The following is a 57671-nucleotide window of genomic DNA, read 5'->3' as shown; positions in this document are numbered from 1 at the left end:
AGACGTGTAAGCCGAGGACCTCGCCCGACGTGACGCTCTCCCGGTCCACGTACCCCTCGATCATTCGACCCCTCCCATCGGCCGCAATCGCCGTTCTCCCGCGGCGAAGACGCTCGATGTTAGGAGTTCTTTCCAGCTACAACAAACCAGCGGACGGGATCAGCCTTCCTCGATCTCATTTCAGCCATGTTGATCTTGCAGAGAATGCACGAACCGGCGTCCGGGTAACGCGGATCAAAAGGACGGCGTGCTGTGCGGAAAGGAAAAGAATGGCAAAAGAATTGCGTGTGCGAGAGTTGGTCCTGGGGATCGAGGGGCTGGCCCTGCTGCGCTCCGCCATCGATGCCGACGAAGCCTTCCTCGAAGCCCGGGTGGCGGAGATCAGGAAGTTCGCCGCCGGCGGTGACGAGGGGATGCCCGGCGCCGGCGCCTCGGTGAGCGAACTGGACGAATCGACCGGGTACGCGTCCTGGGCGAAGCGCTACGACTCCCTCCCCAGCTCCTTCCTCCAGGTCGAGGAGCCGATCGTCCACCGGCTCCTCGACGAGGGACCGGTCGGCACCGCCCTGGACGCCGCCTGCGGCACCGGCCGCACCACGGTCGCGCTGGCCGAACGCGGCTACCGCACCATCGGCGTCGACCAGTCACCCCAGATGCTGGAGCAGGCCCGGGCCAAGACGCCGGACGTCGACTTCCGCCTCGGCCGGTTGGAACAGCTGCCGCTGGACGACGCCAGCGTGGACCTCGCCGTCTCCACCCTGGCCCTCACCCACCAGCCCGCGCTCGGCCCCGCCGTCGCCGAACTCGCCCGGGTGGTCCGCCCCGGCGGCCGGGTGATCGTCACCGACCTGCACCCCTTCGTCATCACCCTCCAGGGGCAGTGCCTCTTCGTCCACGGCGACGACGAACTCGCCTTCGTCCGCAACCACGTCCACCTGCCCGGCCAGTACATCGAGGCGTTCGCCGCGGCCGGTCTCACCGTACGCGCCTGCTACGAGCCGGCCTTCAACGGGAGTCTTTCCCCCGGCGGCTACGAGGACTACATCGCGGACGCCGCACGAGCAGCCTGGGACGGAATTCCCATCGTGGTCGTCTGGGACGTCGTCAAGGACGCGAAGTAAGCAAAGGAAAGGGAACGTCGTGAGAGTCGTCCGGTACACCGAACGCCCAGAACTCTGGGACCGCATCACGGAAGAATTCGCAGGAGTAATTCCCGAATACAATCTGCACGGGGACATCGGCGAGGGGTACTGGAACCGCCTCTTCGACGACTTCGGCGACCACCAGTTCGTGCTGTACGACGAGGAGGCGGACGCCATCCTCGGCGCCGGCCGCTCGCTGCCCCGGCTGTGGGACGGCACCCCCGAGGACCTGGGCACCGGGCTCGACGCCTCGATCCGGGACGCCTTCGCCGCCCACGACGCGGGCACCAAGCCCACCGCCCTGTGCGCCCTGGGCGTCGAGGTCGCCCCCGCGCACCAGGGCAAGAGCCTGTCCAAGGTGCTGCTCCAGCAGATGATCACGATGGCCCGCGCCGACGGCCTGCCCTCCCTGATCGTGCCGGTGCGCCCGATCTGGAAGCACCGCTACCCGCTCGTCCCCACCGAGCGGTACGCCTCGTGGACCCGGGCCGACGGGGAGCCCTTCGACCCGTGGATCCGCACCCAGGTGCGGCTCGGCGGCACCATCACCGCCTCCATGGAGGAGTCCTCGATGATCAGCGGCACGGTCGCCGACTGGGAGTCCTGGACCGGCATGGAGTTCCCGGAGAGCGGTGACTACGTCTTCCCGGAGGGACTGAGCACCCTCCGGGTCGACCGCGAGCAGGACCGGGCCTCCTACTGGGAGCCCGCCGTCTGGATCACCTACGACCTCAGCTCGTCCGATCCAGCAGGATCTCCCCGCACCTGACGGCGCTCCAGGCGTACGCGGTGAGCAGTGCCGCGTGCGCCTCGGTCACCTCGGGACGCCGCTCGGGGGAGAGCCCCGCGGGGCCGACCGTCGACACCGCCGCCTCCCGCAGCCGCTCGGCGGCCGGGGTGCCGCCCCGGACCGCGCCCTGCGGGGCGTGGCGCCGGGCGGCCTCCTCGGCCTGGCGGCCCAGCATCAGACAGTGGATCCACAACTCGTCCGCGAAGGAGTCCCCGAAGGCCCTCCCCACGGCCGCCGCCTCCTCCTTGGGCCGGCGCTCCCGCACCAGGTCCTGGACCACGTCCTCGGTCATCAACCCCGCCATCCCCAGCGCCTCCCGCCAGGTGTAGTGGGTGCGGACCGGCACCACGTCCTCCTGCCCGACCAGCCGGACGTACCCCTCGCCGTACCGCATGTACGGCACCCAGCTCAACTCCTCCAGCACCCACCCCTCGTACAACTGCGGGCGGGCGTCGTCCGCGGAGGCGGGACACACCGCGAGGCGCACCCCCTGGGCGGCATGGCCGTTGATGCTGCTGGTGCCGGTGTGCTCGGTGACGGTGGGCACCGCGAGCAGGGCGCTGCGCCGACCGCCCTGCCGGAGGAAGGCCGTCATCACCTCGTCGTCATGACGGTCGGCGCTCTGCTCCGCGAACCGCCGGAACTCCGCCGCCACGGCCACCGGGAGGCTGATCGCCAGCGTCGGCGTGAACTCCTCCGGCACCGCGCGCACCCAGCCCGCCCCCGCCAGCGCGGCGAGCCGGGCCAACCCGCCGTTGCGTGCGTGCCAGTTGGTGTAGAAGGCGAGGGCGTCGTCGGGGAAGCGGTCGGCGCAGTGGGCGACCAGGTCGATCATGTCGTCCGGGGCCGCCACATCGTCCTGGATCATGAACTGGTGGGTGGCGCCCTCGCTCACCCGGGACCAGGCGAGCAGCGCGGTGCGCAAGGCGGACGGCGGCCCGTCCGGATCGGGGTCCAGGGCGAGCGAACCCAGCCCCAGCCGGGCGACCATCTCCTCCGCCTGGGCCCGGCGGACCGGGTGGGTCATCACGGCCGAACTGACGCGTGCGGTGGGCATCGGGGTTCTCTCGCCTTCAGCCGGTGACCAGGGACGAATGCTCCGAAGATCATGGCTGCTGTGGGCACGGATTCCACGGGGAGCGCGGTCCGACGGCCAAAAACGACCGCTCCCCGACGCGATTGCGCCCTGACCTGACCTCCGCCCGGTCGACGGAGGTCAGGCGCACCTCAGCGCAGGTGCGACGGTTGCCCGCCGCTGTGGGAGTACCGTTCGCGCTCCTGCTGGTGGCGCAGCGCCCTGAGCTGACATCGGCTCTCGCTGAACCGGGGGTCGGCCGGCAGGGTCCGACCCAGGTCCCGGGCCGACCACAGCCACACCGCGGCGACCAGCACGATGACGGTGTCGGCCAACAGGAGCCCCAGCAGGGGGAGGTCGAGCAGGAGGTGCACGGCCACCACCTCCAGACCGAGGGTCACCAGGGCCGCGCACAACACCGTGTTCCGGACACTGTTCTTCATGGGGACAGCCACCTCCTGGGCAGGGCGGGCCAGTGGGGGAGGGCCCGCGCCTATGAGCTATACCCAGCCCGGAGCGCTTTGGTTCAAACCTTCACCGAATATGTCCTTGGCGTACGGCGGATGTGCTAGTCGCTGACACCTGTGAACTCCCGTGCAGCGGGCAGCCGTTCACTCGCAGGCTGTAGGCGGGGTGTGATCTGGTTGCCTGGACGGGACACCTGACTCAGGAGGAGACGTGATCCACGCACGGTTCGAGTGGCGGGGCGGTACGTGGTACGGACGGGCGCGGGGTGAGGGGTTCGAAGTCCTGAACGGGGACCCGGTGCGGGGTGCGGGCGCGCCGACGGGGCGAGTGGCGCCGGCAGAGGAGGTGCGGTTGCTGGCACCGGTACGGCCCGGCACGATCGTGGCTGTGGGAAGGAACTACGCGGACCACATCGCGGAAACGGGCATGGGCGCCCCACCCGTACCCCGGCTCTTCTTCAAGCCGTCGTCGGCGGTGGTCGGCCCCGGCGAGTCGGTCGTCTACCCGTTCCAGTCCCGACAGGTCGAGCACGAAGCGGAGTTGGCCGTCGTCATCGGCCGGACCGCGCGGTCAGTGACCGCCCAGGAGGCGCTCGGATTCGTGTTCGGCTACACCTGCGGCAACGACGTGACCGCGCGGGACGTCCAGAAGGCCGACGGCCAGCCGTCCTGGGCCAAGGCGTTCGACACGTTCTGTCCCCTCGGCCCGGTCATCGCCACCGACCTCGACCCCACCGGCTTGGATGTGAGCTGCCACGTCAACGGTCGCCGGACCCAGCACGCGAACACTTCACTGATGCTGACCTCGGTCGCGGGGCTGATCGAGTACATCACCGCGGCCATCACCCTCCACCCGGGCGACGTGATCCTGACCGGGACCCCGGCGGGGGTCGGCCCGGTCCTGCCCGGCGACGAGATGGCAGTGACCGTTGCCGGGGTGGGCACCCTGCGCAACCCGATCGTCTCAGGAGCGCAGTAGCGCTGCGAACTCCCTGCCGGCGGGCAGTTCGGGGCGTCCGGCGGTCGTCGTGAAGGCGTGCGCGTACTGCACGACCATGCCGGTGCGGTGGACGGTGGGCAACTTCACCAGGGCTTCACTCGCGACGCGGTATGCCTCCTCGGGCTCGCCGGATCGCGCCAGGCAGGTGGCCCGGTCGATGAGGATCAGAGTGGGGTCCAGGTACTCGCTCGGCGAGTACGCACTGAGGGCGCGCTGTTGTACGGTCCACGCCGCGTCCGGGCGCCCGAGGTGCGTCCACGCGTTGCCCAGGTGAAAGGCGAACTGCCGCTCGGTGTAGCCGAACGCGACATGCTCACGGTCTTCCGCGCTCAGGCGCCCGAACACGTCCTCTGCCAAGCGCAGCAACGGCAGCGCTTCCTGAGCCCGCCCCATGCGGGCGAGCGCCCGTGCCTCTACCAGCAGGGCGCGCACGGTTGACGGTCCCTGTGCGGTGCCCAGGAGGTGCAGGGCGCGGGCCGCCTCCGTGTATGCCGCTGTAGGCGTGCCGTAGTACAGCGACACGATCGCCGACCGCACGATCGCGGTCCCCTCCAGGTGAAGGTCACCTGCCTCGGCGGCAGCCAAGCGTCCGGTGTGGAAGAAGCCCCGGGCCTCCCGGTGTGCGCCGAGCGCGGACGCGAAGATGCCCGCCAGCAGGGAAAGTTGCCCGGCGACGCGGCAGAGACGGCGGCGTTGCCGTATCGGCTGCCGCCCCTCCAACACACGCCGCACCTCCCCGAAGTCAGCCAGGAGGTCCGCCAAGAGGTCCTGGGGAGGCAATGACTGGTAGGCCCGCGCGTAGTCCTGCACGGTGCTCTCCCACCGGTCCAGCGTCACCTCACCGACGGCAGCCCCCTCCAGTGCCGCGTCCATGCGCCGCCGTTCCTCCCGGATGGCCTCCACCGCCGCAGGGCTCACCGCCGCGGCTCCGATCAACCCGAGCAGGGACCGTCGGTTCATGGGTCCCGTCTCCTGCTGCTCTGGTGCCGCAAGGGTGGGCGGTGCGGTGCTGAGGGAGAACAATTCCTGCACCGTGCACCCTGGAAACATGTGCTCCAACACCTGGCGGGCCTCGTCCCGAGGGAGCCCCTTCACCTTTCCAGTGCGCCATCGGTCGAACTGACGCCTCTGGAGGAAGAACGCCAGCCTCATGCCATGTGCGACCGGCTGCGCCTCGCGCATGAACCGTGCGTACCCCCAGCCTCGCCGGGCGAGCAGTTCCCCGAACACCGTCAACTGCGTCATGACGTCGATGGTTGGCCCATCGCCCCGCCGTCGCAAGCCCGGAGGCAGAGACGTCCACCCGGCGACCACACCAGGGCACGGACACGGCGAGGAAGTCCGCCACGGGTGTCTGGCTGGGACCGTGCACCAACATCCAACATTCACACCACCCACGGAACGGAACGTGGCCGATGGTGAGGAGCCGATGACGGTGCAGGACCACGCAACGACCGGAGCGGACGGCACATCGTTCCCGGACACCCCGCTGCTTACTGATCGGCTGACCGCTTGGTCGAAGGACCGCGACACCGGTGAGCGGGCCGCGGTCGCCGCGCTCATCCACGAGGGCGACGTCCTCGCCCGAGAGGACGTGCGGGAACTCCTCGTGGTCGACACCGGGAAGCGCGCGCACTGCGACTGGCCGCGGTTCGAGGCCCAGTACAAGACGGCCCTCGTCCTCGACACCGGCGAGCGCGCGTTCCTGGAACTGGTGGTGGCGATCGGGTTCCCGCGACTGGTACCGCTGTGGCAGGTGGAGAACCTGGACGAACGGCGGCTCGCGGTCGTCCTGCGGGCGCTCGCCGCCCTGGCCGGCGCCGAGCGGATCGCCGTCGGGACGCGCACGTGATGGTCTTCTGCGGCTGCTGCGACCAGCCCGTCCGCGAGGAGCAGCCGCACGAGTCACACTTCCGGCCCGCCGTGGTCGGGCCGGACCGCACCGCGTACCTCCACCTGAAGTGCCCCGTCCGGACGCCCGCCCTGGTCGCCGCGGCGTCGGCCCGTGAAGCCGCCACGCGCAGCTACCTGATCCATGCCGCCGCCTGCCCCGACTGCGTCTCCGAGCCGATCGGCTGCCCGCGCGGGCGGGAGTTCCGGACTGCGTGGAAGGCCGCGGACCGTACTTACCACGCGGCTCGACGGGCCGCCCGGGAACACCCGGACCAACCGACTGCCGTTGCCCCCGTGAGGACACCATGACCCGCACGACCCCGTGGTACTGCGCGCGTTGCGCGGAACCGATCCGGTGGTGGCAGCGCCGCGTCACCAAGCTCCGCTTCTCCCCGTCGGGGCCCGGCTCGTCCGTGCACCTCCACCGGCGCTGCATCCCGGCGGCGGTGCCGTGCGCACCGTGCTTCATGGCCCGCATCTTCGGCTCGGAGGTGCACGGGTGCCGGGTGTGGGCGTCCGCCACGCACCGACCGCGCGGCGGGCGGGCGTCGCTCTACCCGAACCTCAGGAGTAGGCCGGTGCCGTGCCCGTGCGACTGTCGGGCGCGGACCCGCGCGTGAGGGTGCACGCCTGCGAACCTGCCTCGACCGTCTCGAACAGCTCGTGTTCGTTCACCAGTTGAAGGACGAGTCCGACGCACGTGGAGACCCGTCAGCCCCGTCCACCCGCGCCCCCCGTCGCAGGCGCACGGAAGAGCCCCGCCCGGGTCGGTCCGGGCGGGGCTGCCTCACTCGATCATGGGTGTCACGGACCCGCGGCGGGCCAGCGGGGGCCTCGCGGGGGTCCGGGCGACCGGGCCCTCTCCGCCGCCGCACCCCACGTCGAATCGTTCCTGCACAGGAACCCTGCGGTGGGGCGGGTGGGACTCGAACCCACGGCCGACGGATTATGAGTCCGCTGCTCTAACCGGCTGAGCTACCGCCCCCTTACGGCGCGTCGCGCACAGGTGTACGCGCCGTCTGCCGCAGCATAGCCGCTCATACGATCTCCTGCTCCGCACGGTCGGCTCCGCTGACCATGGAGACCTCCGGCGTCCCCGTACGGTTCCACCGGACATGAAAAAGGACCCCTATGGGGGTCCTTCTCGGCTGCTCCCCCGACTGGACTCGAACCAGTAACCTGCCGGTTAACAGCCGGCTGCTCTGCCAATTGAGCTACGGAGGATCGAGCTCCCCCGACTGGACTCGAACCAGTAACCTGCCGGTTAACAGCCGGCTGCTCTGCCAATTGAGCTACAGGGGATTGCCTCGTTCGCATCGAACGCGCCTGTCCGGGTATTCGCCAGGAAGCGCTCGTTCGCTGCGACACATACATTAGCGCAAGCAGGGGGGTGCTCCGCCAATCGGTACTCCCGCGCTCCACACCGAGATGCAAGGGAAGGGTGGCTCCATGCGCTACCGGCTCACATTCGTCGCCGGGCTGGCCCTCGGCTACGTCCTGGGTACCAGGGCTGGACGGGAGCGGTACGAGCAGCTGAAGAAGTCGGTCCGGCAGTTCGCGGAGAACCCCGCGGTCCGCAACGCCGCGGAGACCGCCGCGCAGCAGGGCCGGGAGGTCGCGGGCAAGGCCCTGCACTCGGTGACCGAGCGCGTCGGGGACCGGGTGCCGGACTCCGTCACCGAACGCGTCCGGACGCTGCGCGAGCGCGGCAAGGGTGCGCAGAACGACGACTGGGGCACCAGCAACACCTGAGGGTGCCCGGCTCGTACCGGGCTGTGGTACGGCACACACCCGAACGTGGTGCAGAATTCCCGCATGGGGATAGTCGCCGGTCTGGACAGCACGCCCGACTCCACGCGCATCGTGGTCTGTGACACGGACACGGGTGCCGTGATCAGGCAGGGGTACGCCCCGCATCCCCTGGAGGGGGCGCCCGGGGGGAGCGGGGAGGGCGGGCGACCCAGTGACGTCGACCCACAGGTCTGGCTGCTCTCCCTCGGGGAGGCCGCGGCCGGCGGGGTCCTCGAAGGCGTCGAGGCGATCGGCGTGTCCGCCCAGCAGAACGCCCTCGTCCCGCTCGACCAGCAGGGCGCGACGATCCGTCCCGCCCTGGTGGGCGGCGACCGCCGGGCCCAGATCGCCGCCGCCGACCTGGTCGAGGCGCTCGGCGGGCGCGAGGCGTGGGCCCAGGCCGTGGGCTGCGTGCCGCAGGCGGCGAACCCCGTCGCCAAGCTCCGCTGGCTCGCCGCGAACGAACCCGAGGCCGCCCAGCGCGTCGCCCTGGTCCTCCAGGCCCACGACTGGTTGGTGTGGCAGCTCCTCGGCCGTCCGCTGCGCCGCACCACCGACCGGGGCGGCGCCTCCGGCACCGGCTACTGGTCGGCGGCGACCGGCGGGTACCGGCCCGACCTGATGGAGCTGGCCCTCGGCCGGCAGGCGGCGCTGCCCGACGTACTGGGCCCCGCCGAGGCCGCCGGGACCACCCCGGAAGGGCTGCTGATCTCCGCCGGCACCGGCGGCACCATGGCCGCCGCGTTCGGCCTCGGCATCGGCCTGGGGGACGCCGTCGTCTCGCTGGGAGCCTCCGGCTCCGTGATGGCGGTCCACCGCGAGGCCCTCGCCGACCCCAGCGGCATGATCACCTCCCTCGCCGACGCGACGGGCATGCACCTGCCGGTCGTGCACACCCTCAACGCCGTGCGCACCCTGCGCGGCACCGCCGAGATGCTCGGCCTGCCCGACCTCGACGCCCTGTCCGCGCTCGCCCTGAAGTCGACGCCCGGCGCCCACGGCCTGGTCCTCCTGCCCTATCTGGAGGGCGAGCGCACCCCGCACCTGCCGCACACCGCCGGAACCCTCGCCGGGCTGCGGCGCGAGGCGATGAAGCCCGAGCACCTGGCGCGGGCCGCCGTCGAGGGCATGCTCTGCGGACTCGCCGACGCGCTCGACGTGCTGCGCGGACGCGGAGTGGAGGTGCGCCGGGTGTTCCTGCTGGGCGCCGCCGCCGACCTCCCGGCCGTCCAGGCCGCCGCGCCCTCGCTGCTCGGCGCGCAGATCGTCGTGCCGCAGCCCGCCGAGTACGCGGCGCTCGGCGCGGCGCGACAGGCCGCGTGGGCACTGGGCGTCTCCCGCGGGACGCTCGACCCCCACGCACCGCCCACCTGGCCCGGCGCGACCGGACAGGTCCACGACCCGGGCGAGGAACTGGCCGTGGGGCAGGCCGTGCGGCAGCAGTACGCGGTCGTCCGGGAGCAGACCCACCCGGGCGCGTTCGCCGGCTGACACCCGCAGGCACCGGCGGGTGCCGGCGGGGCACCCGGGGGTTCTTGGCCCGCTGTTGGCTTAATCCGCTGGGGTAACGGGCGGGGCACGGTGGACGATGGGGGGTGGTGTGCCGAAGGTGCCCCCGATCGGTCGGCCGGCCGGTCGATCCGCCCCTAGAACCCCAGTGAGCGAGACCCGCACGTGCTCATACGACTGCTGAGGACCCATCTGGGTCCGTATCGAAAACCCGTCGCCATCCTGGTGGCGCTCCAGTTCCTCCAGACCTGCGCGACCCTGTACCTGCCCACGATGAACGCCGACATCATCGACCGGGGAGTGGTCCGGGGCGACACCGGCTTCATCATGAGCTTCGGCGGACTGATGATCGCCGTCACGCTGGTGCAGGTGGTCTGCAACATCGGAGCCGTCTACCTCGGGGCGCGTACTGCCGCCGCGCTCGGTCGGGACGTGCGGGGCGCCGTGTTCGACCGGGTCCAGTCGTTCTCCACCCGCGAGGTCAGCCACTTCGGTGCGCCCTCGCTGATCACCCGCACCACGAACGACGTCCAGCAGGTCCAGATGCTGGTGCTGATGGCGTTCACCCTGATGGTCTCCGCGCCCATCATGTGCGTCGGCGGGATCGTGATGGCCCTCGGCCAGGACGTCCCGCTGTCGACGGTGCTGATCGCCGTGGTGCCGGTGCTCGGCATCAGCGTCACCGTGATCGTCCGCAAGCTGCGGCCCCTGTTCCGGTCCATGCAGGTGCGTCTGGACACCGTGAACCGGCTGCTGCGCGAGCAGATCACCGGCAACCGGGTGATCCGCGCGTTCGTCCGCGACGCGTACGAACAGGAGCGCTTCCGCGGCGCCAACGAGGAACTGACCGAGATGTCGCTGGGCACCGGGCGGCTCCTCGCGCTGATGTTCCCCATCGTGATGACCGTCGTGAACGTCTCCTCGGTCGCCGTCGTCTGGTTCGGGGCGCACCGCATCGAGAGCGGCGCCATGGAGATCGGCTCGCTGACCGCGTTCCTCGCCTATCTGATGCAGATAGTGATGTCGGTGATGATGGCCACCTTCATGTTCATGATGGTGCCGCGCGCCGAGGTGTGCGCCGAGCGCATCCAAGAAGTCCTCGGCACCGAGTCCAGCGTGGTGCCGCCGGCCGCCGCCGTGCGGGAACTGCGCTCCCACGGCCATCTGGAGCTGCGCGGCGCCGGGTTCCGCTACCCGGGCGCCGAGGAACCCGTGCTCAAGGCCGTCGACCTGGTGGCCCGCCCCGGCGAGACCACCGCCGTCATCGGGTCCACCGGCAGCGGCAAGACGACCCTCCTGGGGCTCGTCCCCCGCCTCTTCGACGTCACCGAGGGCGCCGTGCTGGTCGACGGGGTCGACGTCCGCGACATCGACCCGAAGCTGCTCGCCCGCACCGTCGGGCTGGTGCCGCAGAAGCCGTACCTGTTCGCCGGCACCGTCGCCACCAACCTCCGCTACGGCAACCCCGACGCCACCGACGAGGAGCTGTGGCACGCACTGGAGGTCGCCCAGGCCCGCGACTTCGTGGAGACCCACCTGGAGGGCGGCCTGAACGCGCCGATCTCCCAGGGCGGCACCAACGTCTCCGGTGGCCAACGCCAGCGGCTGGCGATCGCCCGCACCCTCGTCCAACGGCCGGAGATCTACCTCTTCGACGACTCGTTCTCCGCCCTCGACTACGCCACCGACGCCGCGCTGCGGGCCGCCCTGGCCGAGGAGACCGCGGACGCCACCGTCGTCATCGTCGCCCAGCGGGTGGCCACCATCCGCGACGCCGACCGCATCCTCGTCCTCGACGAGGGCCACGTGGTCGGCGCCGGACGGCACGCGGACCTCATGCGGGACAACGAGACCTACCGGGAGATCGTGCTCTCCCAGCTCACGGAAGCGGAGGCGGCCTGATGGCGGGGCCCGCGGGACGGATGATGGCCGGGGCCGGACCCGACCATCGCTCCATGGACTTCAAGGGCTCGGGCACCCGCCTGCTGAGCCAGTTCCGGCCCGACCGCATCACGATGTACGTGATGATCGGCTGCGCCCTGCTCAGCGTCGGCGTCTCGGTGCTCGGCCCCAAGATCCTCGGCATCGCGACCGACCTGGTCTTCGCCGGGGTCGTCGGCCAGCAGATGCCCGCCGGACAGAGCAAGGAGGAGGCGATCGCAGGACTGCGGGACCGCGGTGAGGGCGGTGTCGCCAACATGCTGACCGGGGTGGACTTCACCCCCGGCGAGGGCATCGACTTCGGGGCCGTCGGCGCGGTCCTCGGTTTCGCGCTCGGCACCTTCGTCATCGGCGGCCTGCTGATGCTGGTCGCCACCCGGCTTGGCAACCGGGCCGTCAACCGCACGGTGGGCCGGATGCGCCGGGACGTCCAGGCGAAGCTGTCCCGACTGCCCCTGTCGTACTTCGACAAGCGGCAGCGCGGCGAGGTGCTGAGCCGGGCCACCAACGACCTCGACAACATCGGCCAGACCCTGCAACAGAGCCTCGGGCAGCTCGTCAACTCACTGCTGACGATCATCGGCGTGCTGATCATGATGTTCCTGATCTCGCCGCTGCTCGCCCTGGTCGCCCTGGTCACCGTGCCGCTGTCGTTCGTGATCGCCACCCGGGTCGGCAAGCGGTCCCAGCCGCAGTTCGTCCGCCAGTGGCGCTCCACCGGCGCCCTCAGCGCCCATGTCGAGGAGATGTACACCGGGCACGCGCTGGTGAAGGTCTTCGGCCGGCAGGAGGAGTCCGCGCGCCGGTTCGCCGAGGAGAACGACGCGCTGTACGAGGCCGGGTTCCGGGCCCAGTTCACCAGCGGTCTGATGCAGCCCCTGCTGTTCTTCGTGTCGAACCTGAACTACGTGCTCGTCGCCGTCGTCGGCGGACTGCGGGTCGCCTCCGGCTCGCTGTCCATCGGTGACGTCCAGGCGTTCGTCCAGTACTCGCGCCAGTTCTCCATGCCGCTCACCCAGGTCGCCTCCATGGCGAACCTGGTGCAGTCCGGGGTCGCCTCCGCCGAGCGGGTCTTCGAACTGCTCGACGCCCCCGAACAGGGCCCCGACCCCGAGCGGCCGGCACGCCCCGTGGAGCGCACCGGCCGGGTCGTCCTGGAGCACGTGTCCTTCCGCTACCAGGACGACAAGCCGCTCATCGAGGACCTGTCGCTGGCCGTCGAGCCCGGTCACACGGTCGCCATCGTCGGTCCCACCGGCGCCGGCAAGACCACCCTCGTCAACCTGCTGATGCGGTTCTACGAGGTCACCGGCGGACGGATCACCGTCGACGGGGTGGACATCGCCGGCATGTCCCGCGACGAACTGCGCTCCGGGATCGGGATGGTCCTCCAGGACACCTGGCTGTTCGGCGGCACGATCGCCGACAACATCGCCTACGGGGCCTCCCGCAAGGTGTCCCGGGAGGAGATCGAGGAAGCCGCGAAGGCCGCGCACGCCGACCGGTTCATCCGCACCCTGCCCGACGGGTACGACACGGTGCTCGACGACGAGGGCGCCGGGGTCAGTGCGGGGGAGAAGCAGCTCATCACCATCGCCCGGGCGTTCCTGTCCGAGCCGGTGATCCTCGTCCTCGACGAGGCGACGAGTTCCGTGGACACCCGTACGGAGGTCCTGATCCAGAAGGCGATGGCCCGCCTCGCCCGGGACCGCACGTCCTTCGTCATCGCCCACCGGCTCTCCACGATCCGGGACGCGGACACCATCCTGGTGATGGAGAACGGGGCCATCGTCGAGCAGGGCACGCACGAGGAACTCCTGCTCACTCGGGGCGCCTACGCCCGGCTCTACGCGGCGCAGTTCGCGGAGGCGGTCGCCGAGGTCGACTGAGCAGCACGGTTCCTGCGGGTGCGCTGTGGTCGTTCGCGCAGTTCCCCGCGCCCCTGGGGTGCGCCCACGCTGGGCTGCGTTGTCCAGCGGGGTGCGCTGCGGTGTTGCGCAGTTCCCCGCGCCCCTGATCCCGTACGCCCCGCTCGGGGTGCGCGGCACGGAGCACCCCAAAGGGGCGCGGGGAACGGCGCGAGCAACCACCACGCACCCGCAGGGCACCGCGCACCCCCGCCAAGGCGCACCATCAGGGGACAGCGCAGGCCCACTGGAACGCACCGAAGGGGCGCGGGGAACTGCGCGGGCAAGCACCACGCACCCGCAGGGGACCGCGCACGCTCAGAGAGACGTACCCAAAGACGCGCAGGGCACCGTCTCAGCGGAAGGCCGCGGCCACGCGGTCCGCCCACGCACGGAAGGACCCCGGCGCCCGCCCCAACAGCGCCTCCACCGCAGGGCTCACCCGCCGCTCCCCGGGCAACGGCGCCCCGAGCACGTCGAGGGTCCCGTCAGCCACCGCCTCCGGCAGGAACCGCACCATCCGCGCCCGGGCCTGCGCCCGCGTCAACTCCACGAAGACGAGCGGGATGCCCAGCGCCGCGCCGAGCGCAGCGGTCTGCTCCCGGGGGCTCACCGCCGCCGGGCCCGTCAACTCGTGGACGCGGCCCGCGTGCCCCTCCTCGCGCAGCACCATGGCCGCGACCGCCGCGAGGTCGTCCGGGTCCACCACCGGCAGGGCCACCTCGCCGAACGGGGCGTAGACCGTGCGCTCGGCACGTACCGAGTCCGCCCACGCCAGGGTGTTGGTGGCGAAGCTCCCGGGCCGCAGCACCGTCCAGTCGAGCCCCGAACCCTGCACGGCCTCCTCCCACACCCGCAGCACCTCGTGCGAACGCGCCTGCGGCCGTGTCCCGTTGATCAGCGAGGACAGGACGACGACCTTGCGGACGCCGCTGCTCACGGCCGCCTTCACGACCTCGTCGGGACCGCCCCCGCCGCCGAGGACGTCCGGCGGCACCATCAGGAACAGGGCGTCGGCGCCCTCCAACGCCGGACGCAGGCTCGCCGCGTCGCCGAGGTCCGCGGCGACGGAGCGGACCCCCGCCACACCCGCATCGGCAACGGGCCGCCGGGAGACGGCGGTGACCCGTTCGCCCGCCCCGGCGAGCGCGGCGACGAGGGGGCGTCCGACGTTCCCGGTGGCACCCGTGATGACGATCATGATCAGCTCCTGAAGTCCGTCGAACGAGAGCGAGAGCGGGACCGTCGTCGGGGGACCCTGCGCGATCTCCCCGGTGTTCGCCGCGCTCACGACCTGGTCCGAGGAGAACCTGGCCAAGGTGCAGGAGGCCCGCCGGGCCTTCGACCTGACCGACCGGCAGGCCGTCGCCGTACGGCGCTGAGACCACCGTGCGGGGCGGTTCAGCGGGCCGCCACGGCCACCGTGCGGCGGGGGCCGGGAACCCCCGGGGCGCCCCCCGGCTCCTCGATCTCCGGGCGGATGTCGTGGCGCGCGGAGAGCAGCCGCTCCGCCCGGTCCGGAGCCAGGTCGAGCGTCGGCAGCACGGCGGGCACGGCGATGCTCGGCAGGATGTGCTGGAGCAGCACGATGACCCGCCGGGTCAGGTCCGCCCGTTCGCACAGCACGTGCGACATGCCCTGGATGCCGGTGAAGGCCCCGGCCATCAGCTCGGCCGTCTCGCCGGGCACCACATGGGGCAGCAACTCGCCCCGCGCCTCGGCGTCCTTCAGCACCTGGTCGATCCGGTCGATCCACGCCTGGTACGGGGTCCCCCGGGGCGGCGCGGGCTCGACGGCGTCCCGCCGCTGGTCCATCGCGAGGCCCATGCTGGCCCGGGTCAGCGGATCGTGCAGCAGCCGATGGGCGAACAGCAGTCCGTGGTCCACGAGTTCCTGGAGCTTGGTGCGCTGCGGTGGCAGTTCGCCGAGGTCGAGTTGGGCCGCGACCACCCCGAGGGCCAGTTCCTCCTTCGACGCGAAGTGGAAGTACAGCGCGCCCTTGGTGACCCCGGCCCGCTGGAGGATCTCGGTGATCGTCGCTGAGCTGTACCCGCGTTCGTCGAAGACGGCCGCCGCCGCCAGCAGAATGGACTCGCGCGTCTGGATCGCCCGTGCCTGTCGTGCCATGGAGTCAGGTTCCTGCTTCCCCGTCAGGGCGTGTGCGCCGTCTTCGGCCACGCCGACACGGACAGAAAACCGGACAGCCCACCTCTTGTCGAGGGCAATGAGAGACCCCTCATTACTCCCTCATTCACTGTGCGTCCCCCGCCGCTCCCGGCCCGCCGGATCAGAGCGGGGAGTGCCAGGTCAGAGCGGTACCACCGGTTCCGGTGCCGTTCTCGGCCGCCGGGGCGTCGTCCTGGACCGTCAACCGCACCCCCGGCCGCCCGTCCGCCAGACACGCCGCCGCGTCAACCGTGACCGCTATCCGACTCACCCCCGCCCGGCGGACCGCGGCACCCAGTGCGCGACGCAACGCCGCCACGAGGTGCCCCGCCACCGGATCGCCCACCCGCGCGTCGACGGCGCCCACGAACCGCACCGACGGCGGGAACCCGGCGACCGCCGCCGCGCCCGCCGTCTCCCGCAGCACCCGGCCCCGCAGGGTGGTGGGCGCATCGGTCGGGGGCTGCTGGAGGGCGATGATCGCGGTGCGCACCTCCTGGACGGTCGCGTCGAGTTCGTCCACCGCCCGCGCCAACTCCTCCCGCACCTCCCCGGCCGCCCCGCCGTCGGCGACCCCTGCGGCCGACCCGTCGGTGCGCTCGGCGCGGCGCCGCGTGGACTCCACCAGCAGCCCCGTGGCGAACAGCCGCTGCACGACCAGGTCGTGCAGATCGCGGGCGATCCGGTCCCGGTCCTCGTACACGGCGAGCCGTTCCCGGCGCGCTTGCGCGTCCGCGAGGACGAGGGCCAGGGCCGCGTGCGCCGCGAACCGGGACGCCATCGACCGTTCCACCGGGGTGTACGGGCGGGAGCCCCGGTGCCGCGGCAGGGCGAGGGTGCCGATGAGCCGCCCCCGGGAGGTGAGCGGCAGCATCATCACCGGTCCGAAACGCACGGTCGCCGGGGACGCGGTGCGCGGATCGCTCGCCGCGTCGGCCACGTACACCGGCTCCCCGGCCAGCAGCCGCCCCAGGACCGGGCTGTCCGGCGGGACCACGGCACCCCACAGGCCCCCCGTGTCGCCGCGCCCCACGAACCCCGCCGGCCCGGCCACGGCCACGGCCTCAAGGCCGCCCCCGGGGGCCTGTTGCAGGATCACCCCGGCCGCCGCGTCCGCGAGCACCCGGGCCCGCTCCGCGACCGTCTCCAGGGCGTCCGCCGTGCCGCCCGCGAGGAGCGCCGTCGTCACCGCCGCCGCGCCCTCGATCCAGCGCTCCCGCTGCCGCGCCGACTCGTACAACCGGGCGTTGGCGATCGCGATGCCCGCCTGCGCCGCCAACACCCGCAGTAGGTGGGCGTCCTCGTCGGTGAACGCGCCGCCCGCCTTCTCCGTCAGGTACAGGTTCCCGAACACCGCGTCCCCGACGGGCACGGGCGCGCCGAGGAACGACCGCATGGGCGGATGGCCCGGCGGCAGCCCGTGTGCGCGCGGGTCCGCGGTCAGATCGGCGATGTGCAGCGGCCGGGGGTCGTCGATCAACGTGCCGATCAGCCCGGTGTGCCCGTCGGGCAGCCGCCCCACCCGGTCCCGCGTCCCCTCGGGAAGCCCCGTGGTGTACAACTCGGTGAGCCGGGGCCGCCCGGGACCGCCGGCCGGGTCCAGCACGCCCAGCGCACCGTACCGGGCGCCGGTCAGTTCGGCGGCGCGCGTCACCAGGTGCTGGAGGGTGGCCCGCAGGTCCAGGTCGGTGCCGACCTCCAGCACCGCATCGAGGAGCGGCGGCAGACGCGGTGCGTCCGCCGCCGTACGGTCGTCTTCGCTCACCGCTCCAGGATGCCAACCGCCGGAGCCGGCCGGGTACTCAGCCGGCCAACGGATCGAGCACCATCGGCTGGACGCGGCCCTCCAGCATCGCCCCCAGACCGAGGATCGCGCACACGTCGGGCCGGTCGGCGATCGTCACCGGCATGCCCGTGGCGTCCCGCAGCATCTGGTCGAGACCGGGGAGCAGCGCGCTGCCGCCGACCAGCGTGATGCCCCGGTCCGCCAGATCGGCGACCAGGTCGGGCGGGCAGTCCCGCAGCACCTTGCCGATCCCGTCGAGCACCGCGGTCAACGGGGTGTGGATGGCGTCCCGCACCGCCGCCGTGTCCACCCGTACCGAGCGGGCCAGCCCGGTGGCCACGTCCCGGCCGTGGATCTCGGTGGACGTCGGACCGTCCGGGGTGAGGCCGTTGCCGGACAGGGCGACTTGGAGCGGGCGCACCGACTGGGAGGGCAGCATCAGCTCGTGACGGTGCCGCAGGTGCTGCACGATCGCGTGGTCGATGGCGTCCCCGCCGACCGACATGCGTTCCGCCGTGACGATCGACCCGAGGGACAGCACGGAGACCTGGGTGGTGGCCGCCCCGCACACCAGGATCATCGTCGCCTCGGCCCGTTCCACCGGCAGCCCGCAGCCCACCGCGGCGGCGATCAGCGTGTCCACCAGCTCCACCCGGCGCGCCCCGAGCCCGACCAGGGTCTCCACCGCGGCGCGGCGGGCCAGCGGATCGGCCTCGTGCGGGGTGCAGGCGGCGGCCCGTAGCCACGGTTTGCGGCGCAGCGCCCGGCGCAGCTTCTCACCGATCAGGTGCCGCAGCATCCGTTGCGCCATCTCGATGTCGACGACGGAACCGCCCGACACCGGCCGCACCACCCGGATGTAGCCCGGGGTGCGGCCCGTCATCCGCTCCGCGAACTCCCCGACCGCGATCAGCGAGCCGGTGCGGGTGTTGACGGCGGCCACGCTCGGCTGGTCGACCGCCAGCCCCACGCCCTTCACGAACACCCGGGTCCGGGCGGCGCCCAGGTCCACCGCGATGTGGCACCGGCGCAACTGGTCCAGACTGGCTTGGGTGTTCATCGGCGTTCCTCCCGAGTGCACGGACCGGCCGGCGGGGCCGCGCGGCGGTCATCCCCTCGATCGTGCGGGCGCGGCGGGGGGCGCCGCACCACGGGATGGGCCGGGCGGGGGGCCGCCGGACGGGTGGTCATCGCCGTCGGGGGCGCGCCGGGTGCGGGCTGGCGGCGCGGTTGCTGTTAATGCGGTGGCCGCTCCTGCGGGTCGTCGTCCCGGCCCCAGCGGCGCTCGGCGTCGAGCAGGGCCTGGTACGCCTCGCGTGCCTCGTCGGCCCGGCCCGCGAGGTTCAGGGCGCTCAGCCGTAGCCGGAGGAGGACGTACTGGTGCTGCGGGTACGCCGTCAGCTCCCGGGCGAGGTCGTCCGCCGCGACCGCGGCCCGGCCCTGGAGCATGTCGGATTCGGCGCGGATCCTCAGGAGCCGCAGCCACAGGCTCGTCAGTCGGGCCCGGGCCAGGTCGGCTGCCGGCCCCTGCACTCCCGCCAGCGGGGTCCCGTTCCACAGGGCCAATGCGGTGCGGACCACCCGGTTGGCCCGGTCGGCGTCGCCGCCGTCCCACAGCCGCTCGGCCTCCTGCGCAAGCCGTTCGAACTCGTGCACGTCCGCCCAGTCCGTGCTGGTGTGCAGGGCGTACCCGTCGGGTAGCGCGGCGAGCCGGCCGGGGCCGAGCAGCTGGCGGAGGGCGGTGGCGTGTCCGGCGAGGACGCCCCGAGGGTTCGGGGGCTGTTGCCCGGCCCGCCACAGCCCCGCGGCGAGTTCGTCGTGGCTGATCCGGCAGCCGTGCCGGAGCAGCAGCATGCACAGCATCGCCCAGTGTTCGGGTTCGGTGAGGTCGAGGGGGTGCCCGGGGGACTCGGTGGGGTCGAACCAGGGAGCGGTGCTCGCCCGCCGCACCTCCGGGCTCCCCAGCAGCGTGTAGCGCACCGATCGCTCCGAGAGCGGGGTGAGTCGGCGGGGTTCGAGGTCGCTCAACCACGTGAGCACTGCGTGGCTCTCGGCACCCTGCCCCTCGCGCAGGGCCGCGATGGCACCGGCCATGGTGGTCCGCACCTCGGTCGGCAGCCGGGTGAGGAAGTCGGCCCGGGGCTCCGAGCCGCCGTCGGGCGACATCAGGAGGGCGAGCAGGGCCGCGAACCGGCGCAGGTCGTCGCCCCGCCGATCGGTGCCCGGTCCGGTGCCCAGCGCGAACGACGTCAGCTTGGGCGTGCCGTTCGGCATCACCATGACGCTGTGCATCCCGATCGTCCCGTGGGTGAGGCCGTGTTCGCCCAGCGCGGCCAGGGCGTCGGCGAGCCCCCGGGCCACCGAGGTGGTCAGCCTGGACGGCAGCAGGAACCCGCTGGGTGCGGCCAGCGCACCCAGCGGGATGCCGTCCAGATGCTCCATCACGAGGTACCCCGTGCTGCCGTGGACGCCGGAGTCGAGGACCCGGACGATGCACGGGTGCTGGAGCTCCCGGAGCGTACGGGCGGCGCGGGTGAAGTTCGTGACCGCGTGGTCCCGGGGCACCACACAGGGCTGGACCACCACCTCCCACTCGTCCTGCTGGTCGCGCGCCAGCCACACCGAGGCGCCCGGCTGGAGGGGACGGGTCAGCCGGTAGCGGTCGTCGAGGACCTCGCCCCCGCGGAACAGGCCGGGTGACGGCTCGGCTTCGGCGGGCGGCCGGCTCGCGTACCGCAGGGTCTCCGGGGCCACCGTGGCGATGGGGTCCTCGCGGGGGGCGGCCCCGGGCTCCGCACCGGCTCCGCCGGACACCAGGGCCTCCGCGCCGAACGCCCCCGTCGTGGCCCCGGCCCGCTCGTCGATCAGGGCGCCCACCCGCGCCAGCAGGGCCCGGGTCCGCACCCGGGAGGAGCGGGGCAGCGACCGCAGCAGGACCTCCCGCACCCCGGGCCGGAACGCGTACTCCTCGGGCGGCCCGCCCCCGGTGAGCATGCCGCTCAGGATGACCTCGGCGAGGTGCTGGGGGCGCGGATCGCGTTCCAGCGCGGCGTGCACCAGCCGCATCACCGGCAGCCGCGGGGTGCCCAGGGTGAGGTGGCCGGCGAGCCGGAACGCCTCCGGCGACGCCGTGGCGCGGAACCGGGCGACCAGTTCGTCCGGCGGCAGCGCGGCCGTGTCGTCCCGGGCGGGTCCGCCGGGGGCGTCCGGCCGGGCGCGGTACGTCACCCGGGCCGCGGCGCCGGGCACCCGGCCGCCGCCCGGGTCGGCGATCAGGGTCGACCAGTGGGCCAGCCAGCGGGGAGCGGCCTCCAGGACCGGTAACAGGGTCGTCGGCGGTGCCGTCGGGTCCGGAGCGTCGGCGGGTTCGTCGTAGGGGGTGAACGCGAGTGCGGCGTTCGGTGCGGCGGGCGCCGGCGCCGACAGCAGGCCCGCCGCCGGGGACAGCGCGGTGGACCGCCACAGCCGTTCCGGCAGCGGTTGGAGCACCGCGACGGGCATCCGCCGGGTCCAGCGCCACAAGGTGCCGTACCAGCGGGTGCCCGCCGCGCCGGCCCACCACGGGGGGCCCGTGCAGTCGCTGACCAGCAGCGTCACGGTGCGGCCGTCCGCGGGGAGCGGTACCGGCGCGCCGCCCGGTCCGCCGACCCGGCCGTCGGCGCCCAACCGGTACGCCTCCACCGTCCGGAACACCCCCGAGCGGGCCAGCGCGGTGCGCAGTTCCCGGACCAGGGGCCGCCACACGGGCATCGTGGGGCCGGCGTCGTGCACCAGGTGCAGCCTCAGCCAGCGTTCCCGGGTCGGACGCAGCACCGGCAGCCACCACCACGGGGTGTCGGTGAGCGGGGCCAGCTGCGCGGTCAGATCCGCGGTCGCGCCCTCGTCCAGGGCGTGGCCCCGTGGCGCGTCCACCCGTCGGCCCAGCGGTCTCAGGGCCCGCTGGAGCGCCAGCGGGCGGGGCAGCATCGGCGGGGCGGCGGCCCGCAGGGGCGTCCGGGTGACCGGGGAGACGGGGGCGGGCCGCGGGTCCGGCAGCGGGGGCGCCGGGTCCGGGGTCCGGTCGGCGGGCTCCGGCGGGTCGTCCGCGGGCGCGGGGGGTCGGTCCGGTTCCGGTAGGTGCAGGGGCGTACGGGGGCGGGCGGGCGTCACGGGGGCCGGCTCGGGCGGAGTGCCCTGCGCACGGGCGTGGTGGGCGAGCCACAGCAGTTCGGCCAGCTCGGTGGCGGTGGGCGCGGTGCCGCTCCCGGCCGCGGTGAGGACGGCGGCGAGCCGGGCCACCGGGCCGCCGGCGGCAGCCCCGGCGGGCCCGGCGCGGTCAGAACCCATCACCGTCCCCGGCCTCCGGGCCGCCCTCCAGGTACGGCATCAGCCGCGCGGCGAGCGCATCGCGCGAGGGACCCGTCAGCCCCGCGGCACCGGTCAGGTAGATGGCGTTCAGCAGGTGGTCCGTGGCGAGTGCACCGGCGTCCGACCGGTCCAGGAAGGTGCTGATGAGACCGCGGGCGTAGTCGTCGGGGGCGCCGAGGTGCGCGCTGACGATCCGTTCGAGCCGGTCACCGTCCGGTCGGCGCAGCCGCAGCGAGACGCAGCGGCGGAGGAAGGCGGGCGGGAACTCCCGCTCGCCGTTGCTGGTCAGCACCACGAACGGGAACGACCGGCAGCGGACCGTGCCGTCCTGCACGGTCACCCGGTCCCGGCCGCCGTCGACCATCACCTCGGCGCGCGGGGTGTGCCGGGCCGCCCGGACCAGCTCCGGAATCCGGTACTGGCCCTCCTCCAACACGTTGAGCAGGTCGTTGGGCAGGTCGAGGTCGCTCTTGTCGATCTCGTCGATGAGCAGCGCCCGGGGACGTCGGTAGGGGAGCAGGGCGGTGCCGAGCGGACCCAGCCGCAGATGGTCCTCCACCCCGTCGGCTTCCGGGTCCGTCGTGTGCGTCGCGCGCACCGCCGCCGCCCGGACCGCGTACAGCCGGGCCAGCGGGTCGTACTGGTAGAGGCCGTCCTGGAGGGTGGACCGACTGGTGATGTTCCAGCGCAGCACCGGTCCGAGCCGCAACTCCCGGGCGACGGCGTAGGCGAGCGAGGACTTGCCGCTGCCGGGCGGTCCGGTGACCAACAACGGCCGCCGCAGGTACAGCGCGGCGTTGACGAGGTCCACGCTCTCCTCGGTGGCCTGGTAGGTGCGGGCCCGGTGGACCCGGTCCGGGGAGACGGCCCCGCCGTCGCCGTCGGTCTCGGCCGGCGGCTCCAGCGGGGGCCCGCCGTCGAAGGCGCGCCACGGCGGTGGGTCGGGCAGCGCGTCGACGTGGTCGTGCGGCGCTGACGCACCGGTGTAGACGGGCCACTGGGACATGAACCGGGCTCCTCGGCGGGTAGGGAAGGGTGGGTGCGGGTCAGCGGACGGGGGAGGCGGCGTGGCCGGTGGGCTCGGGGAAGCAGCGCGGGTCCTCCCACAGCAGGGTCAGGTCCCGCGCCCAGTGCCCGGCCAGGTCGTCGGAGAGGTAGACGTCCCGGCGCAGGGCGCGCACCCGCAACGGGATCTCGCCCGGCGGGAGCCCGGCCAGGTACGTCCGCAGCTCGTCGAGGAACGCACCGCCCGTGCACGGCTCGTCGGCGCCGTGCCGGCCGTCGCATCCGGTGCGCGGCCACAGCATCACCGGCACCGAACCGTTCAACCCGGCCGTGAACAGCTGGCGCATCCGGGGGGACTTGGGCGGTGCGGTGAACGCCATGACGTGCCCGTCGTCGAACAGTCGGACGGTGAGCCGGCCCTGGTCCTCGGTGCTGCCGCACTCCACCCGTACCAGTTCGGTGCCGGCCCGTCCGTCGAGCTGGTGCCACTTGCGGCGCAACGCGTGTTGGAGGGAGCCCTGTCGGCGCCGGTCCCGGTCCATCACGACCAGGGGGTACAGGCAGCCCAGCGGACTCGGGTCGTCCGCGCCGCGCGGCCACTGGGCGACGGGTTCGTTGAGGGACCGGCGAGGCAGTACGAACGCGATCAACACCGGTGCGCCGTGCGGGAGTTCGCGGAACGCCGCGTCGACGCGCTCGGCGACGTAGCGGGACAGTTCGCGCTTGGCGAGGGTCCGGGAGCCCACCAGTCGCCGGTGCCCGTCCCGGTAGGCCGACACCTCGGCGAGGTACTGCCCGCCGCCGGCGCCGCTGCGTTCGAGTTCCACCACGATCGGCGACCAGTCGACCATCGAAGGCGCGGCGGTGACGGCGTCCTGTGGTGCCGCACCGGCCCATCGGCGCAGCGCGTACCGCAGGTCCGGTTCGTTCACGAGGTCGGCGAGGCGTCGGGCGAAGCGGCCGGGGGCTGCCGAGTCCGCCACCTCGAACAGCAGGTACCACAGCACGTCCCACAGGGAACGGAACCCGCCGGGCGGCAGCGGCGGCCCCGTCACCGGATCGACCGCCTCGGCGTAGAGCTGGTCCGGTACGCACTGCGCGCCGGTGCGGACCACGTCCGCCAGCAGCGTCCGCAGGGTCGCCTTGGCTGCCGGTCCGAAGCCGGGCGTGGGCACCAACTCGGCGAGTCGCGGCGCGTAGCGGGCGAGCACCGCGGCGGGCAGCATCCGGGCGCCGCGCTCCCCGGTCGCCGAGGTCACCATGCCGACCGCCCGGCCCGTTGCGGCGAGGACGACGGCCGCCCCGCTGAATCCGGGTGCGACCGGCTGGCCGTGGCCCGTCCACGCCTCCAACTGCACCCATTCGTCGCGTAGTCGACCGGCTGCGGTGATGCGGTACTCGGCGACGGTGCCCTCGTCGTACCGGTCGGGGAAGCCGTGCAGGAGCAGTCGTGGCGGCGGCTCCCCGTACCCCTCGTCCGGCGCGGCGAACTCCACCGGTGTCAGGGGTACTTCGTTTTCCAGTTCCAGGACCGCCAGATCGCCCGGGTCCAGATCGCCGCCGGCCCATCCGCCGTCCGCCACGATCCGTGCGGTGACCGGGCCGAGACCGGTGGCGTGCGGGAACGTTACCTCCACCGGGGAGTGCTGACCGTCCCGTACGACATGGGCGCAGGTCAGCACCTCGCGGGCGGAGATCAGGAAGCCGGCGCCGACCTCCCGGCCGCAGTCCACCCGGGCGTGCCAGGCGGCACCGGTGCCCGCCGGACCCTTCCGAGGGAGGTCTTCGGTGGGCGAAGGGCGGTGCGGGCGCGGTGCGTTCACCGTCATGCCGCGGGCGTCGGCTCCGGCACGGCACCGGTGGCGTCCGCGGTGCCTGCCGGACGGCGTTCGGGCGACCAGGTCAGCCGCACCAGCAGATGACCTTCCGCGGCGCCCTTCACGATCACGGCACCGGTCTCGGCGGTGAGCCGCACCCCGAACTCGATCTCCACGGAGTCCGGTCGCAGCGTGCCGTCCCGGAACACCCGTAGTGCCGACTCGGCCGCCGCCCGGGCCCCGTCCAGTGAAGCCTCGAAGGTGCGGGCCGCCTGCGTGGGGCCGCTGTTGCCCCGTGACACCGGGCGGGAACCGGCCGCCTCCCGCGGCGCCGAGACCACCACCGTCGTGCCGTCATCGGTCCTGAACTCCACCAGCTCGTCCACACATCCCCCGTGGTGCGCGCGTCGCCCTGTCCGTGCTGTTCCGGTGCTGTGGCCCGCATTCTTCCTGACGTGCGTGCCGCTGTCAGCGTAACCGGACGAACGCACGGCGCCGCCGCCCGGTGGGACCGGGAGGGGCGGCGCCGCGTTCCCGTCGCCGGAGCGCCGACGCCCACGGCCATCTCCTGGGCGCCGACCGCCTGTTCGCGGGAACACCTGCGCAAGCGTGCGGACGAGGGCCGCTCAGCCACCCTGCGGCAGGGCGCGCTTCATGACCTTCCCCAGGTCGTTGCGCGGCAGCACCGCCAGGAACCGCACCGTGCGCGGACGCTTGTGCGGGGCGAGGAGCGCGGCCACGTGGTCCGCCAACTCGGCTGCCGCCGGCGGTGCTTGGGGATCGGCGGCCACCACCCAGGCGACGATCCGCTCCCCGAGGTCCGCGTCCGGCTCACCCGTCACCGCGACCTCCCGCACCCCCGGGTGCTCCAGCAACGCGTTCTCGATCTCCCCGGCCCCGATCTTGTAGCCGCCGCTCTTGATCAGGTCGGTCGCCTTGCGGCCCACGATCCGCACGTAGCCGTCGGGCTCCAGCACCGCCATGTCCCCCGTACGGAACCACCCTCCGTCGGCGAACGCGGCGGCCGTCGCGTCCGGCCGGTTCAGGTACCCGCTGAACAGGTTCGCCCCGCGCACCTGGATCTCTCCGACGCACTCCGGGCCGTGCTCCTCCAGCGGCGCGCCCGACTCGTCCACGAGCCGCAGCTCGACGCCCCCGAGCGGCGGCCCCACCGTCCCGGCCCGCGGCTCGCCGTCCACCCGTACCGCGGTGTTCATCAGCGTCTCGGTCATCCCGTACCGCTCCACCACCCGGCGCCCGGTGGCCGCCGCGATCCGCTCGTGGTCCCGCACCGGCAGCGCCGCCGACCCCGACACCAGCAGCCGCGCCCCGGCCAGCGCCCGGACCAACTCCGGATCGTCCGGCAGCGCCTCGGCCAGCCGGTGGTACATCGTCGGCACCCCGAACAGCACGTTCGCCCCGGCGCCCAGCTCCCGGGCCACCCCCTCGGGGGTGAACCGCCCCAGGTGCCGCAGCTCCCCGCCGAGCCGCAGCGGCCCCAGCACGCCCAGCACCAGCCCGTGCACGTGGAACAGCGGCAGCCCGTGCACCAGGACGTCGTCCTCCGTCCACGCCCATGCCTCGGCCAACGCGTCCAGCGTCGTGGCGAGCGCCCGCCGCGGAACCACCGCACCCTTCGGCGCGCCCGTCGTCCCCGAGGTGTAGACGACCAGCGCCGGCGCCTCCGGGTCCGGGTGACCGCCCGCGGCGGGCTGCGCCGGTGCCGGAGACTCCCCCCGTGGCTCGACGTCCACTTCCACCCGTTCGACGCCCCGCAGCGCCCCGGGGAGTTCGGTGCCCGGGGCCACCAGCACCCGACGCGGGGCGCTGTCCGCGACGATGTGCGCCAGTTCGCTCTCCCCGGAACGGGGGTTCAACGGCACCGCGGGAACCCCGGCGAGCAGCGCGCCCACCACCCCGACCGCGGTCTGAGCGGTGGGTGTCGCCCAGACCGCCACCCGCTCGGCCCCGGCGATCCGCTCCCCGAGGCGCCGCGCCGCACCGGCGAGTTCCCCGTACGTCAGACGGTGCTCGCCGAAGGCCAGCGCGGGCCGCGCCGCACGGCCCGGGTCCGCCAGGGGCGGGAACAGATCGGTCACAGTCGTACTCCTCGTCCGGATGGCCGGGGCGGGTGCCCCGCGGGTGGTGACTCCCGCCCCCAGCTTGCCCCCTCAGCCCGGGTGTGCGGCCCCGACCACCACATCGGCCACGGCGCACCCGATGTTGTCGGGCGCCCCCGCCTCGTGCGCCGCGGCCACCAGGGCGTGCACCGCCTGCTGCGGGTCGGCCGCCGCCGCCAACAGTTCCCGGACCCGCTCCGGTGCGAGCAGTGCGGTCAGACCGTCCGAGCAGACCAGGTAGCGGTCCCCGGGGCGGGTGTCGTGCGTGCGCAGGTCCGGCACCGCAGGGGCGTCCGGCGCCCCGGGCAGCGCCCGTAGCAGCAGCGACCGCTGGGGATGGCTCTCCGCCTCCGCCGGGGTGATCCGGCCCTGTTCGACCAGCTCCGCCACGGCCGTGTGGTCCTCGGTGACCAGGAACAGCTCGCCGTCGCGCAGGACGTGGGCGCGGCTGTCGCCGATGTGGACGAGGGCGAGCCGCGAACCCGTCCACAGCAGCGAGGTGAGGGTGGTGCCGGTGGCCCCCGGCCCGTCGGTGGAGCCCGCCACCGCCCGCACCGCGCGGGTCGCCTCCGCCACCGCGTCCGCCAGGGCGTTGAGGACGTCCCCGGGCGCCAGGGCCCGGGCGTCGAGGTGCCGCAGCGCCCCGACCGCGGCGGCGCTCGCCGGCGCCCCGCCCGGCCCGTAGCCGTCCGCCAGGGCGTTGAGGACGTCCCCGGGCGCCCGCGTGGGCCGCGTCCTGATTCGCCGGGCGCACCAGGCCCCGATCGGTGACGGCCGCGTACCGCAGTTCCAGGGTGCTCGCGCTCATGGTCTCCTCCTCGGTCCGTGTCAACTGGTCCACCAGGAACGCCGCCAGATCGCGACGGGCCGCGGTATCCGCCTCCACATCGGCCCAGAACTCCCGTACCGCCCGCGCCACTTCGGGTGGGTCGAGCGGTACGACCTCCCGGATGCGGGCCAGCGGCATGCCCAACCGGCGCAGCCACGCCACCAGTCGCGCCCGTTCCACCTGCGCCGGCGCGTACATCCGGTACCGGGAGCCGGGTGCCACCCGCGCGGGGCGCAGCAGCCCCAACCCGTCGTAGAGCCGCAGCGCCTTGGCCGACAGTCGGGTCCGACGTGCGAACTCGCCGATCGTCAGGGAGGGTTCGTGTGCCGCCGCATCGGGTGCGGCGCTGTCCCCGCCGGGACGGTCCATGGGCGTGCTCCCTCGTTCCGGTGCGTTCCCTCGGTGCTGCTGAGATCCTGGGGGCTGCCCGAGGGGGAAGGTCAATCCCGTGGTGCGTGGGGTGTGCACCGGGTTAGCCTGCGCTCCCGTGTCCGTTCCGCCCCGAGGAGTCGCCGCGTGCCCCGTGCCCGCCGGATCGCCCTGGTCACCTGCCGCCCCCGGCCCGGGCTTCCCGCCGACCCCGAGCTGCCGGGCCTGCTGTCCGCGCTGACGGCCGCCGGAGCGGAGGCCAGCGCAGCGGCCTGGGACGACCCGGATGTCGACTGGGCCGCCTTCGACCTCGTGACGATCCGCTCCACCTGGGACTACGCCCTACGGGTACCGGAGTTCCTGGACTGGGCGGCACGCTGCGCCCGCCTCACCCGACTCGCCAATCCGGAGCCGGTCGTGCGCTGGAACAGCGACAAGCGGTACCTCGGCGACCTCGCGCGGGCGGGTGTCCCCACGGTGCCGACCCGCTATCTGCCGCCCGGCACGGACGGGGAACCGCCGGCCGACGGCACGCCCTACGTCATCAAGCCGTCCCAGGGCTCCGGCGCCCGGCTCGCGGCCCGCTACGAGGGCACCCCCGCCGACGCGGAACGGGCCCGGGAACACCTGGCCCTGCTGCACGCGGAAGGGCTCACCGCGATGGTGCAGCCGTATCTGCGGGGCATCGAGACCACGGGGGAACGGGCGCTGGTGTTCGCCGGCGGACGGTTCCTGCACGCCATCCGCAAGGGCGCCGTACTGACCGAGGGCACCGCCCACGACGCGGCGCGCGATCCGCACCCCGAGGTACGCGGCTGGCGGGCCACCCGGGAGGAACGCGCCCTCGCCGAAGCGGCACTGGCGGCGGTGCCGTTCGCGGACGAGCTGCTGTACGCCCGGGTGGACGTGGTCGACGGGGAGGACGGGGCGCCCCGGCTGATGGAACTCGAACTCATCGAGCCCTTGCTCTTCCTGGTGCACCGCCCCGAGTCGTTCGCCGAACTGGCCGCGGTGCTCCTGGCGGCGGCCGGCCCGGCGGCCTGAGCGCCCCGCGGCTACCGACGGCCGCCTCGTCTGCGCTCGCTGCGCCGCAGTGCGCGACGTTCCCGTCCCGGCAGGGTGGCGGCCAGCTCGCCCACCGGGGAGACGTCGTGGCAGCCGGTGCCCCGGCCGCCACGGCACCACCACACCGGCGGGCCGCCCTCCGCGTCCGTTTCGCCCTGGTGCCAGTCGTCCGTGGTCCCTGCGGGACGGGGGTGCATGCCGATCCTGTGTTCCGAGCAGATCGGCCAGACCTGCCACCGCAACTCCATGAGGGTCGACTGGGCCGCATCCGCGACCGCGGTCAGGATCGTCCTCGCGTCCTCCGGCTCCGGCGGGTCGCCCTCCTCCAGGTCACCCGCGTTCACCGCATTGCCGTGCCAACGGCCGTCGGGCATGGCCACGTAGACCTGCCCCCGGTCGATCCCGCCCGGGGGCAGGGACGGCCAGGGCGGGGCGACCATCAGGATCAGGGGCTCCTGATCCGGCAGGGTCGCCGTCAGGTCGCGATTGACCACGGCGAGCGCGGCCTCCAGCTTCGGCCACTGACCCGGCTCGGCCGGCCCGGGCTCCGGGAGGTGCTGGTGGCCGTGATCAGGACCGGTGCTGAACTGTGAGAAGTGGTTCACCAGGGCATCGTCCGACCCGGAACGGCCGGGCGGCAACTCCACCCGACCCGGCCCCCGCGCAGTACGGGGCTAGAGCCGGCTCAACGCCCCCATGGCCTCCCGCTCCACCCGGGCGAGGTCGTGCAGGACCGCCCCGGCCCGCGCGAGCCGGGTCTCGTCGCCCGACTCGCCCGCCGCGGCGATCAGTTCGGCCACCTCCGTCCACCCGGCCGCGGCCTCGGCGTAGAGGGCGTGGCCGGTGCGCAGCCGGGCGCTGTCGACGGACTGCGCGCACTCGGTGAGGAAGTCGCGGTACAGGTTGCGGAAGAGGGCGCCGCCCGTGCCGGCCTGCTCCATCAGCCGGGCGGCCTGCGTCAGGTCCCGCCGCGGATCGTCGGTGCGCGTCCACCACTTCGGCACCCGGAGGGCGGCCTTCTCGATGCCCCGGTGGCCCAGGTTGGCGATGGGCGGGTTCAGGAAGGCCTCGGCGCAGGCCCGGACCGCGGGGACGATCCGACCGTCCGGCGCGGGTGCGCCGTCCGGCACGGTCAGGGTGAAGGACCGGTTCCTGGCGGTCATCGGCCCGCGTGCGGCGCGCGCCAGGGCCAGGCCGGTCAGCGGGGTGGACACGGCCCCGCCCTGCTGGTCGGTGTCCACCAGCAGGGCGCGGTGCTCGTCGTAGCCGTACACGGCCACCACATGGCCGCCGAAGCGCACCCGGTGCCGGAAGTAGTCGAGGTGGTAGCTGTCGAGCTGGAGCCCGACGGGCCGTCCCGCGTCCAGCTGTTCGGTGACGTTCCGCCACGCCTTGTGCGTGGAGGTGGTCTCCTCGACCACCAGGTCCAGGCCCAGTCGGGCGGCCAGGTTCCTGGTGAGCTCGAACGGTTTGACCCGGCCCCCCAGGAACGGGAACGGCAGGGCCTTGCCGTCCCAGTAGACGAAGGACAGCCCCGCGCCGAGCCCGAAGAGCATGGGCTCGGACAGATCGAGTCCCGCGTGCCGCAACAGCACGCCGAGTGCCGTCGTCTCGCAGTGCTGCGTCCCGCGGGCGTCGATGTTCTCCACCGTGGTCATGTCGTGCGCTCCTCGCCGTTCTTCCCGTGCCGTGAGTACTGGTCGTGCCGTGCGTGCTGGTCGGCGTCGTGTGGTTCTTGTCGTTCGACGGGGGCGGGGTCCACGGGGGCAACGGGCTCGACGGGGACGATCAGCCGGGTCATCAGTTCCTCCCGGGGCGCCTCTCCCGGTCCGACGAGGTACACCTCGCGCACCGGGGGCCTCGGGCGCAGCCCCCGTTCGTGGACGGTCGCGAACAGGGCGTGGTACGCCAGGGAGAGGTGGTCGTAGGGCCCGATGTGCACGGTCTGGGCCGCGGGCCCGCCCGGCAGGACCACGGCTTCGAGACCGGCGACGTCCACGGATTCCGCGGTCAGTGCCCCCACGGCGATCCGGGTCCGCTCCGCCAGGTCGAGCGGGTACAGCCCCCACAGCGGTGGCTCCCACCGGACCCCCGCCGCACCGAGCGCGGTGAGGACCCGGCCCACGCACGCCCCGGCCAGCGTCCCCACCTCGGCCGGCGCACCGACCGCGCGGGCCACGAGCAGCCGCCGCGTGGGCTCCTGGACCAGCCGCACCTCGTAGCCGGGCAGCCCGTCGTCGGCCAGGCGTCCCAGCAGCTCCCACCGTGCCCGGTCGCGGTCGATCCGCTCGGCCAGCCGGTCCCGTTCGGCCCGCAGGACCCGGCCCCGGGCGACGGCGTCGCCGGACAGCGCCTCGCCGATCACGGCGAGCGGCAGGTCCATCTCCCGCAGCAGGGCGATGGTCAGGGCGTCCCGCGCCTGCTCGGGGGCGTAGTAGCGGTAGCCGGTGGCGGCGTCCACCCGGACCGGGGCCAACAGCCCCGTCTCGTCGTAGTGCCGCAGCTGTTTGACGCTCAGTCTGCACAGGCGGGCGAAGCGCCCGATGGTGAGGTGGTGGTTGCGCACGCCGTCATGGTGGACCCTCCCGCAGTGGGAGGGTCCAGCGCACCGCCCGTCAGGGTGCTCCCGGGCCGCCGGGGCCGACCCGGTCCAGTAGCCCCCAGGTGAACTCCGCCGTGTGCGGGCGCCGGTTCCCCGTGGCGTCCGGCGCGGTGAAGGCGAGGCCCCAGCGGGTGGGCGCGGAGCCCTGGAGGGGGCGGGCCGGGGCGAAGGCCCGGGCCACCTCGTCCACCGTGCAGGACCAGGGCACCAGGTCGTCCACGGTGTGCAGCGCGGGCGCCGCCGCCCCGGGCGCGCGGACCAGCCACTCGTTCCAGACGGCACCGCCCGGCCCGGTGAGCACCTCGAACCGCAGGTCCGGCCAGAGCGGTACGGGCCACAGCAGCGCCTCGCAGGTCAGCTCCCCGACCCGCCGGGGCACCCGGGCCTCGGGCGCGCCGAGCACCGACCGGTAGCGGCTGACCGCCCCGCGCGCACGGGGCGAGCGGAGCAGCGCCTGCCAGCGACGGTTGGCCTCCCGCAGGTCCCCGGCCGACGCACCCAGCTCGCGTCGGGCGTCCGCCACCAGGTCCGGCTGGTGGTCGGCGAGTCTGCGCAGCAGGACGAGCTGGAAGTCCAGCGGACCCAGCGGCGCGGCGGGCGGCGGTGTGGGACGGGGCACGTTCCCCATCGTGCCGCACCGCCACCGGTCCCGTCCCCCGCGGCGGGGCGCGCGCCCGCTCAGCCGGGGTCCACGGCGGCCACCAGCCGTTCGTGCGCGGCCGGCGGCACCGCCGCCCCAGAGGAGGGCAACAGCTGGGGCACCCCGTCGAGCACCGGGTACAGCAGCCGCAGCCGCGGGTTGTACAGCCCGCACCCGGTCGGCGCCTCGCCCCGGGACGCGGGCACCAGGTGCAGCGGCCCCTTGTCCAGCGGGCAGACCAGGAGGTCGAGCAGCGGGTCGTCGGGGTTCATGGTCGGTCAGCTCCTTCGTGGCCGGCGGCGCCGGAGGGGTGGATGGCTTCGGTTCCGGTCCCGGTCCCGGGGCGAGCCGGGGGCGCGGGCGGGGGGTCGTGCTTCGGCAGGGCCAGCAGCACCGAAACGGCGAGCAGGGTCCCGGCGATCCGCAGCACCAGCCGGACCGGGTCCTCGGGCAGCGCCTCGCCGAACGCGAGGGTGCCCAGTACGGCCGTGTACACACAGGTCACCGTGGTGCACACGGGCACGAGCAGCGAGGCCCGGCAGCGCTGCAACGCGGCCTGCGACATCAGCAGCCCGCACACCCCCGTGCACAGCAGCAGATACGGGTACGGGGAGCCGAACACCTCGGCGAGCGTGGCGCCCGGGCGGTCTGACAGCTGCGGCAGCTGGCCCGACAGCCCCTTGATGGCGAGCGAGCTGACCCCGTACAACAGGCCGACGGCCACCCCGTACCCGATGCCCGTCGAGGGCGGTTGGTGGCCGCGGCGCGTCCGTCGTTCGGCGCCCGCGTACAGGGCGAGGCCGGCGGCGAGCGTCGGGAGGCACACCCAGAGCACCGTCGCGGTCGGTGCCCCGTCGCCCACCGCACCGTCGGGGTCGGCGCCGTGCGGCAGGGACAGGACCACCAGCAGCAGCGCCACCAGCACCGCCCCGATCGCGTACCGCTCCCGACCGGAGGTCTTCTCGCCGAGCAGCCGCGAGGACAGCAGCAGGAGCAGCACCAGACCGGAGACGAAGACGCCCTGCGCGGCGGCGATCGGCAGCGTCCGGTAGACCACGAGTTGCGCCCCGAACCCGGCGGCCAACGCCAGCGAGCCGCCGAGCCACAGCGGGCTGCGCGCCACCTGGCCCAGCAGCCGGGCGGGCCGACGGACGCTCACCTCGGGCATCCGGGCCAGCGCCCGCTTCTCCAGGACGAACCCGGTGCTGTAGAGCACGTTCGCCAGCAGCGCCGCGGCCACTCCCCACCCCGTCGGCCCTCCCACGGCTACGCCCGCCGCGCGTGCAGCAGCAGGATCGAGGAGAGGGAAGGGGCGGCGCAGGCCAGCCGGTCGAGGGGGCGCAGCGGGCGCGGCACCCCGTGGAAGGGCGCGCCGGCGAGCCGGACGACCTCGAAGCCGGACGCCGCGACGAACTCCCGCAGCGCACGGGCCGTGTACAGCCGGAGGTGTCCGACGACCTCCCGGCCCGGCCGGCCGTGGATGCCGCGCAGGCTGACCTCGGAGAACACCGGTTGCACCCCGGCCAGCAGCAGCCCCCGGTTGTACCAGGCGGCCAGGTTCGGGGTGGACAGCATCAGGTGTCCGCCGGGTCGCAGCACCCGCCGCAGTTCGTCCAGGGCCGCGTCCGGGTCGACCAGGTGCTCGATGACCTCGCTGAACAGCACGGCGTCGGCGCAGCCCGACCGCAACGGAAGCCCGCCGTCGGTGAGTTCGCCGCGCACCACGTCCGTCAGGTGGTGCCGGGCGCGGCGCAACGCGTCCTGCGACCAGTCGACGCCGATGACCCGGTGCCCGGTCAGCAGGGGGCCGGCGGCCCGGGCGGCGCTGCCGTCGCCGCAGCCCACGTCCAGCACCACGGCCGGCCGGTCGGCGGCCGGGCCGAGGGCGGCGGCCAGCATCCGGGCCTGCCGCACGCTGCGGGCGTCCCCGGAGGCCACGGGCACGGACGGGTCCTCGTAGAAGTCCCGCAGCCCGCGCGCTGGTGTCATCGGGGGCCTCCCGCGGTGTTCCCCTGCGCGGCCGGGAACCGGGTCGCGCACAGCTGCCGTTCGAACAGCTCGCGCAGTCGTGCGCCGTCCGCCTCGCCGAGCAGCGCCGTCGACCAGCGCAGACTGACGTGGAGCCGGCCGGCCGTGGAGGCGGTGGTGACCGTCAGACCGCGCGGCAGCCGGGCCGGGGCGGAGATCCACAGGGCCTCGGAGCGGCCCGCGTCCCCGAAGTCCAGCGGATACGGCACCCGACCGATGTTGCTCAGCAGGGTGGTGGAGGTCCAGGGGGCCAGGGCCCGTTGGGCGCCCCGGGCGAGGGCGGCCCGCCAGGTCACCGGCAGGACCGGCGCGGTGAGCAGGGCGGCGCCCCGACCCAACGGGGGGCGGTGCGCCGCCTTCAGCGCCCGGGTGCGCTCCGCGGTGCGCAGCAGCAGCCCGGCCGTCGCCGCGGGGGACCGGCCGTCGGCGCCGTCGCCGGGGTGCAGATCGGCGACGGTGAACGGCACCTCGACCAGTCGGGTGCCGTTCCCGATGGGCATCTCGGGTCCGCGCGGGCGGTCGTCCACCGGCACGGTGATCCGGACCGGGCGCGGCGCACGCCCCCGGAGCCGGTTCCACTGCGCGACGGTCAGCGCGGTCGCCGCCAACAGCTGGTCGTTGACCGTGTACGGGGCGCCGCTCGGACGGTGCGGCACCGGGAGGTCCAGCACCAGCAGCCCGTTGCCGGCGCCCGGCCCGACGGGACGCGTCGGGGTGCCGGGCGCCACCCGGGCCGGCCGCGCCCACGGCGGCGGACCCGGCACGGCGGCCCCCGACCCGGCGGCGGGCCGGGTCGGGGGCGCCGGCGGTACGGCGACGGGCACGCCGCCGTACCGTTCCGCGGCGGTCGCGAGGACGCGCAGGGCCGCCGGGCCGTCCAGGGCGGTGTGGTGGACGGTCAGGAACAGCACCGTGCCGCCGGGCCGGTCCGGGTCGGCGACGGCCTCCACCCGCAGCGGCGGCGACGCCGTCAGCGGGGGAGCCGCCGCCAGAGCGCGGGCGCGGGCCCGGGCCAGCGCATCGGGCTCCGGCTCCGGGAAGGTCACCACGTCGACGTCGGGCCCGTCCGTCAACTGCCAGGTGTAGTGCCGTCGGTACCAGGGGCCGGGCGCCTCCCGGACCAGGGCCCGGGGGTGGCACCGCAGTGCGTCCCCGAACGCCCGCCGCAGCCGCTGCGGGTCGGGTCGACCCGGCAGGTGCACCTCGATGTGGACGGTCTCGGGCTCGGCGTCCCGCAGGCAGTGCCGGGACACCTCGTCCACGTGGGAGAAGGGCACCCGGGCCGGGTCCGCCGGGCCGGCCCCGGCGGTCATGTGCCGTCACCTCCGGTGCCGTTGCCCGGCGCCCCGGCGGCCGGAGAAGGGGGAGCGGCGGGCGGGTCGGTGGTTCCCGCCCCGGTGGCCGGCGCCGGGGGAGCCGTGGACGGTCCGGTGGCCTCCGCCGGGGTGCCGGGCACCGCCCGGTGACGGCGCCGGAGCCCGCGGCTGCCGGGCCGGCCGGTCGTCACCAGCGCGGCGAACAGGGCGATCAGCGCCAGCACCTGCGCGAGGTGCCCGTACGCGCCCTCCCCGGCGACCGGGGGTGCACCGGCGCCGGTGGCGGCCACCAGCCCCGCGGCCGTCATCGACAGGAACGCGATCGGCACCAGCAGCGCGTGGCGGCGCAGGGCCACCACCGCGAGCAGCGGGACGAGCAGGGCGAGCCACCCGGCGACCACGGCGGCCACCAGGGTCAGCGCCACCGTGCCCAGCAGCAGGCCCGGTTCGCCGGGGGCACCCGACGGGCCGTGCGGATCGGCCTCCTTGCGCCGCCACAGCACCAGCCCGATCAGCGCCAGCAGGGCCGCACCGCTGAGGACCAGTCCGATCTCGTAGGTCCGCGCGGGCTCGTAGGTCAGGGTGACCTCGCCGCCCTCGCCCGCCGGGACCTCGAAGCCCTGCTGCCAGCCGTCGAGCCGGACCGGGTTCAGCTCCTTGCCGTTGAGGGTGGCCTGCCAGCCTTCGTTGATGTTCTCGTACGTCGTCAGGTACGAGACGGCGCCGGAGCCGACGGTCACCTTGCGGCGGTCGCCGAGCCAGTCGTCGACCGTCAGGTCCCGCGAGGTGGTGGTGGGCCTGACCTCGCCGCGGGTCAGCGTCACCGAGGTGAGGGCGAGCGGCCCCTCGTCGCCCGCCTCCACGGTGTGGGTGCCCGCGCCGAGGGTCAGCTTCGGGTCGGCCTTGCCCCGCTGGCACAGCGTCACCTTGACGGGCCGCCGCTCCTCCAGGTCGCGCACGGTGCCGGTGACCCGGGTCGCGTGCATGATCCCGTCGATCGCGACCGCCGGGCCCGCACCGCACTTCAGGGTGAACGTGGTGTCCCCGGGCAGCCGCGTGGTGCGGTACGGGGTGCCGCCCAGCGTCGGGAGGGTGACCTCCGCGAGCCCCGCCGGGAGTTGCAGGTCGGCGCCTGCGACCGGGTTGTGCAGGGTGACGTCCGCGGTCCGGGTGATGGTGATGTCCATCCGGTCCGTGGTGATCGGATCGAAGCGGACCCAGCCGTTGTCGTCGACGTTCGCGACGGTCGCACCGTCCGGCGAGCTGATCTGGACCTGGGTGGGACGGGCGGACAGCCCGCCCGCCGCGGTCAGGACCAGCCGGTCCACCGACTGCTTCCGGCCCCAGCGCAGCCGGACCACCGGCTCGTCCCCGGCGACCCAGGCGGTGGTGACGTCCCCGTCGGTGAGGTTGCGCGGGGACACCTGGGCGCCCAGCTTGGCCGTGGAGTCGGCGGTGGCGACGACCCGGTCGGGGTTGCTGCCGCTGCCGGCCCGGTAGCGCAGCCGGTCCAGGGCCGCGCCGGGCACCGGCACCGCGCGCATCGTCACGCCGTGCTCGCCGCTCCCGGAGGTGCTGAAGGTCCGGTGCAGTCCCGACTCCGTGCCGGCGGGGGAGAGTCCGGCCGGGTCGGTCAGCCGGTGCAGCACCACCTTCTCGGCCGCCGCCGGGGTGTCCTGCGCGTCGGTGGGCAGCCGCAGCATCCGCGTCACCCGCACGTCGGGGACCTCGATCTCCGCGAACCCGGCGCCGGTCAGCCCGGGCCGGCCGGCCTCGGACTCCAGGACGGTGATGCGCAGCCAGTCGGTCTCCCCGTGCGGGGACGCGACGTCCTGCGGGCGACCGTTCGGGTCGAGCGCGCTGGTCTCGCTGCCCCGCTCGGTCTCCACCCGCACCCGGATCGGTGCGGCCCGCGTCCCGTTCTGCGGCAGCGGGGTCACCGTCAACGAGGACGGCATCTCCTTGGGCGCGTCGAAGGCGATCCGTATCCACTCGCCGGACGCGTCCCCGGGGGTGCCCACGGTCCACGCCGTGTCCGGGTTCCCGTCGAAGGCGTGCACGGGGTCGTACTGCGGCAGGTGGAACAGCCAGTTGCCGCTGGAGGACGCCGTCACCTCCCGGGCGCCCCGCAGTTCGGCGACCGTCTGGTGCTCGGTGCCCCGCTTCGGCAGGATCTGGTGCGGCGCGTCCCCGGGGTCCTGCACGCTCCCCGCGTGATTGCGCTCCCGCTCCGTGTACGTGTACGAGGTGTTGGTGTTCACCAGGCCGAACCGGGTGTCGGCGCGCCGCATCCCGTCCCCGAGCACCTGGAACGCGGGCTCCTCGACCCCGGGGTGCCGGTCGCCGGTCAGCACCGTGGGACGGTTGCGCAGCGACGGTTCGCCGGACAGCGGCAACAGCGTCTCCGGGCCGCCCGAGACGACCGCGGTGTCCGCCGCCGGATAGATCGCGGCCTGCCCGGGGCGCCGGACGTGGACCGCCGGCTGGTAGACCTCCACGGCGCGCTGCCGCGGGAACAGCCCCTCCACGTCCAGCGGGGTGTCGTCGGCGATCCGGCCGCCGGTCATCACCGGACCGAAGCCGGTGACCCGTTCGAAGCCGGACTGCTCCAGGGTGCGCTTGACCATCGGCGTGGGCACGTAGCCCAGTTGGTCCGGGTCGAGGTCGTTGCGGACCACCACGTAGTGCAGGCCCGCCCGGCTGAGGAAGTCACCGAGCCCGGGCACCTCGCCGCCGGTGAGCAGCGCCTGTTCCACGGCGTCCATCGCCCGCCGGTTGCCCGCCGTGCCGAACGGCACGTAGTCGCGCTGCGCCCACCGGGACTCGGCGAGCACGTCCAGCGGCTGGTCGATGGGCGAGCCCCAGGTGTAGACGCCGTGCGCGGTGGCGGGCACCACCAGCGCCCGGCTGTCGGGGGAGTTCTCCTTCAGCCACTTCGCCGTGGTCTCCCAGTACGTGGGCAGCTTCTCGAACGAACCGGGCTGGAGCACCGACCCGTTCGCGTACGGCAGGGCCAGCCCCGGCACGATGACGACCGCGGCGAGCGCGGGCGCCCAGCGGCGGCCCCGGACCGGCCGGGCGCCGTCCTCGCGCACCGCGATGGCCACCAGGTGGATCAGCCCGATGACCAGGGCGAGCGCCAGACCGGTCTGGAACTTGTAGACGTTGCGGAACGGGGCCAGCGCCCCGTCCAACAGGTCCTGCACCCCGCCGGCGAACGGGGCGCCCGCCTTGCCGCCGTACCCGGCGAGGGTCAGCAGCGCGACCGTCAGCACGGTCAGCGTCAGCCAGCGGCGCTCCGGCAGGTCGCGCCGGGCCAGGCCGGCCAGCCCCAGCGCGGCGGCCACCGCCGAGGCGAGGACCACCGGCACCGAGGCGGCGACGCTCCAGCCGCCCGGCAGCCACGGTTCGCCGAAGTTCAGGTACGCGACCCAGTTGCCCGCACCGCGCAGCGTCTCCGTCGCGGCCATCGTGTCGGTGGTGACCGCGGCGGTCTCCACGTACGGCAGGAAGTCCTCGCCGTAGACGCCGAGCAGCAGCAGCGGCACCACCCACCACAGGGTCGCGAGGAGCACCCCGGGCACCCACCACAGGAGCAGCGCCCGCTGCCGGGGCCCGCGCGGCCGGGTCAGCAGGTACAGCGCGACCGGCAGCAGCGAGGCCAGGGTGGAGGCCGCGTTGACCCCGCCCATGCACACCACGAGCAGTGCGGAGCGCAGTGCGGCGACCCGGGCGGCGTAGCGCTCGTCGAGCAGCGGCAGCAGCACCCAGGGCAGCAGGGCGCCGGGCAGCGCGGCGGCCGAGGTGGAGCCCACCACGATGGTGTAGGTCGGCCACAGCGCGTAGACCGCGGCGCCGAGCAGTCGCGTCGCGCGGTTGCCGACGCGCAGGCGTTCGGCGAGCCGCAGCGCACCCCAGAACGCCGCCGTCACCACGATCGACAGCCACAGGCGTTCCGCGATCCACACCGGCAGCTGCACCAGGTCGGCGAGGCCGTAGTAGGGGAGCATCGGGAACGCGTAGCCGATGTACTGGTCGGCGAGGGTGCCGAAGCCGCCCCGGTCGTTCCAGAGTTGGCCGAGGTCCGCGATGAACTGCCAGGGGTCGACCGCGACGCCGAGTTTCGTCTCGAAGGTCATCCGGCCCGGTGCCGCGGCCAGGAAGAGGACGAACACCGCCGCCCAGAAGCCCGCGAGCCACCGGCGCGAGCGGGGCGCCTCGAAGGGGCCGTCGGTCGCTCCGGGCCCGCGGTCGGCGACCGGAGGGGGAGCCTGGGCCGCTGGGGCCGTCGTGGTCATGGGCACCGCCTGAGGATGAGGAGGAGGTTCCAGGTGGCGAATTCGCGCAGGCCCGGGACCCGGGTCACCGCGGAGGCCAGGAACGGCCAGTAGCGGGACCGGGCGGACACCACGGTGACGTCGGTCCGCGCCCTCACCTGGCGCAGCGTCGGACCGATGTGGACGGCGAAGAGGTTCACGTCGAGCGTGTGCTTGGCCGGGCGGCCGGTGCGCCGTTCGTGGCGCGCCCGGGCCCGGTGGGCGCCCAGGTAGTGCCAGGGCGCCCACTCGTGACCGCCCCACGGGGACAGCCAGTTGGTGAACGAGACGTAGATCAGCCCGCCGGGGCGGGTGACCCGGACCAGCTCGGACAGGAAGGTCTGGGGGTCGTCGACGTGTTCGAGGACGTTGGAGGAGAAGCACACGTCGGCGGCGCCGTCCGCGAGGGGCAGCAGATAGCCGTCGGCGACGACCGCGCCGGCCGGCGGGTGCGCGCCCAGTTCCCGCGGGTCGGGCTCGAACAGCGCGGCACGGGCACCGCGGCGCCGGAACTCCGCGGTGAAGTACCCGCCGCCGCCCCCGATGTCGACCACGGTCCGCCCGGCGAGCGGTCCGCCGTACGTCTCGACCTGGTCGGCGGCGTCCCGGGCCAGCAGCGTGTAACACGCCTCGGGGTCCTGCTGCTCGCGGAGGAAGGCGCGGAAGAGGGCGACCGACCGGCGCACGGAGGGGTCCTTCGGCGGTCGGCGCGGTCCTGCGTCATCTGGTGCGCGCACCGGCACTCACCTCTGCCCGGACAGCGGGGATTCGGCGTCGCCCGCCCGGGCGGTCCGTTGCAGCGGTACGCCCCGGGACGAGCGTGCGGACGCGCGCCCGGGCGGGGCCACCGGGTCGGCGGGGGCCCGTCCGGTCACCGCCTCGACCGCCACCTCGCGGAACGCCCGTACGGTGGCCCCCCAGGTGTAGCCGGCGGCCCGGTCACGGGCCGCGGCGCCCAGCGCGCCGCGGCGCCGCTCGCTCAGTGCCAGTGCGCACCAGGCCGCGGCCAACGCGCTCTCGCCCCGGGCCAGTACGCCGGTCACCCCGTCCTCGACGGAGTCCCGCAGCCCCGGCACGTCGAAGCCGACGGTCGGCGTGGAGCGCATGGCGGCCTCGGTGACCACCAGCCCCCACCCCTCGACGGCCGAGGGGTGCAGCAACAGCCAGGCGGCGCAGAGCAGTCGGTGCTTCTCCGCTTCGCTGACGTGTCCGGTGAACTCGACTCCGGGTCCGGCGAGCCGTGCCAGCCGCTCGCGTTCGGGGCCGTCCCCGACGATCAGGAGCCGGCCGCCGGTCACCGGCCGGACCCGTTCCCACAGCCTCAGCAGCAGATCGATCCGCTTGTACTCGACGAGTCGCCCCATGGCAAGGAACAACGGCGTGCTGGAGCGCGGGAGTTGGGGTGCCGGCGGCTCGACCCCGTTGTGCACGACCCGGATGCGGCCCGGGGCCACCCCGATGTCCACCAGGGCGTCCGCGGTGGAGTCGGAGACGGCGACCATCAGATTGCGGCGCTGGCCCTCGCGCAGCGCCCAGTGTTCCAAGCTGCGGCCGAGCCGCCCGGCGGGCGCCAGCGGACCGCCGCCGAAGCGCATGTCCCACAGGTCGGTGTGCACGTGGTTGACCAGGCACAGGGTCGGGCCCCGGTGCCAGAGCGGGGCGAGGTACGGCATGCCGTTGCACACCTCGACCAGCAGGTCGCAGTCGCCGACCCGACGGCTCACGGCCCGGCGGGCGCGCAGGTAGTGGCCGAGGTCGCCGCCCGCCGAGACGACCCGGTAGGCGCGGTGTGCGGCGGGCCCGCCGCACACCAGGGTCACCTGGTGGCCGAGTCGGGTGAGCCCTTCGGCCAACTGGTCGACGAGCAACTCGGACCCGCCGGCGGCCGGATTGCCGAGGTCGCGGCGGGTGAGGAACACGATGCGGCGGGGCGGTGCGGGCGGCGCCGCCGGCCGCCGGCCGGACCGCGGGGCGGCCGTGCGCGGCGGGGCGGGCACGTGCTGGGGCATGGGCGCTCCAACTCGTCTCGGGGTGCGGAACCGTGGGGACGGTCGGTGAACGGGGAAGGCTCCGGTGCGGACCGGCGGTCGTGGGCGGACGCGCGGCGCGGGTGGCAGGAGCGCGGGTGCGGGTGGTCCGGGAGCCGGGACCGCGCCGGGGGGACGGAACGGCGCGGTCCCGGCGGGTTCCCGGGGGCGGGGGAGGAGCGGTGCGCGGTCAGCCGCCTCCGGGACGGGACGGTCCGGTGCCCCTCGGGGCGGCCGGGCCGTGCGTGCTTGCCGCTGGTGCCGGGGCGCGCGGCCGGTGCGAGGGGTGTCCGGCCGGTACGAGGGCGTGCGGCCGGTACGAGGGGTACGAGGGTGGTGCGAGGGGCGTGCGTCGTGGGTCGTGGGTGTCGTACGGGACGCGGCGGGTGCCGCGGCGGGTCACGCCGGTGTCACGGGACGGTTCGGGAACGGTCGAGCAGCCCCCGTTCGGGGCGGGGACGTGCTCGGATGTGTGGAGCGGTGCGCGGATGGTGTTGGGTGGGATGGACAGTTTTCGCCCGGCGGATCGCCGCGGCTACTCACCGGGATGACAAATTCACCACCCGTTACCCGGTGTATCCCGTCATGTAGCTGACAATTCGGGGTCGGGGTCCTGGCGGCGCCCCCGCACCAGGAGCAGCACTCCCGCCGCCCCCAGGGACAAGCCCAGCCCCCCGGCCACCAGCGGACCCGTCAGCCCCACCAGCACCAGCTTCCGGTTGTCCGCCGACGCCAGCTCGACCTGCTTCTTCTGGGTCCGCTCGGTGAACGCGATGCGCTCGCTGTCCAGCAGCACCACCTCGTCGGTGTCCCCGCCGGGCACCCGCAGGGTCTTGCGCGGGCCGATCGCCGCGAACAGGATGCGGCCCGTGCGCCGGTCGGCGACGAGTTCGATGCCGTGGTTGGCGTACCACTCCTCGGCCATCACCTGGGGCGTCTCCGGCTTGCCGACCAGCCGTCCCGGCACCTGTCGGGTGCCCGTCTGCACCGCGTCGACCCGGGCCGTGAACCGGTAGCCCTCGTGTCCCTGGACCCGCTTGGTGCCCCGGTAGGCCAGCTCCACCGTCGCGCCGAGCGTGCTGTCCCACCAGCGGTACGGGCGCTTCTCCACCCCGAACGGGAACTTCAGGTACGCCTCGCCCTCGAACACGGGGCTCTCGTCGCAGCAGTGGACCGGTCGGTTGGTCCGGCGGTCGGTCACCCAGCGTTCCCGGGTCCACTGGAGGGCGTCGCGCGGATCGGCGGCGGGCAGCGAAGCCTTCGTGTCCACGCTCGTGGACACGTCCCAGATCGCCCGTCCACTGGCTTCGCTGTCGGCGACGTCACCGCGGACCTGGCGGGTCACGGTGATCGGCTCGTCCTTGACGGTCTTCACCTTCAGGGTGTCGAAGTAGCTGCCCCGACCGGTGAAGACCGTGGTCACGTCGGTGTCGATGGGGGTGCGTTGGGCACGTGGTTCCACGTACCAGGCGAGGAGGGCGGCCAGCACCAGCAGAAAGGTGCCTGAGCCCAGCAGGACGAGCGAAACGGGGGAGGCGGTACGTCGCATCCGGGCACTCCAAGGGGTCGCAGGAGGGGTCGAGAGGGCTCGACCCGGGGAGGGGACGGGGAGGTCGCGCGCCGAATCAAACGGGCGGAGCGGGGTGAAAAGGGTGCTTCGAGAGCGACGGGGCCGAGCGGAAGGGCCCCGTCGTCCGGTGACGGAGAGTGAACGCGCGGCGGGAAAATCGAGGGCGCGCCATGGGCCGGGAACCGTAGGCGCACCCTTGACTAGGTGTCAATGCATTGTTGACACTGAGCCCAGCCGGTCGGGGCCGGCACACGCCGTCACGGGACGCTGCGGCCATCGGGCCGTGCGCACCCGGCGGCCCGTACACGGATCGTGTGGACCTTCCAGGGTGGGGACGACCTTTCGACCGGAGAGGCTGGACCCAGCAATGCCCAGACTGCTCGCCGCCACGCTCACCGTCGTGACCGCCGCCGCACTCGCCGGGGGCGCCGCCCTCGGCATCGTGGCGCTGCTCGACGCCACCCCCGAGCAGCCCAACACCCCGCTCGTGACCTACGAGACGGCCCAGCGGGAGCGCTGACGTGGCCGTTCCTCCAGCTCCCCCGACCCGCCGGGGCGCCCCGAGCCCACCCGGCACGGCCGCGCCCGGCCGCCCGGTGCCGCCCCCTGCCGGGCCCTTCTCCGCCTGGCACGACGTGCCCCGCAGCCAGGTCCGACAGTTCGCCGCGCTCGCCATGGCCGAGGTGCCCGTCCTCGCGGAGGAGATCCTGGGCAAGATCCGCCGCGACTACCCGCACCTGCCCGTCATCCTCGACGACTCCGGCGAGCCCAAGTCCCTCGTCGGCATCCGCCGGGCCATCGAGATCTTCATCCAGCACCTGGAGACCGCCGAGGGCGCCCCGCGCGTCCACCCCGAGGTCTTCCAGGACTTCGGCCGCGGCGAGGGGCTCGGCGGCCGGAGCCTCGACTCGCTCCAGGCCATCTACCGACTCGGGGTGCGCCTGGCCTGGCGGCGCCTCACCGAGATCGGCCAACGCGTCGACATCCCCCCGCCCGCCATGTACGAACTCGCCGACGCGGGGTACGAGTACCTGGACGGACTGGTCGAGGCGTCCGTACGCGGCTACGCCGAGGCCGCCGCCCGACAGGCCGGGGAACGGCTCCGGCTGCAACGCAAACTGATGGAACTCCTCCTCGCCGAACGCGTCACCCACCCCACGGCCGGCCCCGAGGGCGCCCACGGCCCCTACGGCCCACCGGAGTTCGCCGCGACCCTCGCCGAACGCGCCGCCCGGATCGGCTGGCCGCTCCCGACGCACGTCGCCGCCGGAGTGCTGCTGCGACCCGCCAGGGAGGCGGTGGCGCCCGCCGTCGGACAGGGCGTCCTGCTCGACATGGAGGCCGAACGGCCCCGGATGGTCGTGCCCGACCCGGACGCGGCCGGCCGGCCCGAACTGCTGCGCCGCGCCATGACCGGCTGGTCGGGGGCGATCGGACCACCGGTGCCGCTGGTCGACGCGGCCAAGTCCCTGCGGTGGGCCGAGGCCGCCGTCCGGCTGATGGAACGCGGGCTGCTGCCGGCCGGCGAAGTGCTGCACTGCACCGAACACACCCAGGCACTCGTCCTGCTCCAGCCCGAGGAACTCATCGACGACCTCGCCCGGCGGGCGCTCGCCCCGCTCGCCGACTGCGGACGCACCCACGGGCGGCGCCTCGCGGAGACCCTGCTCGCCTGGCTGGAGACCCGGGGCGGGGCGCCCGAGGTCGCGGTCCGGCTGGGCGTGCACCCGCAGACCGTGCGGTACCGCCTCCGACAGATCCGGGAACTGTGGGGGGACGCCGTGGACGACCCCGACCGCCGGTTCGAACTCGAACTCGTCCTGCGCGCGCAGCGGTTGCGCGGCGACCTGGGCAACGCCCCCTGACGGTCCGCGGCCCGGCCGTCACTCGGACAGCGGCCACGGCCCGTCCGCCGGGAGCGCGGCCCCACGGGCGAAGGCGAGGTCGAAGACCGCACCCCCCACCGCCGCCCGCGCGCCCGCCGCGATCCGGTCCACATCGCCCCGCTCGGCGGGCGGCAACGGCGCCCCCACGGAGTCCCGCGCCGCGGCAGCCGCCCCCAACAACACCGCGGCCCGCTCGCCCTCCCCGGCGACCAGCCCCGCCCCGGCCAAACCCTCCAGGGCGAGCGCGATCGCCCGCGGGTCCCCCAACCCCCGGGCCAACCCCAGCCCCTCCCGGTGCAGCGCTCCCGCGGCCCGGGCATCGCCGCGCGCCTGCGCCACGAACCCCAACTCGGCGAGGACCAGCGCCACTCCCGGCTCGTAGTCCACCTCCCGGAACCAGGACAGCAACGCCCCGAAGTGCTCCGCAGCCTCGTCGAGGGCCCCCGCCCGCCGCGCCCCGAGGCCCAGCCCGAGCCGGGCGTCCGCCTCCCCCGACCGCAAGCCCCCCTCCCGGGCCAGCCGCAGCGCCCGCTCGTGGTGCACCCGCGCCCCCCGGTGGTCACCCGTCAGCAGCGCCAGCCGCCCCAACCCGGTGTGCCGCTTGGCCGCCTCCCCCGACAGGCCGAGCCGCTCGGCGATCTCCAACCCCTCCCGCTGCAAGCGGGTCGCGGCCCCGTAGTCCCCGTTGATCGAAGCCAGCGCCGCCAACGGGAACACCGTCTGGAGCAAACCCCACGGATCACCGACCGCCCGGAACAGCCGGGCGCTGCGCTCCCCGTCCCGCCGCACCGCGTCGAGGTCCCCGTGGGCCATCGCATGCCGGGTCCGCACGCTCAGTGCCGCCGCCGTCCCCCAGTCGTCGCCCAGGGCGGCGAAGCCCTCCAGCGCCCGGTCCACCAACTCCTCGCCCGTGTCGACGTCCCCGGCCCCCATCTGCGCGGAACCCAGGAACCACAGGGCGCTGGCGTACCCCTCGGGGTCGTCCACCGCACCCTGCCGGTACGGGGCCAGCGCCGCACCGATCCCCCCGGCGCCCCCTCCGTCAACGGCGTCCCCCGGTGCCGCCGCCAGCAGCGTCAACCCGGTGCGCCACACCACCGCCCGCGCCCGCTCCCGCGCGTACGGCGCCTCCTCGGGCACTGCCGACAGCACCCCGTCCAGCGCCCGGCGCGCCCTCGCCGGGCGGCCCCGCAACACCTCCGGCCAGACCAGGGCGTTCACCGTCCGCAACGCCCGGTCCCAGGCGCCGACGCGCACCGCCTGGTCCACGGCCAGCCGCAGATCGGCGCCCGCCCCGTCCAACCGTTCCAGCCAGCGCTGCTGCTCGGGCCCGCGCAACAGGGGAGCGACCCGCCGGGCGAGCCGCGCGTAGTGGCGGCCGTGCCGCTCCCGCACCGCATCGGCCTCGCCCGCCGCCAACAACCGCTCGGCGCCGTACGCCCGCACCGACTCCAACAGCCGGTACACCGGCCCGTCGGCGTGGTCCGTCAGCACGACGAGCGAGCGGTCCACCAGCCGCGCCAACAGGTCCAGGACGTCTCCGCCGGCGATCCCGTCGCCCGCGCAGACCTCCTCGGCGGCCTCCACCGTGCAGCCCCCGGCCGCCACGGACAGGCGTCGCAGGACGGTCCGTTCGTCGGGGGCGAGCAGGTCCCAGCTCCAGTCGATCACCGCTCGCAGGGTGCGCTGGCGCTCGGGTGCCGTGCGCGGCCCGCCGGACAACAGCGCGAACCGGTCGTCCAGCCGCGCCAACAGTCCGTGCACACCGAGGCTCCGCACCCGGGAGGCCGCCAACTCCAGGGCCAGCGGCAGACCGTCGAGGCGTGCGCACAGGGCGCTGACGGCACGGGCGTTCTCCGGGTCGCCGGCGAAACCGGGCGGGACGGCGGCGCGGGCCAGGAACAGTGCCTCGGCGTCCACCGCCGCGAGCGGTGCCACCGGCCGCACCGACTCGCCCACCGCCCCCAGCGGCTCCTGGCTGGTGGCCAGCACGGACAGGTCGGGCGCCCCGGCCAACAGCCGTGCGACCACCTCGGCGGCGGCCTCCACCAGGTGTTCGCAGTTGTCGAGGACGAGCAGCAGCCGTCGCTCGCGCAGGGCGCGGCCGAGTCGGTCGAGGGCCGGCCGGGGCGGTCCGCCGTCCGAGGCCTCCGGTATGCGCAACACCGTCAGCAGGGCCTCGGCGACGGCGGTCACCCCCTCAGGACCGGCCGGGTCCGAGGGGGGCACGACGCCCTGGAGTTCGGCGAACCACACCCCGTCCGGGAAGGCGTCACCGACGCCTCGCGCCACCTCGACGGCCAGCCGGGTCTTGCCGACTCCGCCCGGCCCGGTCAGCGTCACCAGCCGCGAGTGCGCCAGCCACTTCTGCACCTCGGTGGCGTCCTCGGCCCGGCCCACCAACGCCGTGACCGGCGCGGGAAGATTCCCGCGGACCGTTCCCACCCGCGCGCCCGACCGCCCCGCATCCGGCCGTTCCGCGTCCGGCCGCTCGGCGACCGGCGCCGCGGCGGGCGCACCGTCCGGCGGCGCCACGAACAGCGTCGGGTCGTGCCGCAGGATCGCCCCGTGCAGGGCGACCAGCTCCGCACCCGGTGAAAGGCCCAACTCCTCGTCCAGCGTGCGGCGCAGACTCTCGTACCCGGCGAGCGCATCGCTCTGTCGGCCCGCCCCGTACAGCGCGCGGAGCTGGATCGCCCGCAGGCGTTCGCGCAGCGGGTGCGCGGCGACGAGTTCCTCCGCCTCCCCGATGATGCCCCGGTGGTCGCCCAACTCGGCCCGGGCGGCGAGCCGGTCCTCCAACGCGCTGAGCCGGTCCTCCTCCAGCCGGTGGGCGGCGGCCCGGGCGAAGGCCAGGTCGGTGTACCCGGCGAACGCATCGCCCCGCCACAGGCCCAGCGCCTCCGACAAGGCCGCCACCCGCTCGTCGGCCCCGGCCGCGGACCGGCCCCGGCGCACCAGTTCGGCGAACCGCGCCGCGTCCACCACCACCGGGTCGATGCGCAGCCGGTACCCGGCGGCGTCCCCCACCAGCAGCTCCCGACCACCCGCTTCGACCCGCTCCAACGCCGCCCGCAGCCGGGACACTTGGCCCTGGAGCGCGTTGCGCGGATGTTCGGGCGGGGAGTCGGGGCCCCACAGGTCGTCCACCAGCCGGTCCGTGGAGACGGGGCGCCCCGGGTCCACCAACAGCCGTGCCAGCAACATGCGGGCCTTCGCGCCGGGAACCGCCACCGGCACCCCGTCCGCCGTCCACACCACCAGCGGACCGAGCACTCCGAAATGCATCAGGCCAGCTTAGGGCCTGGCGTCAACCTGCCGCCGTCGCCCGGAGGACGATCAGCGGTAGTCGGTGAAGAACGCCCGGACGTCGTCGACCAGGAGGTCGGGTGCCTCCATCGCGGCGAAGTGGCCGCCGCGCTCGAAGTCCGACCAGCGCACCACGTTGTTGGCCTTCTCCTCGTCCCGGCGCAGCGCGATGTCCTGGACGGTGAACAACGCCACCGCCGTCGGCACGGACGACACCTCCGGCGCGGTCCACGCCTGCGCGTCCTCGTAGTAGAGCGCGGCCGAGGAACCCGCCGTGCCGGTCAGCCAGTAGAGCGTCACGTCGGTCAGCAACAGATCGCGGTCGACGGCCTCGTGGGGGAGTTCCTTCGCCAGGTCCGTCATGTCGCGGATCTTGTCGACGATCCAGGAGAGTTGACCGACGGGCGAGTCGGTCAGGCCGTAGGCGAGGGTCTGCGGCCGGGTGGACTGGATGGCGAGGTACCCGCCCGCCTCCGCCATGAACGCGTTCATGCGCCGCACCCGGGCCCGCTCGCGTTCGGTCAGCGTGACGTCGTCCTCCGCGACGCTCGGGTAGGTCGTGCCGCCGTTGACGTGCACGGCGACCACGTTCTCGGGCGCGATCAGCCCCAGTGTCCGGGAGATGCCGCCGCCGAAGTCGCCGCCCTGGGCGCCGTACCGCTCGTAGCCGAGCCGGCGCATGAGTTCCGCCCAGGCGCGGGCGACCCGCTGGCTGTTCCAGCCGGCCTCCCGGGTCGGGCCGGAGAAGCCGAAGCCGGGGATCGACGGGATGACCAGGTGGAAGTCCCGGGCCAGCGGCTCGATCAGGTCCAGGAACTCCACGACCGAGCCGGGCCAGCCGTGGGTGAGAATCAGCGGCAGGGCGTCGGCGTTCGCGGAGCGGACGTGCAGGAAGTGGACGTTCTGCCCGTCGATCTCGGTGGTGAACTGGGGGTGGGCGTTCAGCCGTGACTCCCACGCCCGCCAGTCGTACCCGTCGGCCCAGTGGGCGGCCAACTCCTTCAGGTACCCGACCGGGACGCCGCGCCCCCAGCCCTGGCCCTCGGTCTCGCTCGGCCAGCGGGTGCGGAGCAGGCGCTCGCGCAGGTCGTCCAGCGCGGCCTGGGGGATCTCGATGCGGAAGGGGCGGAGGGTGAAGTCGTTGTCCATGTCCCTGACGTTAGAGGCCACCTAGGTCAGGATCGGTCCTAGCCGTCCGGCAGGATCACCCCATGCTTCCGACCTCCGCTCGACTGTTGAAACTGCTGTCCCTGCTCCAGACCCACCGCTCGTGGCCGGGCTCCGAACTGGCCGAACGGCTGGACGTCAGCGACCGCACCGTGCGCCGGGACGTCGACCGGCTCCGTGCGCTGGGGTACACCGTGCACGCCGTCGCCGGGGTGGCCGGGTACCGCCTCGGCGCCGGATCGGACGTGCCGCCGCTGCTGCTGGACGAGGAGGAGGCGGTGGCCGTCGCGGTGGGCCTGGGCAACGCCGCGGGCAGCAGCGTCACCGGGATCGAGGAGAGTGCGCTGCGGGCCCTGACCAAGCTGGAACGGGTACTGCCGCCACGGCTACGGCACCGCGTCCACGCGCTGCGCGCCATGACGGTCCCGATGCCGGCCGGTGGTCCCGCGGTCGACCCCGACACGCTGTCCGTGATCGCGGCGGCCTGCCGCGACCACGAGCAGCTGCGGTTCGCGTACCGCGCGCACGACGGCAGCGGGAGCAGACGCCTGGTGGAACCCCACCGCCTGGTCTCGACCGGGCGCCGCTGGTACCTCGTCGCCTACGACACCGGACGTGCCGACTGGCGCACCTTCCGGCTCGACCGGATGGAGCTCCGCCCGCCGCATGGTCCGCGCTTCGTCCCGCGGGAGGCGCCCGCCGACGACCTCGCCGCGTACGCCTCGCGGGCCGTCTCCAGCGCGCCCTACCGGTACCGGGCCCACCTCACCGTGCACGCGCCCGCCCAACTGGTCGCCGAGCGCATGCCTGCGACGACGGCCACGGTCCATGCGCTCGACGCGCGGACCAGTTCGCTCACCTGTGGGTCCCACTCGCTCGATGAACTCGCCCTGTGGGTGGGGCTGCTCGGGGTGCCCTTCACCGTGCACGGGCCGGCCGAGCTCGTCGTCCACGTCCGCGAACTCGCCGCCCGCTTGGCGCAGTCGGCTCCCGACGGTCCGGCACGTTCACCTGGCGGTGCGCCGTCTCCCGCGGGTGCGTCCGGGTTGCCCGCGCAGTTCCCCGCGCCCCCTACGGGTGCGTCCCGGCGGGGTGCGCTGCCCGGCCCGGGTGCGCGGTGCGATTCGCGCAGTTCCCCGCGCCCCTAACGGGCCGCCCCTCCCCACCCCCGCCCCGGATCGGCCCCGTGAGGGGCGCGGGGAACGGCGCGAGCAACCCCGAAGCACCCGCAGGGAACAGCGCACCCGTACGGGATCGGGCCCCGTGAGAGGCGCGGGGAACTGCGCGAATCGCACCGCGCACCGTGACTGGCCCGCGCACCGCCAGGTGTACGCACCGGAGGGGCCACGAGGAACCGACAGCGGACCGGCAGCGGACCGGCAGCGCCCCCGGCGAAGGTAGTCCCACAGCCGGCGCACACCGCGCCACCCACACCAACGGAGGAAGCCATGACCGCCACCGCCACCCCCCGCCAGTCCGTCACCGTCCTCGGCCTCGGCAACCTCGGACGGGCCGTCGCCGAAGCCTTCCTCGCCGCGGGCCACCCCACCACCGTCTGGAACCGCACCCCGTCCCGCGCCGACGCACTCGTGGCCCGGGGCGCGGTGCGCGCAGCGAGCCCCGTCGAGGCCGTCGCGGCGAGCGACCTGGTCGTCGTCACCGTGCTCGACCACGACACCGCCCGCGACCTGCTCGCCCCGGCCGCCGCCGCGCTCCCCGACCGGACCGTGGTGAACCTGACCACCAGCACCCCCGGCCCGGCCCGCGAACTCGCCGCCTGGGCGGGCGCCCAGGGGGCCCGGTACCTGAGCGGCGCCGTGTACGCGGTGCCCCAGACCATCGGCACCGACGAGGCGTTCATCCTCTACAGCGGACCCGAGGAGGCGTACGGCTCGCACCGGGCCGCGCTGGACCTGCTCGGCCCCGGCACCCACGTCGGCGCGGACCCGGCGCTCGCCGCGGTCCACGACGTGGCCCTGCTCAGCGGGATGTACGGCATGTTCGCCGGCTTCTTCCAGGCCGTCGCCCTCACCCGCTCCGAGGGCATCCCGGCCGCGGCACTGACGGAACACCTGGTGACCTGGTTGAAGGCCGCCGCCGACGCCCTGCCCCAGTTCGCGAAGGAGATCGACGCGGGCGAGTACGGCACCCAGACGTCCAGCCTGGAGATGAACGCCACGGGACTGCGCAACATCCTCGCCGCGACCGAGGCCCAGGGCCTGTCCACCGATCTGATCGCCCCGCTCCTGCCCCTCTTCGACCGGCAGGTCGCCGAGGGCCACGGTGCCCAGAGCCTCGCCCGCGCGGTCGAGTCCCTCACCTGACCGGTTCCCGCGGCGGTGAACGCCTGGGCCACCTGCCCGTCGGGTCGGGGCGGTCAGCGCCCCAACGGTTATCTTTCACGGTGTGACGTGCCGGTTCGGTGCCTCGGCGAGACGTCGGTGCCGGACCGGTCCGTGCAGCCCGCCCGGTCACCCAGCGAGGAGAGTCGACCCCATGTCCCCCACCTCCGGCGCAGCGCCCCACCAGGTACCCGCCACGTCCCGCGCCTGGCACCTGGTGCGCAGGCCCCACGGCTGGCCGCAGCCGACCGACGTCGCCCTGCGGGAGGAGGCGACGCCCGAGCCGGGCCCCGGCCAGGTGCTGGTGCACAACCGCCACCTCTCCGTGGACCCGTACATGCGCGGTCGGATGAACGCCGGGCGGACGTACATCGACGCCTTCGAACTGGACCGTCCGATGGAGGGCGCCGCGGTCGGCGAGGTCATCGCCTCGAACGACGAGGGCGTCGCCGTCGGGGACCACGTGCTGCACTTCCTCGGCTGGCGCGAGTACGCCGTCGTGAACGCCCGGGCCGCCGTCAAGGTCGACCCGGACCTCGCGCCGCTCAGTGCCTACCTCGGTGTCCTCGGCATGACCGGTCTCACCGCCTACGCCGGGCTGCTGCGGGTCGCCGAGCTCAAGGAGGGCGACACCGTGTTCGTCTCCGGCGCGGCCGGCGCCGTCGGCTCCCAGGCCGGACAGATCGCCCGGCTCAAGGGCGCCGCCCGGGTCATCGGCTCCGCCGGCTCGGACGAGAAGGTCCGCCTCCTCACCGAGGAGTACGGCTTCGACGCCGCGTTCAACTACCGCAGCGGCTCGGTCCGCGAACTACTGGAGGCCGCGGCGCCCGACGGCATCGACGTCTACTTCGACAACGTCGGCGGCGACCACCTCGAAGCGGCGATCGGCAGCCTCAACCGGGACGGCCGCATCGCCGTCTGCGGGATGATCTCGGTCTACAACGACACCGAACTCCCGCCCGGCCCCCGCAACCTCCCCCGGCTGATCCAGACCCGCGGTCGCATCCAGGGCTTCCTGGTCGGCGACCACTACGACCTCCAGCCGCAGTTCGTCCAGGACGTCGGTGCCTGGTTGCGCTCCGGCGAACTGCGCTACCGCGAGACCGTGGTCAAGGGCATCGAGCACACCTTCGACGCGTTCCTCGGCGTCCTGCGCGGCGACAGCACCGGCAAGATGATCGTCACCCTCGACTAGCGGGCCACCGGGCCGGCCGTACCGTCCGTCCGTGACAAATCAACGTGATCGTCACAGCACGTCACGGGGAGGGGCGGCCGGCCGCGCCCCGGGTATCGTTCCGGCATGCGTGATCTAGGGGCGGGTTTCAAGTATCTGATGAACGGGCAGCGCTGGGTCGCTGCCCACGGCAAGGCGTTCGGGCGCGGACTGATCCCGGGACTCGTCACCCTCGTCCTCTACCTGGGGGCGCTGATCGGCCTCGCCGTGTGGGGCAGCGACTTCGTGGGGTGGGCCACCCCGTTCGCCGACGACTGGTCCTCCCCGTGGCTCGGCCTGTTCCGCGGCTTCCTGACGGTCCTGCTGTTCGCCCTGGCGCTGCTGCTCGCCGTCGTCACCTTCACCGCCGTGACCCTGCTCGTCGGACAGCCCTTCTACGAGGAGCTGTCCGAACGGGTCGACCGCGACCTCTCGCCCGACGGCAGCGCCCCCGAGTCCGGGCTGCCGCTCTGGAAGGACCTGTGGATCTCCGCGCGGGACAGCCTGCGCGTCGTCGTCCGCGCCACCCTCTGGGGCGTGCTGCTCTTCGCCCTCGGCTTCATCCCGTTCGTCGGCCAGACCCTCGTCCCCGCGGTCGGCTTCATGGTCACCGGCTTCTTCCTCACCGAGGAACTCACCGCCGTCGCCCTCCAGCGCCGCGGCGTCGACGTGCGCACCCGGCTGCGGCTGCTGCGCGCCCGCCGATCCATGGTCTGGGGCTTCGGCACCCCCCTCGCCGTCGCCTTCCTGGTGCCCTTCGTCGCCGTGTTCCTCATGCCCGGCGCAGTGGCCGGCGCGACGATGATGGCCCGCGACCTCATGGGCGAGGACTCCTCCGGGGCCCGGCCCGCCGACCGGCACGCCCCGGCGCCCCAGCCGGGCGGGCCCGCCCCCTACGGCGTCTGACGGGCCCCGCGGGGCCTCAGCGGGCGGCGACCGCCACGGCCAGCACCGCCCGCACCTGATGCACGATGTCCGCCCGGTTGCGCAGGAACTCCGGATCGCTGACCGTTCCGGTCGCCGGGTCGGTGTTCCCCGCCCCGAACGCCAGGACCGGCGTGTGCAGATGCCCCACCGGCAGCCCCGCCGGACCGAAGCGGTCCCGCAGCAGGGTCGCCCGGTAGGCGATCTCGTTGGACAGGTAGTTGCCGCCGCCCCCGGCCCGTGCGCTGGACCCGGGCGTCGGCCCGTCCGCCCGGTCCACCGGGGTCGTGCCCCCCGCCGGAACCTCCGTCACGGAGGTGTTGTCCCGCACCGGGAACCGCCCGGTCTCCGCCGCGACGATCGCCGCGTACGGCAGGGTGCTCGACGTCCACTCCGGCCCCGTCGCCCCGGTGACCGGCACCTTCCCGGTACGCCCCACGTTCTCGTTGTCGGGGAACCCGCCGCGCCACGCCCCGTTGGTCCGCTCCACGTCGAACCGGCCGGGGCGGCCCTGGCTGACCGTCGTCAGGAGGTCCACCCGCCCGAGGTGGGGGCGCAGGGTCCGCTCCACCTCCCCGTCCGCGAAGTCCTGCCAGCGCACCGGGAACACGGCCGCCTCCACCCGGGCCGGACCCCGCTGCGTCTGGATCACCGTGCCGTCCAGGGCGAGCGCCGCGGCTCCCGAGGGATTGCTGATCCGCACGTCGCGGTCGAGCGTGAACGGGTCGAACCCGGTGACCAGGACGTGCAACGGCCGCTCCCGCCCGTCCTCCCCGCGCCGGTCGTCGTGCCGGTCCTCGGAGTCGGTACGGTCGGCGAACCGGATCGAGTCCTGGCCCCGGGACACCGTCTCCAACAGGTCCAGCAGCCGTACCCGCCGATCGGCGGTCAGCCCGGAGTCCGGCTCCCAGGTGCGCAGTTCCCGCACCATCGCGAGCCGGGCCCAGTACAGCGGGCGGTCGTCGTCCCGGCTCAGGTCCCCGCCCGACGGCCCCCGCCCCTGCACCCGGTCCACGGCCCGCTCCCACAACCGCGCCCCGTGCCGCGCAACGACCCGCCGCGCCTCCCGGTACCCGTCCGCCCCGTCCAGCGCCCGGGCGAACGAGGGGGCCACCGCGTCGAACCCGGAGCGCCGCAGCACCTCCCGGGGCACCGCCCGGTCGAGCCGCTGCTCCTCCGCCGTCGGAACGGACGCGGGCGCGGCACCGGGTCCGGCAGCGCTGCCGGACCCGGTGCCGGTGGTGCCTTCCGTGGCCAGGGTGGGAGCCGCGGTGAGGCCGAGCAGCAGTGCGGTGGCCAGCGTGAGTACGCGGGTGCGTATCGGTGCCGAAGCGTCCATGGGGAACCTCCGTTGCCTGTGGGGTGGACGCAGTATCCCGGGAGAGGAGTTGCCCGCGCCAGGGGCGATCCGCCCCGCCCCTCGCCCCTGCCCTAGCGGGCCGTCACCGCCCGGTACGCGATCTCCGCCAACTCGGACTGACCGTCCTTGCTGGGGTGGAACCAGTCCCACTCGCTCAACTGCTCGTCCCCGAACCGGTACGAGAACACCGCCCCGTCGTCGTAACGGCACCGCAGGTCCTTCGCACAGACCTCCTTGAGCACCCGGTTGTACTCCACGACCCGCTGCTGCACGGCCGCCCGCCGGGCCACCGCCTTCGCGTCGACGGCGTCCGAGTCCTTCAACATCGACGGGCAGATCCCCAGCTTCCACACCTGCTTGCCCATGGGGTTGCTCCGGCCGGTGGACCACAACCGCTTCAGGTCCGGCACGCTCGCCACGAACACCTGCGACGTGGGCGACTGGCGCCGCAGTCCGCGCAGCGCCTGCGCGAAGTCCGCCCGGAAGTCCGCCACCGGAGTCATCGACCGCACCGACGAGCGGCACGCGTCGTTCGCCCCCGCCAGCACCGTCACCAGTTCGGGCCGGTGCGCCGCCGCCTGGTGCATCTGCTCCGGGAGATCGACCATCCGGGCGCCGGTCTTCGCGTAGTTCCAGCTCCGCTCGGCCGCCTTCGCCGGCCCCAGCAGCCGCACCGCGAGACTGCGCACGTCCGCATCGGAACCGGTCGCCCACGAGGCCTCCGGACAGTCCGACAGCACCGAGCAGGCGTCGAACGCACGGGTGATCGAGTCGCCGACCGCGGCCAACGACTGCGGACTGCGGTCCCAGGCCGGCTTCTGCCGCTTCTGTTCGCCCCGTTGCGAGGCGTTCGACGGCCCGGGTTCGTTCCCGCCGACCGCGTCGCACCCGCTCATCCCCACCGCCCCCACCAGTACGGCCGCGGTGGTGGCCACGACGGTCCGCGACCGCCGACCGGCGGGTTGTGAACGGTGACTGCGCCTGCGCATTCCGGCTCCCCTCTGTCGCCTTCCACGACGTCCCGGCGGGCCCGGAGGTTGAGTCCGAGCGGAAACTAGGGCCTGGCGGAAACACCGTGACGACCCGTGACCGGGAGCGGGCGGGGCGTTCCTGCCGGGCGTCCCCGTGGGTGAAAGCGCGGGGCTCGTGGCCATGGGGACCGACAGTACGTCACACTCCGCGCCCCGCCGCACGGTAGCCTCGGCCCCGTGGTGCCCGTGACCGCCGTCCGGCGGTGACGGGGCGGGTCGGACCCGCCCGTGGCGCCGCACGACGCGGTATCCGGTAAATTACACCACGTCACATCTGTCTGCTTTTCATGGTTTTCCATCGAATCTGAGGAAGAATCGCTCGGCACAGGAGCGGGACCGCCGAACCACGGCGACCCCTCGCCCCACCCTGGAGGTCCCGGTGACGACACGTGGAGTCCTGTACGTGCACTCCGCACCGCGCGCGCTGTGCCCGCACGTCGAATGGGCGGTGGCGGGCGTACTCGGAACGCGCGTCAACCTCGACTGGATCAGGCAGCCCGCGGCACCGGGGACGTGGCGCACCGAGTTCTCCTGGAAGGGCGAAGCGGGCACCGCCTCCCAGCTCGCCTCCGCCCTGCGCGGCTGGGACCTGATCCGCTTCGAGGTCACCGCCGAGCCCTGTGCCACCGCCGAGGGCGAACGGTACAGCTCCACCCCCGACCTCGGGATCTTCCACGCGGTCACCGGCATCCACGGCGACATCCTCATCCCCGAGGACCGGCTGCGCGCCGCCCTCGCCCGCTCCCAGCGCGACGGGACCAGCCTGGAGGCCGAGATCGCCAAGCTCCTCGGCAAGCCGTGGGACGACGAGCTGGAGCCCTTCCGCTACGCCGGTGAGGGCGCCCCCGTCCGCTGGCTCCACCAGGTCGTCTGACCCCGTGACCGTGTGAGGGCCCCCACCGAACGGTGGGGGCCCTCACA

At 74.1% G+C, this 57671-nt stretch carries 44 protein-coding genes, 3 tRNA genes and 2 pseudogenes (1 of these 49 running past the window's edge); 16 read left to right on the top strand and 33 right to left on the bottom strand.

Annotated features, from left to right (window positions below; translation table 11 throughout):
- Positions 1-64, bottom strand: partial view of a N,N-dimethylformamidase beta subunit family domain-containing protein gene (locus ACFWIA_RS25405; RefSeq protein ID WP_387008850.1) — the 5' end (the start) only. It extends 1424 nt beyond the left edge of the window; only the first 64 of its 1488 coding nucleotides appear in the window; its start codon is at positions 62-64; its stop codon lies beyond the left edge, outside the window.
- Between the two features lie 223 nt (positions 65-287).
- Here ACFWIA_RS25405 and ACFWIA_RS25400 point away from each other — a divergent pair, with 223 nt between their 5' ends.
- Positions 288-1121, top strand: a complete 834-nt coding sequence (locus tag ACFWIA_RS25400) for a class I SAM-dependent methyltransferase (RefSeq protein WP_387008848.1) — start codon at positions 288-290, stop codon at positions 1119-1121.
- Between the two features lie 19 nt (positions 1122-1140).
- Positions 1141-1911: an N-acetyltransferase gene (locus ACFWIA_RS25395; RefSeq protein WP_387008846.1), complete on the top strand. Its 771-nt coding sequence runs from the start codon at positions 1141-1143 to the stop codon at positions 1909-1911.
- Here the strand turns inward: ACFWIA_RS25395 and ACFWIA_RS25390 are convergent.
- A complete protein-coding gene (locus ACFWIA_RS25390) occupies positions 1874-2989 on the bottom strand; it encodes a hypothetical protein (RefSeq protein ID WP_387008845.1) in 1116 nt (371 codons plus the stop codon). The two genes, ACFWIA_RS25395 and ACFWIA_RS25390, sit on opposite strands and share 38 nt — an antisense overlap.
- Positions 2990-3159: 170 nt before the next feature.
- A complete protein-coding gene (locus ACFWIA_RS25385) occupies positions 3160-3450 on the bottom strand; it encodes a hypothetical protein (protein ID WP_387008843.1) in 291 nt (96 codons plus the stop codon).
- A gap of 235 nt (positions 3451-3685) precedes the next feature.
- Between ACFWIA_RS25385 and ACFWIA_RS25380 the strand changes: the two genes are divergently transcribed.
- Complete coding sequence (locus ACFWIA_RS25380) at positions 3686-4453, top strand: fumarylacetoacetate hydrolase family protein (protein ID WP_387008841.1); 768 nt, start codon at positions 3686-3688, stop codon at positions 4451-4453.
- Here ACFWIA_RS25380 and ACFWIA_RS25375 read toward each other — a convergent pair.
- Entirely contained in the window at positions 4439-5719 is a 1281-nt protein-coding gene (locus ACFWIA_RS25375) for a hypothetical protein (protein ID WP_387008839.1), read from the bottom strand. The genes ACFWIA_RS25380 and ACFWIA_RS25375 overlap by 15 nt on opposite strands.
- Positions 5720-5882: 163 nt before the next feature.
- Between ACFWIA_RS25375 and ACFWIA_RS25370 the strand changes: the two genes are divergently transcribed.
- Positions 5883-6326, top strand: a complete 444-nt coding sequence (locus ACFWIA_RS25370) for a hypothetical protein (protein WP_387008837.1) — start codon at positions 5883-5885, stop codon at positions 6324-6326.
- A gap of 952 nt (positions 6327-7278) precedes the next feature.
- Here ACFWIA_RS25370 and ACFWIA_RS25365 read toward each other — a convergent pair.
- The 3 genes from ACFWIA_RS25365 to ACFWIA_RS25355 form a co-directional block, all read right to left on the bottom strand.
- A tRNA-Ile gene (locus ACFWIA_RS25365) sits at positions 7279-7352 on the bottom strand.
- A gap of 166 nt (positions 7353-7518) precedes the next feature.
- Positions 7519-7591, bottom strand: a tRNA-Asn gene (locus ACFWIA_RS25360).
- 5 nt (positions 7592-7596) lie between these two features.
- Positions 7597-7669 (bottom strand) — tRNA-Asn (locus tag ACFWIA_RS25355).
- A 147-nt stretch (positions 7670-7816) separates the two neighbouring features.
- Here ACFWIA_RS25355 and ACFWIA_RS25350 point away from each other — a divergent pair.
- From ACFWIA_RS25350 to ACFWIA_RS25335, 4 genes are all read left to right on the top strand, one after another.
- Positions 7817-8119, top strand: a complete 303-nt coding sequence (locus ACFWIA_RS25350; RefSeq protein WP_385487825.1) for a YtxH domain-containing protein — start codon at positions 7817-7819, stop codon at positions 8117-8119.
- Positions 8120-8182: 63 nt separating this feature from the next.
- Positions 8183-9649, top strand: a complete 1467-nt coding sequence (locus ACFWIA_RS25345; protein WP_387008835.1) for an FGGY family carbohydrate kinase — start codon at positions 8183-8185, stop codon at positions 9647-9649.
- A gap of 183 nt (positions 9650-9832) precedes the next feature.
- A complete protein-coding gene (locus ACFWIA_RS25340; protein WP_387008834.1) occupies positions 9833-11569 on the top strand; it encodes an ABC transporter ATP-binding protein in 1737 nt (578 codons plus the stop codon).
- Positions 11569-13497, top strand: coding sequence for an ABC transporter ATP-binding protein (locus ACFWIA_RS25335; protein ID WP_387008832.1), 1929 nt, complete (start codon positions 11569-11571; stop codon positions 13495-13497). Before ACFWIA_RS25340 ends, ACFWIA_RS25335 begins: the two co-directional genes overlap by 1 nt.
- Positions 13498-13870: 373 nt before the next feature.
- Here the strand turns inward: ACFWIA_RS25335 and ACFWIA_RS25330 are convergent, their stop codons facing one another.
- The 10 genes and pseudogenes from ACFWIA_RS25330 to ACFWIA_RS25285 all read right to left on the bottom strand — a co-directional run bounded on the left by ACFWIA_RS25330 (position 13871) and on the right by ACFWIA_RS25285 (position 27954).
- Entirely contained in the window at positions 13871-14806 is a 936-nt protein-coding gene (locus ACFWIA_RS25330) for an NAD(P)H-binding protein (protein WP_387008830.1), read from the bottom strand.
- A gap of 110 nt (positions 14807-14916) precedes the next feature.
- On the bottom strand, positions 14917-15642 hold the full coding sequence (locus ACFWIA_RS25325) for a ScbR family autoregulator-binding transcription factor (RefSeq protein WP_387008828.1): 726 nt from the start codon (positions 15640-15642) through the stop codon (positions 14917-14919).
- 160 nt (positions 15643-15802) lie between these two features.
- Complete coding sequence (locus ACFWIA_RS25320) at positions 15803-17446, bottom strand: GAF domain-containing protein (protein ID WP_387008826.1); 1644 nt, start codon at positions 17444-17446, stop codon at positions 15803-15805.
- A gap of 37 nt (positions 17447-17483) precedes the next feature.
- Complete coding sequence (locus tag ACFWIA_RS25315; protein WP_387008823.1) at positions 17484-18527, bottom strand: rod shape-determining protein; 1044 nt, start codon at positions 18525-18527, stop codon at positions 17484-17486.
- Positions 18528-18703: 176 nt separating this feature from the next.
- Complete coding sequence (locus ACFWIA_RS25310; RefSeq protein WP_387008821.1) at positions 18704-21793, bottom strand: SAV_2336 N-terminal domain-related protein; 3090 nt, start codon at positions 21791-21793, stop codon at positions 18704-18706.
- Complete coding sequence (locus ACFWIA_RS25305; RefSeq protein ID WP_387008819.1) at positions 21783-22820, bottom strand: AAA family ATPase; 1038 nt, start codon at positions 22818-22820, stop codon at positions 21783-21785. The genes ACFWIA_RS25310 and ACFWIA_RS25305 overlap by 11 nt, the downstream gene beginning before the upstream one ends.
- Before the next feature lie 40 nt (positions 22821-22860).
- Entirely contained in the window at positions 22861-24648 is a 1788-nt protein-coding gene (locus ACFWIA_RS25300) for a trypsin-like peptidase domain-containing protein (RefSeq protein ID WP_387008817.1), read from the bottom strand.
- Positions 24645-25022 carry a CU044_2847 family protein gene (locus ACFWIA_RS25295; RefSeq protein WP_387008816.1) on the bottom strand — a complete coding sequence of 126 codons (378 nt, stop codon included), beginning with the start codon at positions 25020-25022 and terminating at the stop codon, positions 24645-24647. The genes ACFWIA_RS25300 and ACFWIA_RS25295 overlap by 4 nt, the downstream gene beginning before the upstream one ends.
- A gap of 240 nt (positions 25023-25262) precedes the next feature.
- Positions 25263-26735 carry an acyl-CoA synthetase gene (locus tag ACFWIA_RS25290; protein ID WP_387008814.1) on the bottom strand — a complete coding sequence of 491 codons (1473 nt, stop codon included), beginning with the start codon at positions 26733-26735 and terminating at the stop codon, positions 25263-25265.
- A gap of 72 nt (positions 26736-26807) precedes the next feature.
- Positions 26808-27954: pseudogene (locus ACFWIA_RS25285) on the bottom strand (MerR family transcriptional regulator).
- A 147-nt stretch (positions 27955-28101) separates the two neighbouring features.
- Here ACFWIA_RS25285 and ACFWIA_RS25280 point away from each other — a divergent pair.
- The gene (locus ACFWIA_RS25280; protein ID WP_387008812.1) at positions 28102-28998 is read left to right on the top strand and encodes a RimK family alpha-L-glutamate ligase; all 897 of its coding nucleotides are present in this window, start codon (positions 28102-28104) and stop codon (positions 28996-28998) included.
- Positions 28999-29009: 11 nt separating this feature from the next.
- Here the strand turns inward: ACFWIA_RS25280 and ACFWIA_RS25275 are convergent, their stop codons facing one another.
- From ACFWIA_RS25275 to ACFWIA_RS25220, 12 genes are all read right to left on the bottom strand, one after another.
- Positions 29010-29624, bottom strand: a complete 615-nt coding sequence (locus ACFWIA_RS25275; protein ID WP_387008810.1) for a hypothetical protein — start codon at positions 29622-29624, stop codon at positions 29010-29012.
- Positions 29625-29693: 69 nt separating this feature from the next.
- Entirely contained in the window at positions 29694-30677 is a 984-nt protein-coding gene (locus ACFWIA_RS25270) for a BtrH N-terminal domain-containing protein (RefSeq protein ID WP_387008808.1), read from the bottom strand.
- Complete coding sequence (locus ACFWIA_RS25265; protein ID WP_387008806.1) at positions 30674-31585, bottom strand: MerR family transcriptional regulator; 912 nt, start codon at positions 31583-31585, stop codon at positions 30674-30676. The genes ACFWIA_RS25270 and ACFWIA_RS25265 overlap by 4 nt, the downstream gene beginning before the upstream one ends.
- Before the next feature lie 49 nt (positions 31586-31634).
- A complete protein-coding gene (locus tag ACFWIA_RS25260; protein ID WP_387008804.1) occupies positions 31635-32249 on the bottom strand; it encodes a hypothetical protein in 615 nt (204 codons plus the stop codon).
- Positions 32250-32299: 50 nt separating this feature from the next.
- Positions 32300-32533, bottom strand: a complete 234-nt coding sequence (locus ACFWIA_RS25255) for a Trm112 family protein (RefSeq protein WP_387008803.1) — start codon at positions 32531-32533, stop codon at positions 32300-32302.
- Positions 32530-33501: a hypothetical protein gene (locus ACFWIA_RS25250; protein WP_387008801.1), complete on the bottom strand. Its 972-nt coding sequence runs from the start codon at positions 33499-33501 to the stop codon at positions 32530-32532. The genes ACFWIA_RS25255 and ACFWIA_RS25250 overlap by 4 nt, the downstream gene beginning before the upstream one ends.
- Before the next feature lie 26 nt (positions 33502-33527).
- Complete coding sequence (locus ACFWIA_RS25245; RefSeq protein ID WP_387008799.1) at positions 33528-34250, bottom strand: class I SAM-dependent methyltransferase; 723 nt, start codon at positions 34248-34250, stop codon at positions 33528-33530.
- Positions 34247-35602, bottom strand: a complete 1356-nt coding sequence (locus ACFWIA_RS25240) for a condensation protein (protein WP_387008797.1) — start codon at positions 35600-35602, stop codon at positions 34247-34249. Before ACFWIA_RS25240 ends, ACFWIA_RS25245 begins: the two co-directional genes overlap by 4 nt.
- Complete coding sequence (locus ACFWIA_RS25235; protein WP_387008796.1) at positions 35599-39903, bottom strand: alpha-(1->3)-arabinofuranosyltransferase family protein; 4305 nt, start codon at positions 39901-39903, stop codon at positions 35599-35601. Before ACFWIA_RS25235 ends, ACFWIA_RS25240 begins: the two co-directional genes overlap by 4 nt.
- Positions 39900-40664 (bottom strand): class I SAM-dependent methyltransferase, encoded by a 765-nt coding sequence (locus ACFWIA_RS25230; protein ID WP_387008794.1) that lies wholly within the window; start codon positions 40662-40664, stop codon positions 39900-39902. The genes ACFWIA_RS25235 and ACFWIA_RS25230 overlap by 4 nt, the downstream gene beginning before the upstream one ends.
- Complete coding sequence (locus ACFWIA_RS25225; protein WP_387008793.1) at positions 40665-41930, bottom strand: glycosyltransferase family 4 protein; 1266 nt, start codon at positions 41928-41930, stop codon at positions 40665-40667.
- Positions 41931-42531: 601 nt separating this feature from the next.
- A complete protein-coding gene (locus ACFWIA_RS25220) occupies positions 42532-43497 on the bottom strand; it encodes a DUF3068 domain-containing protein (protein WP_387008791.1) in 966 nt (321 codons plus the stop codon).
- Positions 43498-43885: 388 nt separating this feature from the next.
- Between ACFWIA_RS25220 and ACFWIA_RS25215 the strand changes: the two genes are divergently transcribed.
- Both ACFWIA_RS25215 and ACFWIA_RS25210 read left to right on the top strand, forming a co-directional pair.
- Positions 43886-44038 carry a hypothetical protein gene (locus ACFWIA_RS25215; protein ID WP_387008789.1) on the top strand — a complete coding sequence of 51 codons (153 nt, stop codon included), beginning with the start codon at positions 43886-43888 and terminating at the stop codon, positions 44036-44038.
- 76 nt (positions 44039-44114) lie between these two features.
- The gene (locus tag ACFWIA_RS25210; protein WP_387008876.1) at positions 44115-45383 is read left to right on the top strand and encodes a helix-turn-helix domain-containing protein; all 1269 of its coding nucleotides are present in this window, start codon (positions 44115-44117) and stop codon (positions 45381-45383) included.
- A gap of 18 nt (positions 45384-45401) precedes the next feature.
- On the opposite strand, the gene ACFWIA_RS25205 is transcribed toward ACFWIA_RS25210, so the two are convergent.
- Together ACFWIA_RS25205 and ACFWIA_RS25200 are read right to left on the bottom strand one after the other, a co-directional pair.
- Complete coding sequence (locus tag ACFWIA_RS25205; RefSeq protein ID WP_387008787.1) at positions 45402-48692, bottom strand: BTAD domain-containing putative transcriptional regulator; 3291 nt, start codon at positions 48690-48692, stop codon at positions 45402-45404.
- Between the two features lie 51 nt (positions 48693-48743).
- Positions 48744-49862 (bottom strand): epoxide hydrolase family protein, encoded by a 1119-nt coding sequence (locus ACFWIA_RS25200; protein ID WP_387008785.1) that lies wholly within the window; start codon positions 49860-49862, stop codon positions 48744-48746.
- A gap of 62 nt (positions 49863-49924) precedes the next feature.
- Between ACFWIA_RS25200 and ACFWIA_RS25195 the strand changes: the two are divergent.
- The 4 genes and pseudogenes from ACFWIA_RS25195 to ACFWIA_RS25180 all read left to right on the top strand — a co-directional run.
- Positions 49925-50914, top strand: a pseudogene (locus tag ACFWIA_RS25195) (helix-turn-helix transcriptional regulator); the annotation flags it as partial.
- Between the two features lie 414 nt (positions 50915-51328).
- Positions 51329-52204: an NAD(P)-dependent oxidoreductase gene (locus ACFWIA_RS25190; RefSeq protein WP_387008783.1), complete on the top strand. Its 876-nt coding sequence runs from the start codon at positions 51329-51331 to the stop codon at positions 52202-52204.
- A gap of 172 nt (positions 52205-52376) precedes the next feature.
- Positions 52377-53417, top strand: coding sequence for an NADP-dependent oxidoreductase (locus tag ACFWIA_RS25185; protein ID WP_387008781.1), 1041 nt, complete (start codon positions 52377-52379; stop codon positions 53415-53417).
- A 105-nt stretch (positions 53418-53522) separates the two neighbouring features.
- Entirely contained in the window at positions 53523-54341 is an 819-nt protein-coding gene (locus tag ACFWIA_RS25180) for an EI24 domain-containing protein (protein WP_387008779.1), read from the top strand.
- A 16-nt stretch (positions 54342-54357) separates the two neighbouring features.
- On the opposite strand, the gene ACFWIA_RS25175 is transcribed toward ACFWIA_RS25180, so the two are convergent.
- Both ACFWIA_RS25175 and ACFWIA_RS25170 read right to left on the bottom strand, forming a co-directional pair.
- Positions 54358-55698, bottom strand: coding sequence for a pyroglutamyl peptidase (locus ACFWIA_RS25175; protein WP_387008777.1), 1341 nt, complete (start codon positions 55696-55698; stop codon positions 54358-54360).
- A gap of 92 nt (positions 55699-55790) precedes the next feature.
- The gene (locus tag ACFWIA_RS25170) at positions 55791-56708 is read right to left on the bottom strand and encodes an SGNH/GDSL hydrolase family protein (protein WP_387008775.1); all 918 of its coding nucleotides are present in this window, start codon (positions 56706-56708) and stop codon (positions 55791-55793) included.
- 421 nt (positions 56709-57129) lie between these two features.
- On the opposite strand from ACFWIA_RS25170, the gene ACFWIA_RS25165 reads away from it, so the two are divergent.
- Positions 57130-57624, top strand: coding sequence for a DUF3145 domain-containing protein (locus ACFWIA_RS25165; protein ID WP_387008773.1), 495 nt, complete (start codon positions 57130-57132; stop codon positions 57622-57624).
- The last annotated feature ends 47 nt before the right edge of the window (positions 57625-57671 follow it).

Origin of the sequence: Streptomyces sp. NPDC127068 (assembly GCF_042724695.1) — a bacterium.
In the GTDB taxonomy this organism is placed as follows: domain Bacteria; phylum Actinomycetota; class Actinomycetes; order Streptomycetales; family Streptomycetaceae; genus Streptomyces.
This window is presented reverse-complemented; position numbering and strand designations above follow the sequence as displayed.

What these genes read in the sequence shown, in the direction of transcription:
- ACFWIA_RS25390 (WP_387008845.1), bottom strand. Translation starts at nt 2,989, where the DNA reads ATGCCCACCGCACGCGTCAGTTCGGCCGTGATGACCCACCCGGTCCGC.
- ACFWIA_RS25385 (WP_387008843.1), bottom strand. Translation starts at nt 3,450, where the DNA reads ATGAAGAACAGTGTCCGGAACACGGTGTTGTGCGCGGCCCTGGTGACC.
- ACFWIA_RS25375 (WP_387008839.1), bottom strand. Translation starts at nt 5,719, where the DNA reads ATGACGCAGTTGACGGTGTTCGGGGAACTGCTCGCCCGGCGAGGCTGG.
- ACFWIA_RS25350 (WP_385487825.1), top strand. Translation starts at nt 7,817, where the DNA reads ATGCGCTACCGGCTCACATTCGTCGCCGGGCTGGCCCTCGGCTACGTC.
- ACFWIA_RS25345 (WP_387008835.1), top strand. Translation starts at nt 8,183, where the DNA reads ATGGGGATAGTCGCCGGTCTGGACAGCACGCCCGACTCCACGCGCATC.
- ACFWIA_RS25335 (WP_387008832.1), top strand. Translation starts at nt 11,569, where the DNA reads ATGGCGGGGCCCGCGGGACGGATGATGGCCGGGGCCGGACCCGACCAT.
- ACFWIA_RS25325 (WP_387008828.1), bottom strand. Translation starts at nt 15,642, where the DNA reads ATGGCACGACAGGCACGGGCGATCCAGACGCGCGAGTCCATTCTGCTG.
- ACFWIA_RS25315 (WP_387008823.1), bottom strand. Translation starts at nt 18,527, where the DNA reads ATGAACACCCAAGCCAGTCTGGACCAGTTGCGCCGGTGCCACATCGCG.
- ACFWIA_RS25310 (WP_387008821.1), bottom strand. Translation starts at nt 21,793, where the DNA reads ATGGGTTCTGACCGCGCCGGGCCCGCCGGGGCTGCCGCCGGCGGCCCG.
- ACFWIA_RS25305 (WP_387008819.1), bottom strand. Translation starts at nt 22,820, where the DNA reads ATGTCCCAGTGGCCCGTCTACACCGGTGCGTCAGCGCCGCACGACCAC.
- ACFWIA_RS25300 (WP_387008817.1), bottom strand. Translation starts at nt 24,648, where the DNA reads ATGACGGTGAACGCACCGCGCCCGCACCGCCCTTCGCCCACCGAAGAC.
- ACFWIA_RS25270 (WP_387008808.1), bottom strand. Translation starts at nt 30,677, where the DNA reads ATGACCACGGTGGAGAACATCGACGCCCGCGGGACGCAGCACTGCGAG.
- ACFWIA_RS25260 (WP_387008804.1), bottom strand. Translation starts at nt 32,249, where the DNA reads ATGGGGAACGTGCCCCGTCCCACACCGCCGCCCGCCGCGCCGCTGGGT.
- ACFWIA_RS25255 (WP_387008803.1), bottom strand. Translation starts at nt 32,533, where the DNA reads ATGAACCCCGACGACCCGCTGCTCGACCTCCTGGTCTGCCCGCTGGAC.
- ACFWIA_RS25245 (WP_387008799.1), bottom strand. Translation starts at nt 34,250, where the DNA reads ATGACACCAGCGCGCGGGCTGCGGGACTTCTACGAGGACCCGTCCGTG.
- ACFWIA_RS25240 (WP_387008797.1), bottom strand. Translation starts at nt 35,602, where the DNA reads ATGACCGCCGGGGCCGGCCCGGCGGACCCGGCCCGGGTGCCCTTCTCC.
- ACFWIA_RS25235 (WP_387008796.1), bottom strand. Translation starts at nt 39,903, where the DNA reads ATGACCACGACGGCCCCAGCGGCCCAGGCTCCCCCTCCGGTCGCCGAC.
- ACFWIA_RS25225 (WP_387008793.1), bottom strand. Translation starts at nt 41,930, where the DNA reads ATGCCCCAGCACGTGCCCGCCCCGCCGCGCACGGCCGCCCCGCGGTCC.
- ACFWIA_RS25220 (WP_387008791.1), bottom strand. Translation starts at nt 43,497, where the DNA reads ATGCGACGTACCGCCTCCCCCGTTTCGCTCGTCCTGCTGGGCTCAGGC.
- ACFWIA_RS25215 (WP_387008789.1), top strand. Translation starts at nt 43,886, where the DNA reads ATGCCCAGACTGCTCGCCGCCACGCTCACCGTCGTGACCGCCGCCGCA.
- ACFWIA_RS25205 (WP_387008787.1), bottom strand. Translation starts at nt 48,692, where the DNA reads ATGCATTTCGGAGTGCTCGGTCCGCTGGTGGTGTGGACGGCGGACGGG.
- ACFWIA_RS25200 (WP_387008785.1), bottom strand. Translation starts at nt 49,862, where the DNA reads ATGGACAACGACTTCACCCTCCGCCCCTTCCGCATCGAGATCCCCCAG.
- ACFWIA_RS25190 (WP_387008783.1), top strand. Translation starts at nt 51,329, where the DNA reads ATGACCGCCACCGCCACCCCCCGCCAGTCCGTCACCGTCCTCGGCCTC.
- ACFWIA_RS25185 (WP_387008781.1), top strand. Translation starts at nt 52,377, where the DNA reads ATGTCCCCCACCTCCGGCGCAGCGCCCCACCAGGTACCCGCCACGTCC.
- ACFWIA_RS25180 (WP_387008779.1), top strand. Translation starts at nt 53,523, where the DNA reads ATGCGTGATCTAGGGGCGGGTTTCAAGTATCTGATGAACGGGCAGCGC.
- ACFWIA_RS25175 (WP_387008777.1), bottom strand. Translation starts at nt 55,698, where the DNA reads ATGGACGCTTCGGCACCGATACGCACCCGCGTACTCACGCTGGCCACC.
- ACFWIA_RS25170 (WP_387008775.1), bottom strand. Translation starts at nt 56,708, where the DNA reads ATGCGCAGGCGCAGTCACCGTTCACAACCCGCCGGTCGGCGGTCGCGG.